This window comes from Micromonospora sp. NPDC049366 (assembly GCF_044466625.1).
Classification (GTDB): Bacteria; Actinomycetota; Actinomycetes; order Mycobacteriales; family Micromonosporaceae; genus Micromonospora.
The window spans coordinates 232490-290160 of sequence record NZ_JBITMV010000002.1 but is presented as its reverse complement, the minus strand read 5'-3'; the positions used below and the strand labels follow the sequence as shown (position 1 = coordinate 290160).

General features: G+C 71.7%; 48 protein-coding genes (1 of these 48 cut by a window edge). 21 read left to right on the top strand and 27 right to left on the bottom strand.

What is annotated here, in order from left to right; translation table 11 throughout:
- The 6 genes from ACIBTV_RS04880 to ACIBTV_RS04855 all read right to left on the bottom strand — a co-directional run.
- Positions 1–12, bottom strand: the 5' end (the start) of a protein-coding gene (locus ACIBTV_RS04880) for a carbohydrate ABC transporter permease (protein ID WP_396702454.1). The gene continues 873 nt to the left of window position 1, outside the view; 12 of the gene's 885 nt are visible here — the first part of the coding sequence; it begins with the start codon at positions 10–12; its stop codon lies off the left edge, out of view.
- On the bottom strand, positions 12–953 hold the full coding sequence (locus tag ACIBTV_RS04875; protein ID WP_396702452.1) for a carbohydrate ABC transporter permease: 942 nt from the start codon (positions 951–953) through the stop codon (positions 12–14). The genes ACIBTV_RS04880 and ACIBTV_RS04875 overlap by 1 nt, the downstream gene beginning before the upstream one ends.
- Before the next feature lie 72 nt (positions 954–1025).
- Entirely contained in the window at positions 1026–2369 is a 1344-nt protein-coding gene (locus ACIBTV_RS04870) for an ABC transporter substrate-binding protein (protein ID WP_396702450.1), read from the bottom strand.
- Positions 2370–2473: 104 nt separating this feature from the next.
- Positions 2474–4648, bottom strand: a complete 2175-nt coding sequence (locus ACIBTV_RS04865; protein WP_396702448.1) for an alpha/beta hydrolase — start codon at positions 4646–4648, stop codon at positions 2474–2476.
- Between the two features lie 168 nt (positions 4649–4816).
- Positions 4817–5833, bottom strand: a complete 1017-nt coding sequence (locus tag ACIBTV_RS04860; protein WP_396702446.1) for a LacI family DNA-binding transcriptional regulator — start codon at positions 5831–5833, stop codon at positions 4817–4819.
- Between the two features lie 290 nt (positions 5834–6123).
- Positions 6124–8514: a glycoside hydrolase family 3 N-terminal domain-containing protein gene (locus ACIBTV_RS04855; RefSeq protein ID WP_396702444.1), complete on the bottom strand. Its 2391-nt coding sequence runs from the start codon at positions 8512–8514 to the stop codon at positions 6124–6126.
- A gap of 480 nt (positions 8515–8994) precedes the next feature.
- On the opposite strand from ACIBTV_RS04855, the gene ACIBTV_RS04850 reads away from it, so the two are divergent.
- The gene (locus tag ACIBTV_RS04850) at positions 8995–10512 is read left to right on the top strand and encodes an alpha-N-arabinofuranosidase (RefSeq protein ID WP_396702442.1); all 1518 of its coding nucleotides are present in this window, start codon (positions 8995–8997) and stop codon (positions 10510–10512) included.
- Positions 10513–10709: 197 nt separating this feature from the next.
- On the opposite strand, the gene ACIBTV_RS04845 is transcribed toward ACIBTV_RS04850, so the two are convergent.
- The 7 genes from ACIBTV_RS04845 to ACIBTV_RS04815 form a co-directional block, all read right to left on the bottom strand.
- Positions 10710–12281, bottom strand: a complete 1572-nt coding sequence (locus ACIBTV_RS04845; RefSeq protein WP_396702440.1) for an alpha/beta hydrolase-fold protein — start codon at positions 12279–12281, stop codon at positions 10710–10712.
- Positions 12282–12611: 330 nt separating this feature from the next.
- Complete coding sequence (locus ACIBTV_RS04840) at positions 12612–14132, bottom strand: aldehyde dehydrogenase family protein (protein ID WP_396702438.1); 1521 nt, start codon at positions 14130–14132, stop codon at positions 12612–12614.
- Entirely contained in the window at positions 14129–15334 is a 1206-nt protein-coding gene (locus tag ACIBTV_RS04835; protein WP_396702436.1) for a fumarylacetoacetate hydrolase family protein, read from the bottom strand. The genes ACIBTV_RS04840 and ACIBTV_RS04835 overlap by 4 nt, the downstream gene beginning before the upstream one ends.
- Positions 15331–16512, bottom strand: coding sequence for a mandelate racemase/muconate lactonizing enzyme family protein (locus ACIBTV_RS04830; RefSeq protein WP_396702434.1), 1182 nt, complete (start codon positions 16510–16512; stop codon positions 15331–15333). The genes ACIBTV_RS04835 and ACIBTV_RS04830 overlap by 4 nt, the downstream gene beginning before the upstream one ends.
- 8 nt (positions 16513–16520) lie before the next feature.
- A complete protein-coding gene (locus ACIBTV_RS04825; RefSeq protein ID WP_396702432.1) occupies positions 16521–17351 on the bottom strand; it encodes a carbohydrate ABC transporter permease in 831 nt (276 codons plus the stop codon).
- Positions 17348–18301 carry a carbohydrate ABC transporter permease gene (locus tag ACIBTV_RS04820; protein WP_396702430.1) on the bottom strand — a complete coding sequence of 318 codons (954 nt, stop codon included), beginning with the start codon at positions 18299–18301 and terminating at the stop codon, positions 17348–17350. The genes ACIBTV_RS04825 and ACIBTV_RS04820 overlap by 4 nt, the downstream gene beginning before the upstream one ends.
- 73 nt (positions 18302–18374) lie before the next feature.
- A complete protein-coding gene (locus ACIBTV_RS04815; RefSeq protein WP_396702428.1) occupies positions 18375–19622 on the bottom strand; it encodes an ABC transporter substrate-binding protein in 1248 nt (415 codons plus the stop codon).
- A 164-nt stretch (positions 19623–19786) separates the two neighbouring features.
- On the opposite strand from ACIBTV_RS04815, the gene ACIBTV_RS04810 reads away from it, so the two are divergent.
- The gene (locus ACIBTV_RS04810) at positions 19787–20590 is read left to right on the top strand and encodes an IclR family transcriptional regulator (protein ID WP_396702426.1); all 804 of its coding nucleotides are present in this window, start codon (positions 19787–19789) and stop codon (positions 20588–20590) included.
- A gap of 9 nt (positions 20591–20599) precedes the next feature.
- Here the strand turns inward: ACIBTV_RS04810 and ACIBTV_RS04805 are convergent, their stop codons facing one another.
- Positions 20600–20917: a hypothetical protein gene (locus ACIBTV_RS04805; RefSeq protein ID WP_396702424.1), complete on the bottom strand. Its 318-nt coding sequence runs from the start codon at positions 20915–20917 to the stop codon at positions 20600–20602.
- Between the two features lie 249 nt (positions 20918–21166).
- Here ACIBTV_RS04805 and ACIBTV_RS04800 point away from each other — a divergent pair, with 249 nt between their 5' ends.
- On the top strand, positions 21167–21919 hold the full coding sequence (locus tag ACIBTV_RS04800) for an SDR family NAD(P)-dependent oxidoreductase (RefSeq protein WP_396702423.1): 753 nt from the start codon (positions 21167–21169) through the stop codon (positions 21917–21919).
- Between the two features lie 72 nt (positions 21920–21991).
- Here the strand turns inward: ACIBTV_RS04800 and ACIBTV_RS04795 are convergent, their stop codons facing one another.
- Positions 21992–22804, bottom strand: a complete 813-nt coding sequence (locus tag ACIBTV_RS04795; RefSeq protein ID WP_396702421.1) for a LysR family transcriptional regulator — start codon at positions 22802–22804, stop codon at positions 21992–21994.
- A gap of 47 nt (positions 22805–22851) precedes the next feature.
- Entirely contained in the window at positions 22852–23211 is a 360-nt protein-coding gene (locus tag ACIBTV_RS04790) for a hypothetical protein (protein ID WP_396702419.1), read from the bottom strand.
- A gap of 303 nt (positions 23212–23514) precedes the next feature.
- On the opposite strand from ACIBTV_RS04790, the gene ACIBTV_RS04785 reads away from it, so the two are divergent.
- The gene (locus tag ACIBTV_RS04785; RefSeq protein ID WP_396702417.1) at positions 23515–24228 is read left to right on the top strand and encodes a hypothetical protein; all 714 of its coding nucleotides are present in this window, start codon (positions 23515–23517) and stop codon (positions 24226–24228) included.
- A 47-nt stretch (positions 24229–24275) separates the two neighbouring features.
- On the opposite strand, the gene ftrA is transcribed toward ACIBTV_RS04785, so the two are convergent.
- The gene (gene ftrA / locus ACIBTV_RS04780; RefSeq protein ID WP_396702415.1) at positions 24276–25244 is read right to left on the bottom strand and encodes a transcriptional regulator FtrA; all 969 of its coding nucleotides are present in this window, start codon (positions 25242–25244) and stop codon (positions 24276–24278) included.
- Between the two features lie 70 nt (positions 25245–25314).
- Between ftrA and ACIBTV_RS04775 the strand changes: the two genes are divergently transcribed.
- The 5 genes from ACIBTV_RS04775 (at position 25315) to ACIBTV_RS04755 (ending at position 30477) form a co-directional block, all read left to right on the top strand.
- Entirely contained in the window at positions 25315–25767 is a 453-nt protein-coding gene (locus ACIBTV_RS04775; protein WP_396702413.1) for a rhodanese-like domain-containing protein, read from the top strand.
- Between the two features lie 440 nt (positions 25768–26207).
- Positions 26208–26633 carry a nucleoside deaminase gene (locus ACIBTV_RS04770; RefSeq protein ID WP_396702411.1) on the top strand — a complete coding sequence of 142 codons (426 nt, stop codon included), beginning with the start codon at positions 26208–26210 and terminating at the stop codon, positions 26631–26633.
- Positions 26634–26846: 213 nt separating this feature from the next.
- On the top strand, positions 26847–27437 hold the full coding sequence (locus ACIBTV_RS04765; protein WP_396702409.1) for a PadR family transcriptional regulator: 591 nt from the start codon (positions 26847–26849) through the stop codon (positions 27435–27437).
- A gap of 2 nt (positions 27438–27439) precedes the next feature.
- Positions 27440–28135, top strand: a complete 696-nt coding sequence (locus ACIBTV_RS04760) for an ABC transporter ATP-binding protein (protein WP_396702876.1) — start codon at positions 27440–27442, stop codon at positions 28133–28135.
- Entirely contained in the window at positions 28132–30477 is a 2346-nt protein-coding gene (locus ACIBTV_RS04755) for an FtsX-like permease family protein (RefSeq protein ID WP_396702408.1), read from the top strand. The genes ACIBTV_RS04760 and ACIBTV_RS04755 overlap by 4 nt, the downstream gene beginning before the upstream one ends.
- Positions 30478–30747: 270 nt before the next feature.
- Here the strand turns inward: ACIBTV_RS04755 and ACIBTV_RS04750 are convergent, their stop codons facing one another.
- The gene (locus ACIBTV_RS04750; RefSeq protein WP_396702406.1) at positions 30748–32166 is read right to left on the bottom strand and encodes a DHA2 family efflux MFS transporter permease subunit; all 1419 of its coding nucleotides are present in this window, start codon (positions 32164–32166) and stop codon (positions 30748–30750) included.
- Between the two features lie 108 nt (positions 32167–32274).
- On the opposite strand from ACIBTV_RS04750, the gene ACIBTV_RS04745 reads away from it, so the two are divergent.
- On the top strand, positions 32275–32835 hold the full coding sequence (locus ACIBTV_RS04745) for a TetR/AcrR family transcriptional regulator (protein ID WP_396702404.1): 561 nt from the start codon (positions 32275–32277) through the stop codon (positions 32833–32835).
- A gap of 170 nt (positions 32836–33005) precedes the next feature.
- Entirely contained in the window at positions 33006–36374 is a 3369-nt protein-coding gene (locus ACIBTV_RS04740; protein ID WP_396702402.1) for an endo-1,4-beta-xylanase, read from the top strand.
- Positions 36375–36417: 43 nt separating this feature from the next.
- Here ACIBTV_RS04740 and ACIBTV_RS04735 read toward each other — a convergent pair whose 3' ends face one another.
- Positions 36418–36882, bottom strand: coding sequence for a nucleotidyltransferase domain-containing protein (locus ACIBTV_RS04735; RefSeq protein WP_396702401.1), 465 nt, complete (start codon positions 36880–36882; stop codon positions 36418–36420).
- A gap of 144 nt (positions 36883–37026) precedes the next feature.
- A complete protein-coding gene (locus ACIBTV_RS04730) occupies positions 37027–37737 on the bottom strand; it encodes a hypothetical protein (protein ID WP_396702399.1) in 711 nt (236 codons plus the stop codon).
- 384 nt (positions 37738–38121) lie between these two features.
- On the opposite strand from ACIBTV_RS04730, the gene ACIBTV_RS04725 reads away from it, so the two are divergent.
- Entirely contained in the window at positions 38122–39255 is a 1134-nt protein-coding gene (locus ACIBTV_RS04725; RefSeq protein ID WP_396702397.1) for a DUF1996 domain-containing protein, read from the top strand.
- Positions 39256–39328: 73 nt separating this feature from the next.
- Here ACIBTV_RS04725 and ACIBTV_RS04720 read toward each other — a convergent pair whose 3' ends face one another.
- On the bottom strand, positions 39329–40768 hold the full coding sequence (locus ACIBTV_RS04720) for a non-reducing end alpha-L-arabinofuranosidase family hydrolase (RefSeq protein ID WP_396702874.1): 1440 nt from the start codon (positions 40766–40768) through the stop codon (positions 39329–39331).
- Between the two features lie 528 nt (positions 40769–41296).
- Here ACIBTV_RS04720 and ACIBTV_RS04715 point away from each other — a divergent pair.
- From ACIBTV_RS04715 to ACIBTV_RS04705, 3 genes are all read left to right on the top strand, one after another.
- The gene (locus ACIBTV_RS04715) at positions 41297–43516 is read left to right on the top strand and encodes a choice-of-anchor J domain-containing protein (RefSeq protein ID WP_396702395.1); all 2220 of its coding nucleotides are present in this window, start codon (positions 41297–41299) and stop codon (positions 43514–43516) included.
- A gap of 174 nt (positions 43517–43690) precedes the next feature.
- Positions 43691–44098, top strand: a complete 408-nt coding sequence (locus ACIBTV_RS04710; RefSeq protein WP_396702872.1) for a YciI family protein — start codon at positions 43691–43693, stop codon at positions 44096–44098.
- Between the two features lie 8 nt (positions 44099–44106).
- Positions 44107–45261: an RNA polymerase sigma factor gene (locus tag ACIBTV_RS04705; protein ID WP_396702870.1), complete on the top strand. Its 1155-nt coding sequence runs from the start codon at positions 44107–44109 to the stop codon at positions 45259–45261.
- Positions 45262–45280: 19 nt separating this feature from the next.
- Here the strand turns inward: ACIBTV_RS04705 and ACIBTV_RS04700 are convergent, their stop codons facing one another.
- Genes ACIBTV_RS04700 through ACIBTV_RS04690 form a run of 3 tightly spaced genes read right to left on the bottom strand, consistent with a single transcriptional unit; the run spans position 45281 to position 47795 of the window.
- Positions 45281–45958: a DUF1028 domain-containing protein gene (locus tag ACIBTV_RS04700; protein WP_396702393.1), complete on the bottom strand. Its 678-nt coding sequence runs from the start codon at positions 45956–45958 to the stop codon at positions 45281–45283.
- A 47-nt stretch (positions 45959–46005) separates the two neighbouring features.
- Positions 46006–46668 (bottom strand): response regulator, encoded by a 663-nt coding sequence (locus tag ACIBTV_RS04695; protein WP_396702391.1) that lies wholly within the window; start codon positions 46666–46668, stop codon positions 46006–46008.
- Positions 46665–47795, bottom strand: coding sequence for a sensor histidine kinase (locus ACIBTV_RS04690; RefSeq protein ID WP_396702389.1), 1131 nt, complete (start codon positions 47793–47795; stop codon positions 46665–46667). The genes ACIBTV_RS04695 and ACIBTV_RS04690 overlap by 4 nt, the downstream gene beginning before the upstream one ends.
- Positions 47796–47938: 143 nt before the next feature.
- Between ACIBTV_RS04690 and ACIBTV_RS04685 the strand changes: the two genes are divergently transcribed.
- From ACIBTV_RS04685 to ACIBTV_RS04670, 4 genes are all read left to right on the top strand, one after another.
- Positions 47939–48925 carry a carboxymuconolactone decarboxylase family protein gene (locus ACIBTV_RS04685; RefSeq protein WP_396702387.1) on the top strand — a complete coding sequence of 329 codons (987 nt, stop codon included), beginning with the start codon at positions 47939–47941 and terminating at the stop codon, positions 48923–48925.
- Positions 48926–48934: 9 nt separating this feature from the next.
- Positions 48935–49387: a DUF6220 domain-containing protein gene (locus ACIBTV_RS04680; RefSeq protein ID WP_396702385.1), complete on the top strand. Its 453-nt coding sequence runs from the start codon at positions 48935–48937 to the stop codon at positions 49385–49387.
- On the top strand, positions 49384–51123 hold the full coding sequence (locus tag ACIBTV_RS04675) for a multicopper oxidase family protein (protein WP_396702383.1): 1740 nt from the start codon (positions 49384–49386) through the stop codon (positions 51121–51123). The genes ACIBTV_RS04680 and ACIBTV_RS04675 overlap by 4 nt, the downstream gene beginning before the upstream one ends.
- 66 nt (positions 51124–51189) lie before the next feature.
- Positions 51190–51573 (top strand): VOC family protein, encoded by a 384-nt coding sequence (locus ACIBTV_RS04670; RefSeq protein WP_396702381.1) that lies wholly within the window; start codon positions 51190–51192, stop codon positions 51571–51573.
- Positions 51574–51672: 99 nt separating this feature from the next.
- On the opposite strand, the gene ACIBTV_RS04665 is transcribed toward ACIBTV_RS04670, so the two are convergent.
- Positions 51673–52566 (bottom strand): SGNH/GDSL hydrolase family protein, encoded by an 894-nt coding sequence (locus ACIBTV_RS04665; RefSeq protein WP_396702379.1) that lies wholly within the window; start codon positions 52564–52566, stop codon positions 51673–51675.
- 376 nt (positions 52567–52942) lie between these two features.
- Here ACIBTV_RS04665 and ACIBTV_RS04660 point away from each other — a divergent pair, with 376 nt between their 5' ends.
- Entirely contained in the window at positions 52943–53713 is a 771-nt protein-coding gene (locus ACIBTV_RS04660; protein ID WP_396702377.1) for a L,D-transpeptidase, read from the top strand.
- Positions 53714–53773: 60 nt separating this feature from the next.
- Here the strand turns inward: ACIBTV_RS04660 and ACIBTV_RS04655 are convergent, their stop codons facing one another.
- Together ACIBTV_RS04655 and ACIBTV_RS04650 are read right to left on the bottom strand one after the other, a co-directional pair.
- Entirely contained in the window at positions 53774–54229 is a 456-nt protein-coding gene (locus ACIBTV_RS04655; protein ID WP_396702375.1) for an STAS domain-containing protein, read from the bottom strand.
- A 233-nt stretch (positions 54230–54462) separates the two neighbouring features.
- Positions 54463–57105 (bottom strand): AAA family ATPase, encoded by a 2643-nt coding sequence (locus ACIBTV_RS04650; RefSeq protein WP_396702373.1) that lies wholly within the window; start codon positions 57103–57105, stop codon positions 54463–54465.
- Between the two features lie 321 nt (positions 57106–57426).
- Here ACIBTV_RS04650 and ACIBTV_RS04645 point away from each other — a divergent pair, with 321 nt between their 5' ends.
- Positions 57427–57609: a mersacidin/lichenicidin family type 2 lantibiotic gene (locus ACIBTV_RS04645; protein WP_396702371.1), complete on the top strand. Its 183-nt coding sequence runs from the start codon at positions 57427–57429 to the stop codon at positions 57607–57609.
- Positions 57610–57671: the final 62 nt, after the last annotated feature.

Genomic DNA, 57671 nt, shown 5'->3' with positions numbered 1-57671 from the left:
GCGGTCGGTCATCAGAGGAAGCTCCTCCGCTTGCGGGTGAAAAACAGGAAGGCGTACACGCAGATGAAGACGATCCCACCGAGGGCGAACGAGATCGCCGACCCGTAGTTGAAGTTGGCGAGCGAGAACGCCTGCTGGTACGCGTACATGTTGGGGGTGAAGTCCGCCCCGATCGTGCCGGCCGCGAGGTAGCGCAGGATCTGCGGTTCGTTGAAGAACTGCAGGGTGCCGATGAGCGAGAAGACGAGGATCAGGATCAGCGCGGGGGCGATCAGCGGAATCTTGATCCGGGTGGCGATCTGCCAGCGGCCGGCGCCGTCCATCCGGGCGGCCTCGTAGAGCGTCGGGTCGACCCCCTGCAACGCGGCGTACAGGATGATCATGTAATAGCCGGCCCACTGCCAGGTGACCACGTTGAGCAGACCGTAAAAAATCAGGTTGCTGCCCAGGAAGTCGGGCGCGGTGGCGCCGAACAGCCCGAAGATGTCGGTCAGCGGACCGAAGCCCTTGCTGTAGAGGAAGCCCCACATCACGGCGCCGATGACGGTGGGGATCGCGTAGGGCAGAAAGATCATCAGGCGCGAGAAGCGGGCGAACAGCGACGTCACCGCGTCCAGGATGAGGGCCATCACGAGCGCGATGATGATCTGCAACGGGATGGAGACGAGCGAGAAGCGGATGACGAACCACGCCCCGGACAGGAAGCTCGGGTCGGTGAACGCCTTCACGTAGTTGTCGAAGAGGACGAAGCTGGTGCCGCCGATCAGCTTCTTCTGGAACAGGCTGAGATACAGCGCGTAGCCCAGTGGCGCGATGAGGAACGCCAGGAAGACGATGCCGAATGGCCCGACGAAGAGCCATCCCATCAGGTGTTCGCGGAGGTGCACCTTGCCGCGGATCTTGCGCGTCTGCTGCGGGGTACGCGGAGCGCGCTTCTCGGTCAGGACTGTCATCTTGGTCTCCGGGACGTGGACGCCGAGGGTCGAGGGTGGGCCGGCCGCTGCCGACGCGGCCCACCCGTCCGGTCACTGAACGGTGAAACCTTGTTCCTTGGCGTACTTCACCACGTCCTCCTGCAGCCGGTCGGCCGCCTGGGACCCGGTGATGGAGCCCTTGATGACCTCGCTGACCTGCTTGGTCATCGCGTCGAGGTAGTACTGGCCGAAGGGGGCGTAGGAGACGCCCTTGTAGGCGTCGGCGGCCGGTACGTAGACCTCCTTGTTCGCCTGCTGGCCGTCGAAGAACGCCACCTTCAGGTCGATGAAGGCGGGGTCCTTGAGCGCCGTCAGGTTCAGCGGGAAGATGATCTGGTTGGTCCAGCCGTCGGTGAGCGACTCCTTGTCGGCGTAGAGCCCGTAGGCGACCTTCGCGGCCAACTCCGGCTTCTTCGCCTGCTTGGTCACCGAGAAGGCCGAGCCACCCCAGTTGACCTGCACCGGGTTGGCCGGGTCCCACTGCGGCAGCGGCGCCACCGCGAACTTGCCGGTGTCCTGCCCCTTGCCGACGCCCGCGCCGGTGAGATAGCCGGGCGCCCAGGCCGCGGAGATGTACGTCGCGTAGTTGCCGTTGATCACGCCGGAGATGTACTCCGGGGTGAACTGGTCCTGCGTCCCGACCAGGCCCTTCTTGGCGAGGCCACCCCAGTAGTCCAGCACGTCCTTGGAAGCCTGGTCGTTGAGCTTGACGCCGATCGACTTCGGCTGCGCGGGATCGTAGGTGAAGGGCGTGGCGCCCTTCTGGATCTGCAGCGCCATCAGGACCGCCGGCACGTTCGCGCCGAGGTCCCCGAAGAGCGGGCCGCCGGCGTCCTTCACCTTCTGCGCGGCCTGCTCGTACTCGGCCCACGTCTTCGGCGGGGTGATCTTGTATTTGTCGAAGATGTCCTTGCGGTAGATCATGCCCATCGGGCCGCCGTCGACCGGGACTCCGTAGACCGCGTCGCCGACCGACACGTCCTTCCAGGCGCCGTCGCTGTAGTTGGCCTTGACCGCGTCGTAGCCGTACTGCTTGATGTCGACGAGCGCGCCCTGGATCTGGAACGTCGGGATCCGGTCCGCCTCGATCATGATCACGTCGGGGGCGCCGGTGCCGGCCGAGATGGCCGTCTGGAACTTGTCGTACTCGTCACCGCCCTGGCCGACGTTGGTCCAGCAGACCTGCACGTCGTCGTGCTGCTTGTTGAAGTTGTCGACGACGAGCTGGGTGTTGGGATACCAGCCCCACATCGTCACCACCGGCACGTTCTGCTTGGTGATGGTGTTCGTGCAGTTGCTGGCGTCGCTTCCGCCGTCGTCCGACGGCGAGCAGGCGACGAGGCCGGCCCCGGCCGCGAGCACGGCCACCGTGGTGAGTACGCGTCTTCTCTTCATTGAGATGGTTCCCTTCGGGGGTCGCGGTGCACAGGATCCATGCGCTGGCGGGCGCCACCGGGGCAGGAAACCCTGCTCCCGGTGGCGTCGCCTGGGTGAGGCTCCTAGCGCTTGAACAGTCGCGGCGCCAGGTCGATGAGGTTCTTCTGCCACACGTCCCAGCCGTGCGGCCCGGGGGTGACCCCGTCGAACTCGTAGCGGATACCGAGGTTGTCCAACGTGGTCAGCGAGGTCATGAAGCTCGGGTACACGAAGTCGGTCTGGTCACCGACGTACAGGCGCAACATCTTGGTGCCGTTGTTGATGGCCGCCACGTCGACGCCGGTGCCGCTGCCGAAGCCGGCCGAGAACGCCGCCACGTAGGCGAACTCGCCCGGGTAGGCGCGCAGCACACCGAACGCCTGCCCGCCGCCCATCGACAGACCGGCGAGGGCCTGCTGGGACGGGTCGCTGGAGATGTGGTAGCGGGACCGGGCGGTGGGGACGATGTTCTCCCGCAACTCGCGGTTGAAGTTGGACGAGTTGCCGTTGCCCATCACGACGACCATGGGCGTGAGATCGCCGTCGAGGAACTGGTGGTCGAGGATCTGCTTGGCGCGGCCCATCTCGACCCAGTCCGTGTAGTTCTGGCCGCCGCCGTGCTGGAGGTAGAGAACCGGGTACGGCTGCGCCCGGCCCGGGTCGTAGCCGGGCGGGGTCCACACCAGCGCGGTGCGGTCCTGGCCCGCCACCGTGCTGCGGTAGGTCATGGCCTCGACCGTCCCGCCCTGGCCGGCCGGCACGTCCGTCAGCAGCCGGGCCTCCGGACCGGGGACGAGGAAGGTGCTCCACATCGGCTCGGTGGTCACCCTCGTCGGGTTCGAGACGTCCTTGACCGGGACCCGGTCGACGATCAATCGGTAGTAGTAGAACCAGGGCTTCAGCGGCCCCACGGTCGCCCGCCACCGGTCGCCGTCGCGGGTCAACGGCACGCGGAGCCAACTGCCGCCCGGCGCGATGTTGGCCCACACGGTGACGTGCTGGGCGGCGGTGAAGTCCGTGGTGGTCTCGAAGGTGACGAACCCGTCCTCGTTGAGGAAGGGCGTGGGGGTGGTGCCCGCCGGTGGCGGCGTGAACTCGCCCGTGAACTGCCGGTGGCCCGGGCTCGGCCCGTGGTCCGACACGTCCCGGAACAGCCGTGGCACGAAGTCGACCAGGTTCTCCTGCCAGGTGCTCCAGTTCCCGCCGCCGTCCGGGTTGACCCCGTCGAACTCGAACCGGACGTCAGCCTGACCCAGCGCCTTCGTCAGCCGGTAGGTGGGGTTGTGCGCGGGGTCGGTGACGTTCCCCGAGTAGAGACGCAGCAGCTTGAGGCCGCGGTTGATCGCCTTGGCGTCCTTGCGGTCGACGCTCGGCGCCGAGTCGCCCGAGAACCAGCCGACGTAGCCGAACTGCCCCGGCTTGGCGAACGCCGCCCGTACGGCCCGCGCCGCGCCGTCGGAGACGCCGGCGATCGCCTGGTGCGCCGGATCGCGTCGGACCCGGTAGTTGTCGGCGACCGCCTTGCGCAGGTCCGTCAGTTCCCGGTCGTCCGCGCTGTCGGCGATCACCACCACCATCGGCTGCATGGCGCCGGCCGCCGAGAGGTTGTCGAGGATCTGCTTCGCGCGGCCGAGGTCGAGCCAGTCGGTGACGGCCGCACCGTCACCCGACTCCAGGAAGAGCGCGGGGTAGCTCTTCGGCCCCTTGGCCGCGTAGCCCGGTGGCGTCCAGACCAGGGCCGAACGCTGCTCGTCGCGAACCCGGTAGGTGAGGGTCCCGACCGTGCCGCCGGTGCCGTCCGGCACGTCGACCAACCAGCGAGCCGAGTCACCCGCGACGAGGAAGCTGCTCCAGAGCGGGTGGGACGCCACACTGGTCTGGTTCGTCGGGTCCTTGATGGTCTTGGTGTCGTCGGCGGTGACCTGGTAGTGGTAGAGCCCCGGCTCCAGCGCGCCGAGCACACCCGACCACGCGTCGCCGCGCCGGGTCAGACCGAATTCCGCCCAGCTGGCCGACGGACCGAAGTTTCCTTCGATGACGACCTGCGACACCGTGCCCAACTGCTCCTGGACGTACGCGGCCGGAACGGTGAACGAGGCGTAGCGGTCGTCGGAGACCGCCAGCCACGGCGTGTCGGCCGTCGCGGGTTGCGGCGCGACCAGCACCGCGGCGACCGCCATGACTCCGGCGGTGAACGCCGCCGAGAGTCGGCGTACGCCCAGCCGGCGTAGCCGCCCGTGATAGTGTTCGGTTGTCACGCTCCACTCCTCTCTGCGCCGGCAGCGGATGCGACCCGCTGGCCGGCTCAATTCATCGGTGGATCTCGCCGTGCGTGTTGCGGGCGCCTCCTTCCGGTGTTGGCCACGCGCGCAGCCGACCTGGTCGCTTCGTCGAGGCGGTCAGGCCGTGGCGCCCGTCGGCGGTTGTCATGGTCGTGCCGCGCTCGTCGGTGGTGCGGTCGAGCCGCGGATCACGAGGCTGGTCGGCAGCACGATCTGGCTCGGCTCGGCCCAGTCGCCCGTCACCAGTGACTTGAGCATCCGGGCGGCCTCGTGGCCGAGCTGGAACATCGACTGGTCCACGGTGGTCAGACCGGTCGATGCCGCCTCCGGGATGTTGTCGAAGCCGACGACGGACAGGTCCGCCGGGACGGAGAGCCCCAACTCCCTGGCGACCTCCAGGACCTTGAGGGCCATCCCGTCGCTCGCCGCGAAGATCGCCGACGGCCGGTCCGCCCGTTGCAGCAGGGCGCGCGCCAACGGGACCGCCGAATCGGGATTGAAGTCTCCCCTGCCGATCAAGGTGGGGTCGACCGGGACGCCCGCGTCGGCGAGCGCTGCCCGGTAGCCCTCTTCCCGCGACCACGCCGAGGCGAGGCTGTCCCGGCCCGCGATGAACCCGATGCGGCGGTGGCCCAGAGCGAGCAGGTGCTCGATCGCGGTGGTGGCGCCGGCGAGGTTGTCGGCCATGACCGAGGGGGCGGTGGCACCCCGCACCGGGTCGATGGCCACGATCGGCGTCCGGCTGCGCATCTCGCCCCAGGGGGTGACGACGATGCACCCGTCGGTGAGGGTGCCCGACAGTCGGGTCAGGTGCCGTTGCTCCCAACCCTCCGAATAGGACCCGTAGAGGTCACTGTTGGCATAGATGATCAGATCGAAGCCGGAGCGGCTCAGCGCCTTCATCACGCCCTTGAGCACCTCGGCGGTGTACGACTGGAAGCTGTGCGCGACGAGGCCCAGGACGTTGGTGCGGCTGCGGCGCAGACTCGTGGCCACGAGGCTCGACTCGTAGCCGAGCTGCTCGATGGCGGAACGGACCTGGGCGAGTGTCCGCGGGCTGACGCCGTAGTGCCCGTTGACGACGCGCGAGACGGTGGCGGTGGAAACGCCGGCGACCCGGGCGACATCACTCATTGTTACCGGCGCATTGACTTCAGTCATGCCGCTCTCTCTGGACTGCAATCGTTATCGGTTACGTTTCCAGGATGTTGTCAACGTAACCGAGAACGATTACGAACACAAGACCTTTCGCCTCGCCGAGCCCCGATCAAGCGGCCCCAACGGAACGCTTTACAAAGGCGCGGACCGACCACCGTCCACCGCTGCGGAACCGCGCGTGACGGTGACGCTCGGTGGTCGAATGAACGGCCGTTCCCCGCGCTCGTTCCGGCCCGGGGAAAAGACGGCCGGGAACGGGCGCGCGAACCATTCCGGTCGGCGGTGAAATGGGGTCAACCGGCTCGGCCGGACAGCTCCCGGACCTCCGCCGTGCCGGAGAAAGCCTTCGACGTCGGCGCACCGTCCGCACCCGCCTTGATGACGAAGCTGCCGGCGAGGGCGCGGGCGTCGGACGAGAAGCCGACGTACACCTCGATCAGCCCGGGTTCCACGGTGTAGTTCAGGTGCCGGTCGTAGAAGCCGAGCTGACCCGTCGGCACGTCGAAGCGCACCGCCACCCGCTGGCCGGCCGCGGCCGAGACCCGAGCGAAGGCCTTCAGCTCGAGCACCGGACGGGTGACGGTGGCCTGCGGGTCGCGCACGTAGAGCTGGACGACCTCCTCACCGGCCCGCCGTCCGGTGTTGGTGACCGTGACCTCGACGGCGACGCTGTCTCCGGCGACGACCTCCGCGCGCTCCACCGCCGCCTCGTCGACGGTGAAGGGCGCGTAGCCGAGGCCGTGGCCGAAGCAGTAACGCGGGGCGACCGGCGAGTCCACGTAGTCGCCGTGCCAGTGCGACCGCCCGCCGGACACCTTGTGGCCGTAGAAGACGGGCAGCTGGCCGACCGTACGGGGGTAGGAGATCGGCAACTTGCCGCTCGGGTTGACCTCGCCGAGGAGGACCTCGGCGATCGCCCGCGCGCCGGTCTCCCCGGGCAGCCAGGCCATCAGCACGGCGGCGCACCGGTCGTGCAGGAAGTCGCTGCCGACCGGCCGGCCCGCGACGAGGACCGCCACCACGGGGGTGCCGGTGTCGACGACGGCACGGACCAGATCCTCCTGGACGCCGGGAAGGTCGAGACTGGACCGGTCCCGCGACTCGCCCGTGGTCGCCCGGGGGGTCAACCCCGAGCGGTCGCCCAGCACCAGCACCGCGACGTCCGCCTCGGCGGCGGCCGCAACCGCCTCGGCGAACCCGTCCGTCGACGGGTCGACCACGTCACACCCCGGCACGTAGCGCAGCCGGTCGCCGAGGCGGGCGGCGAGTTCGTCGCGGACGGTGGGCACGCCGTCCATGCTCTCGTCGATCTCCAGGTCGTCCGGGATCGTCATCGTCTGGCCGAGCAGCCCGCGCCGCTCGCGCGCCTCCATCAGCGACTCGATGTGCGCGGCGAACGAGTAGTCACCGAGCAGGTGCCGGGCGTCGTCGGCGTTCGGACCGATGAGGGCCACCCTGCCGGCTCCGGCGACCAGCGGCAGCACGCCGTCGTTCTTCAGCAGGACGAGGCTGCGGCGCGCGATCGCCAGCGCCACGTCCCGGTGCCGGTCGTCGCTGACCGCCAACTCGACCGCGCCCTCGTCGACGTACGGGGCCTCGAAGAGCCCGAGCTCGAACTTGTGCCGCAGGACCCGGGCGACCGCCTCGTCGAGTCGCGCCTCACTGACCTCCCCGGCGTCGAGCGCGCGCGCCAGGGCGTCCGCGTACGCGTCGGTCGCCGGGAGCTCGACGTCGACGCCCGCGGCGAGGCCCAGGACCGCCGCCTGCTGCTTGTCCGCCGCCAGGTGGTGGTAGGAGTGCAGGTCGTCGACGGCGAAGTAGTCGGACACCACGCTCCCGGTGAAGCCCCACTGCCGGCGGAGGATGTCGCTGAGGAGTTCCGCGTTGGCGTGGCAGGGAATCCCGTCCAGCTCGTGGTAGCCGGCCATCACCGACCGGAGGCCGCCTTCGCGGACGGCCGCCTCGAACGGGTGCAGGTACACCTCCCGGAGCAGACGCGGGGGCAGGTGGGCCGGCGCCCAGTTCAGCGCGCCCTCGGAGGCGCCGTAGCCGACGAAGTGCTTGGCCGTGGCGAGGACGCCGTCCGCCAGGTCGGCACCCTGGAGTCCCCTGACGAACGCCACGCCCATGCGTGCCACCAGATGCGGGTCCTCGCCGTAGGTCTCCTCCGTCCGACCCCAGCGCGGGTCACGCACCACGTCCAGGACCGGCGAGAGCCCCTGGTGGCTCCCCATGGCGCGCATCTGCGCGCGGACGGCGTCCGCGAGTTGCTGGTTGAGGCCGGGCGCCCAGGTGCTCGCGACCCCGATCGCCTGCGGGAAGATGGTCGCCTCCCGGGCCATCACCCCGGAGCACACCTCCTCGTGCACGATCGCCGGAATCCCCAGCCGGGTCTCGGTGACCAGGAACCGTTGGATCGCGTTCGCCGCCCGCGCCACCTGCGTCGCCCGCAGGCCGGTCGCTCCGGCGACGCGGGTCACGTGCCCCAGCCCGTGTCGAAGGACGGGGCGGGCCCGCTCCGCCGAGAACCGCCCGCTCTCCAGCAGCGCGAACGCCCAAGTGCTCCCCAACTGCGCGAGCTTCTCCTCGCGGGTCATCCGTGCCAACAGGTCCGACACCCGCTCCTGGACGGGGGCGGAAGCGTCGGCGTAGATCGCTCCGGTCCGCGGTCCCACAGTGGTCACCCGGTCACCCCCATCACCGCCGGAACATGGCCTCGGCCTCGTCGGTCCCGACGTCCCCGCTCCCGGCTGCGGCGGCGGAGAGGTGGTGGTGGCGAGGCGCGCGCAGGAGCGAGAGCCCTCGATCGTGTGGGTGGCGTGGTGCCGAGGCCGCCCGGCCGAAGACATTGATCACGGGCATCGCGTCCCTTACTGTAAACGTAATCGGTAACGTTTACATTGATCGTGAACTTAATCGACGACCCTCGCGTTGTCCAGAGCTCGCGCAGTGCCCACCACCCCCTCGGTCCCGGCGTCACGGCGGAGAGTTCCCCGGCGTCCGGACCGCGCACGAAGGGAGCCAGCCCTGAACACCCACCTCGACCAGCCGCCGGAACCCCTGGCCGGCGCCGAGCGTCCACTCCCCCGCCGCGGCGCGTCGCCGCCGCGCGCGTGCCGCGACCAGCGGGACGACACCGGATCGACGGTCAGCCGGGAGGTTTCGTGAACACCGCGCGCCTGATCCTCGACACCCGCCGCCGGGTCGCACCGGTGCCGCGCCGGCTCTTCGGCTCGTTCGTGGAGCACCTGGGCCGCTGCGTCTACACCGGCATCTACGAACCGGGGCACCCGACGGCCGACCAGCACGGGTTCCGGCGTGACGTTCTCGCACTCGTCCGGGAGCTGGGCGTCACCACGGTCCGCTACCCGGGCGGCAACTTCGTCTCCTCCTACCGCTGGGAGGACGGCATCGGCCCGGTCGACCAGCGACCCGCGAGACTCGACCTCGCCTGGCACAGCCTGGAGACCAACGCGTTCGGACTCGACGAGTTCATGCGGTGGGTCCGGGCGGCGGACGTCGAGCCGATCATGGCGGCCAACCTCGGCACCCGGGGCACCGCCGAGGCCGTCGACCTGCTCGAATACGCCAATCACCGCGCCGGGAGCCAGCTCGCCGACCGGCGCCGCGCCAACGGCGCGGCCGACCCGTACGGCATCCGGCTGTGGTGCCTCGGCAACGAGATGGACGGCCCCTGGCAGGTGGGCGCGCGGACCGCGCCCGAGTACGGACGCCTCGCCGCGCAGACCGCGAAGGCCATGCGACGGTTCGACCCCGATCTCGAACTGATCGCCTGCGGCTCGTCGCACTCCAGCATGCCCACGTTCGGCACCTGGGAACGCGACGTGCTCACCGAGGCGTACGACGACATCGACCTCATCTCGCTGCACGCCTACTACCAGCCGGTCGACGGCGACCTGCCCAGCTTCCTCGCCTCCGCCGAGGACATGGACCGGTACATCGACGCCGTCACCGCCATCGCCGACTCCGTCGGCGCGATCCGCAGGTCGACCAAGAAGATCATGATCGCGTTCGACGAGTGGAACGTCTGGTACCAGTCGGCGGCTCCGTCCACGCCCCCGAGCGGCGAGGACTGGCCGGTGGCGCCACCGCTGTTGGAGGACCACTACAGCGTCGCGGACGCCGTCGTCGTCGGCGGGCTCCTCATCAGCCTGCTCCGCCACAGCGATCGGGTCACCGCGGCCTGCCAGGCCCAACTGGTCAACGTCATCGCGCCGATCATGACCGAACCGGGGGGCGGGGCCTGGCGGCAGACCATCTTCCACCCCTTCGCCCGCACCGCTCGGCACGCCCGCGGGGCCGTCCTCGACGCGCTTCGGGACAGCAGCACGACCAGCACCGACCGCTACGGTGAGGTCGACGTGGTCGACGCGGTCTCCACCTGGGACGACAGCACCGGCGAGATGAGCGTGTTCCTCGTCAACCGCAGCGCCGACGCGCCCGCCGAGGTGACCGTCGAGGTCGGTGGCGCCCGGGTGGCCGGGATCGTCGAGTGCGTCACCATCGGGGGCGGCGACCTCGACGCCAGGAACACGGCCGACGGTCCGGACCACGCCGCGCCTCGCCCCAACGGCAGCGCGCGCGACACCGGCACGGGCATCGCGCTGACCCTCCCACCCGCGTCCTGGACGATGGCGCGGTTGACGACCACGAGTTCCTGACCGGCCACTGCCCGGTGCCGTCCGGCGACGCACGACCGCGACGGCGCCGGGCCCGGCCGTGCCGCCAGGACGGCGGCCGGCCCGGCCACGGCGGCCTCTGCACGGCGCGGACACGCCCCGGCCGTTCCCTCCTGGCCCCGCCAGGAGGGAACGGCCGGGGCTCCCCACCTACCTAGAAGAAAGCCTGCGTCGGGACCTCACTGGCCGACCGGCGCGCTCTGCGAGCCGTTGAAGAGCCGGTCGCCCTGGTAGTGGGCGACCACCGGGGCGTCGAGGTCGCCGTGGACGGTCTTCTTCAGCCGGGCGACCCCGTTGTGCACGGGGGCCGACCCGAGGTATGTGTCGCCGGCCCAGAACTCGACCTTGCCGGACGGGGAGGACATGCTGGTGCTGACCGCACCCACCGTCGCGGTGGCGGTGACCTTGGTGTTGGGCGAGGCGCCGGCGGGTGCGGTCTCGACGTCGAGACCGGTCGTGGTGGCGCGGAAGGCCAGGTCACGGAGGTAGTGGTTCAGCAGCGGACGCCAGACGTGCCAGGTGTGCACACCGGGCACGTTGAACTCGTCCAGCTCGACGCCGGCGGCCCGCAGGGCGGCGGCGTTCCGCTGCGAGGCCTCGGCGATGTTGCCCAGGCGGTCCTGGAGCCCGGTGCCGATCATGATGCCGCCGGCCACCGCCTTCATGCGGTCGACCTGCGCCTGCGTGGCGTTCGGTCCGCCCGCGCTCCAGGCGGCGTGGTAGCCGAACAGGTCGGTGTGGTTGTACATGATGGTGTAGGCCCGGCTGCCACCGGCGGAGAAGCCGCCGAACGCCCGGTCCTGGGCACGCGTGGAGACGTGGTAGTTCTGCTCGACGAACGGGAAGATGTTGTTCCGCAGCTCGTTGACGTAGCCCTCGTTGCCACCGGGGAGGCCGTTGAAGTCGGTGGACACGATCACCATCGGCTCCACGACCCGGTCCTTGATCGCGTTCTCCAGGATGAGGTGGGCCACGCCCTGCATCGTCCAGGCGGTGGAGTGGTCGCCACTGCCGTGGCTCAGGTAGAGGGTCGGGTACGGCTTGGCCCGGTTGGGGTCGTAGCCGTGCGGCAGGTAGACGACGATGTCGTGCACCCCACGCGGGTTGGTCGACAGCGGCGAGGTGTACCGCCGGGACTCCAGCGTGCCGACCTTGGCGACCGGGGCCTGGTAGCCGGTGTCGTACGTCGGGAACTTCTTGCTGGCCGGGACGTACATGGTGCTGCGCACCGCGCCCGGGGCGCCCGGGTACTGCGGCTGGATCTGCCACGGGTTCGCGGGGTCGTCGTGCAGGGTGCAGCCGGTGGCGAGCTCGTTGGTGCAGTCGTGCGTGAACGCATAGCGGAAGGTGCCGGCGGGCAGCGGCGTGGTGAACGTCCACACCCCGTCGGGGCCCTTCTGCATGGGCTGGATGTGCCACGGGGTGGCCGCGACGTCGCCGGGCTGCCACTCGGCGGGCGGTCGGGCGTCACCGCAGTCCTGGCACGGGATGTTCTCCGGGCGGGAGTAGAACCAGTCGCCGTAGACGTGGACCTGCTGGACGTCCTCGGGCGCCTGGTACCGGAAGGTGACCGTGTAGCCGGTCGGGGGCTGATCGGTGCGGGTGACCGTCGGGCCCAGGGGCGCGGGCGGCGCGGCCGACGCCGCGGGGGCGGCGACCGTGCCGGCCGCCACGGTGACGGCGGCGAGCAGTGCGAGCATCAGCCGGCGCCTCGGCGTCGGCGTCAGGGGACGGGGAATTGCGACGGGCATGTTCCTGCTCCCTCTTCGGCGTGTGGTCAGACCGCATCGAGCGGCCGACCGACCATTCGATGGTGAGGTGAACGGATACCAGTGACGAGCGGTGTAACGCGGTGTGAGCGCTAACATCCTGCCTGTTAAAAAGGGAACCATGAATTGAATTGGGGGTCAAGAGTCGGTCGGAAAAATTGCCTCGACTAATCATCGACAATAGAATCCGGGCACGCTTGTACGGCACCAGAAGCTCTGGCGCGCGAATCTATTTCCGGCTATTTTCACGCACGATTGCGAACCGATCGTCCGCGACCGGCGAGCACCTCCGGGACCGACCTTCCGGTGCGGCTATTCCACCCCTGGCTCCAACCTCCCGTCGACTCGCCGCGGAATGGCGGTGTATTCGTCTCGCAACTCCTCGGGCAGGACCCACTCCGGGGCGTCCTGCCACGCCAGTGGTCGAAGGAACCGTCGGATCGACGTGGCGCCCACCGAGGTGTGCACGGCGTTGCTCGACGGCCAGGGCCCACCGTGGTGCTGAGCCCACGACACACGGACACCGGTGGGATAGCCGTCGAAGACGACCCGACCCGAGCGGGCGACGAACACGTCGACCAACCGGCGCACGAGCTCCGGGGCGTCCTCCGGTCCACGGTGGATGGAAGCGGTCAGCGACGGTGGAACGGTCGCGAGCACGGCGTCGAGCTCGGCGACAGCGCCGTACCGGACCACCACCATGAGCGGACCGAAGCACTCCTCGGCGATCTCGGCGGTCAGGGCCGGCAGACCGACCTCCAGCAGCATCGGCGCGACGGTGAAACCCGCGCCGGGCGCGACCCGGGGTCGCGCCGAGACGCGGGCGCCGGCCCGCTCGAACGCCGCGGCTCGATCCTCGTACGCGTCGCGGATCCGCTCGTTGAGCAGGACCGCGCCCTCGGCGGCCGCGGTGACCCTCCCCCGCAGCAGGTCGACGAGGTGGTCGCCGGCCGCGTCCGAGGGGACGAACGCCAGACCGGGCTTGGTGCACAGCTGACCGCCCGAGCCGGTGAAGGAGGCGAACAACCCGTCGGCGATCTGGTCCGCCCGGTCGGCGGCCGCGCCGGGTAGGACGACGATCGGGTTCACGCTGCTCAGCTCGGCGTACAGCGGAATGGGGTCGGGTCGTTCGTCGATGGCGGCCTGGATGGCGCGGGCGGCGCCGACGGATCCCGTCAGGGCCGCCGCGCGGATCGCGGGGTGGCGCACGAGCGCGAGGCCGGCCTGGTCCCCGTAGACGACCGCGATCACCCCGTCGGGCCCGCCCAGGTCGCGGACGGCCGACGCGATCGCGTCGCCGGAGACCCGCGACGTCACCGGATGCGACGGGTGGGCCTTGAGGACCACGGGGCAACCCGCGGCGAGCGCGGCGGCCGTGTCGCCACCGGCGACCGAGAAGGCGAACGGGAAGTTGCTGGCCCCGAAGACGGCGACCGGTCCGAGAGGTACGAGCATCCGCCGCAGGTCCGGACCCCGCCCGAGCGGTGTGTCGGCGGCGTGGTCGATGGCGGCCTCGACGTACGCGCCGTCACGCAGCACCTCACCGAACATCCGGAACTGGACCGCCGCCCGCGTGAGCTCCTGGTCGAGTCGGGCGCGACTCAGCCCGGTCTCCGCCTCCGCGGCCGCGACCAGGTCGGCGCGTCGGGACTCCAGCGACGCGGCGATCGCCTCCAGCATCCCCGCCCTGCCGACTCGTCCCAGGTCGGACAGCCATCGCGCGGCCGGGGACAGTCGGCCGGCGACGGTCTCCAATCGGGTTTCGTCCGTCTCGACGAGATCCGTCGGCCGGCGCCGGCCGTCACGCGGATCGACCGTGGTGACCACGTTCACAGCAGTCCTCTCTTCCCCAGGTTGCCCATCAGATCGCGGATGCCGAACTCCCAGGGCTCGCACTCCTCCGCGTGCCGCACCTGGTTGACCAGGGTGCCCAGGGCCGGGCAGCTGATCCGCACCACGTCGTCGACCTTGTGGGTGAAGCCGTCGCCGGGGCTGTCCCGATCCTGGATGGGCGCGAACATCGTGCCGAGCATCAGGACGGCACCGTCGGGATAGTGGTGGTGCGGGCCGATCAGCTGCCGCACCAGCGCCTCCGGGTCCCGCGACATCCGGGTCATCTCCGAGACCGCCTCCAGGTGGAAGCCGTCCACGCCGTGGACCCGCAGGCACACCTCCAACTCGCGCACCCGTTCCAGGCCGAACCGCTGGTCGAAGAGCCGGATCAGGGGGCCGAGGGCGCAGGAGGCGTTGTTGTCCTTCGCCCGGGGAAGCAGGAGCGCGGAGCGTCCCTCGACGTCGCGCAGGTTCACGTCGTTGCCGAGGGTGGCCCCGACGATCCGCCCACTGGACGCGACGATGAGTGCGACCTCGGGCTCCGGGTTGTTCCAGGTCGACGCGGCGAGCACACCGACCGGCACGGCGGTGCCGACGGCGGAGAGGATCTGCCCCTTGGTGAAGATCTCCGCGTCGGGACCGATCCCCACCTCCAGGTACTGACTCCAGACCCCCTCGGCGACCAGCAGGGTCTTGAGCCGCTCCGCTTCCGCCGAGCCGGGAGCCAGGCTGTGCAGGTCGGCTCCGATGTCGGCGAGCATCCGGTCACGGATGTCCGCGGCGAGCGCCAGGTCACCCCGCGCCCGTTCCTCGATGACGCGTTCGATCATCGAGACGGGAAAGGTCACGCCGGCGGCCTTGAGTGCCTGCAGGTCGACCGGGGCGAGCAGCCAGGGCCGGGTGTCGTCCCGGGTGGCGGCGCCGGTGTTGGCCAGGATCTCCCCGAAGTCACCGATCCGGGGCCCGTCGAGCGCCGCCACCGTCGCGGCGGGATCGTCCAGCTCGCAGATGTCCCGGACGGTCGGGAACCGGCGGCTGATGTCGATGACGTCGTCGCCCCGTACGACCACCGGTGAGGGGCCGTCGACGGACGGGTCCCAGACCCGGCCGACGAGCACGCTGTGGTCGACGTCGTCCGGTAACGCCTCGGCGGCGGTCCCGAACCAGTGCGCCCCGACACCCCGGGGCCGCGGCGCCGTCATGAGGCGCTCTCCAGATTGAAGAAGGACCGCTCGTCCCGGGGCCGGATGTCGTAGACGGCGTCGCGGAACATCCGCATCGGGTGCGGGGTGAACGGGTGCTGCTCGATCGCGGTGAGGTCCAGGTCGATGCCCAGGCCGACGCCGGTCGGGATGAGCACGTCGCCGTCCGCGGTCAGGACCAGCCGTTCGTTCGTGATCTCGGGGCGCCAGGGCACGTCGGTCGCCATGATCTCCAGGTACCGGAAGTTGGGCAGCGTCGCGCCGAGTTGGAGCGTCGCGGCGGTGCTGAGCGGGCCGCTCGGGTTGTGCGGCGCGAACCCCACGTAGCTGGTCGCGGCGAGCGTGGAGATGAAGGCGAGCTCGGCGATGCCGCCGGCGTGCGTGACGTCCGGTTGGACGAAGTCGACCGCCTGGCGGGCGAGCGCCGGCGCGAAGCCCTGTCGGCCGTACCAGCGCTCCCCCGCGGCGATCGGCACCGGGGACGCGCGGCGGATGTCGACCAGCGCGTCGAGATTGTCCGGTGGGCACGGCTCCTCGAACCACACCGGGTCGAACTGCGCAATCTCCCGCGCGACCTTGATCGCGTGGCGGACGTCGAACCGGCCGTGCCCCTCGATGAACAGCTCGACGTCGCGGCCGACCGCGCCCCGGACGGCGTCGATCTGGGCGAGCACCCGGTCCAGTTGCCGGGTGGTGATGGTGAGGTCGTAGTTCTCGAACGGGTCCCACTTCAGGCCCCGGAAGCCGCTCCCCACCGTCCGGCGCGCGGCCGCCGCGTAGTCCTCCGGGGTGACGGCGCCGGAGAACCAGCCGTTCGCGTACGCACGCACCCGGTCCCGGGTCGCGCCGCCGAGCAGCCGCGCGACCGGCACACCCAACTCCCGCGCCGAGATGTCCCACAGGGCCATCTCCAGCGAGCTCAAGGCGGTCATGATGACCGGGCCGCCCCGCCAGTACCAGTCCCGGGCGAGTTCGTAGAGGATCTTCGAGATGCTGGTGGGGTCGAGGCCCACGACCGCCTCGGCCACCTCGGCGATCGCGCCCTGGACGGCCCGTTCCTTGCCCTCCAGGGTGGCCTCGCCGAGCCCGACGATCCCCTCGTCGGTGTGGACGCGCACCAGAACGAGGTTCGTCCGGTAGAAGTCGACGACCAGCGTGTCAACAGAGATGATCTTCATCGTCCGGGTCAACCCTTCACCGCGCCGGCGGTCATGCCGGACACCACGTACTTCTGCGCCAACAGGTAGAAGGCGACGGCGGGCAGTGTGAACAGGAAGGCGACGGCCATCACCGTCTGGATCGGCGTGCCCAACTCGCCGATGAAGTTCGCGATGCCGACGGAGGCCGGTTGCAGCTCCGGGTCGAAGATGAACGTCACCGCGAAGACGTACTCGTTCCACGCGTGGAAGAAGGCGATGACCGCGGTCGCGGCGATCGACGGGGCGATCAGTGGCACGTTGATGCGGGTCAGGACGGTGAGCGGCCGTCCGCCGTCGGCCCGCGCCGCCTCCTCCAACTCCCTCGGGATGCCGTCGATCGCGCCCTTGAGGATCAGCGCGACGATCGGCAGGACGAAGGCGGAGTTCACCAGGACGAGGCCGGTCAGCGAGTCGAGCAGGTCGAAGCGGCGGAAGAGCGCGAACAGCGGCACGACCATGAGCGCCTCGGGGAGCATCTGCGTGAACAGCAGCACGACGGTCAGCACGGCCTTGCCCCGGAAGGAGAAGCGTGACAACGCGTAGCCGAGCGGGATGCCCAGGCCCACGGAGAGGACCATCGTGCCCACCGCGATCACCAGGCTGTTGAGCAGCCACCCGGCCGCCTTACCCTCGGCCAGCGCCTCGACGAACACCCCGAACCGGCCGAGGTCCGGCGTGAGCCGGGGCTGTTCGGCGAACAGGTCACCGTTGCTGGACAGCGCCGTGACGAGCATCCAGTAGAGCGGAAACACCGCGACACCCAGCACGACGAGCACGGCGACGATCCGCGCGGTGAGGCCGAACCGGAACCGCCTCATCGGACGTCCTCCTTCTCCGCGGCACGGGCGACCAGCCGGCTGCCGGTGATGACGATGAGCGAGATGACGACGCCGACCATGCCGATGGCCGCCGCCGATCCGAGTTCCTTCGAGTCGAAGGCCTGCGAGTAGAGGTCGATGACGAGCGTCTCGGTCGCGCCGACGGGGCCGCCCTTGGTCATCAGCCAGATGAGCTCGAAGCGCCGCAGCGACCAGATCGTCATGAGCAGGGCCAGCAGCCCCACGGTCGGCTTGATGACCTGCCAGGTGACCGCGCGGAAGGCGTCCCAGCGTCCGGCGCCGTCCACGGTCGCGGCCTCGTTGAGCTCCTGCGGCACGGCCTGGAGCGCGGAGAGCAGCACCACGGAGGTGAACGGGAACAGCTGCCAGATGGTCGTGGCGAGCACCGCCGGGAGCGCGTAGCGCGGGCTGTCCAGGATGGCGCCGCCCGGGACGCCGAGGCCCACGGCGTCGAGGAAGCGGTTCACGATGCCGTACTGCGCGTTGAGCATCCAGGTGGCGATGAGCGCGACCGCGATGCCGGGCGCGGCCCAGGGAATGGTGATCAGCGCCCGTGCCACGCCCCGGCCGCGGAAGCCGCGGTTGAGCAGGAGCGCGACGACGAGCCCGCTGCCGACCGCCCCGACCACGCAGGCGATGACGTAGATGAAGGTGATCAGCAGGGTGCGCCGGAAGTCGGGGTCGCCGAAGATCCGGTTGAAGTTCTCCAGCCCGACCCACTCGCTCCGGGTCGGGTTGAGCAGCGTCGTCCGGGTGAAGCTGAGGTACACCTCCTGGGCGAGGGGCACCGCCTGGAAGACGAGGATGAACAGTGCGGCGGGGGTCAGGAACAGGTACGGCGTCCACTTGCTGCCGAGCGGGCTGCGTCGCCGCCGCGCCCCGGGTCGGCGGGTTGTCTTCGGTGCTCCGGTTTGCTCGAGCACGGTCATCGGATGATCCTTCGGGGGTAGGACGCTGCCGGCGCACGGACCGTCGCGCCGGCAGCGTCGCCTTGTCCAGCCGTCAGCCGACCAGCTCGGTCGCCTGCTGCTGAGCGCGATCCAGTGCCGACTTGAGGTCGGCCTTGCCCTGCAGCGCCGCGATCACGTTCTGCACGACCACCTTGCGGATGTCCGGCGTCTTGGCTTCGAACCCCAGCACGATCTGCGGCAGACTGCTCTCGGTGAGCTCGTCGAAGACGGTGAGGAACGGAGTCTCCTTCAGCGTCTCCGCGCTTCGCTGCGTGGTGGTGGCGACGCTGCTCGCGCCGAGAATCTCCTGGAGCTTGACCTGGTTCTGCGGCTCCAACGCCCAGCGGATGAAGGTGGCAGCCTCGTCCTTGGCCTTGCTCGACTCGTTGATGACGATCGGCGCGAGGATGGCGCCCTGCTTGCGCACCGGGAACGGGATCGGCGCGACGCTGAACTTGAGCTGCGGGTTCTGGCCGCGCGTCGCGGTCACGTACCCACCGTTGTTGAGCTCCATCCCGACCTTGCCCTCGGCGAACATGCGCCGGAACGTCGCCGCGTCCGCTCCGCGCGGGATCACGTTCGCGTCGTACAGGTCCTTGTACGCCTGGAGGCCCTTGAGGTTCTCGGGCGAGTTGATCGTCAGCGTCTTGCCGTCGGACCACGCGCCGCCGAAGCCGTAGACGTAGTTGAAGATGTCCTGCCACACGCCGGCTTCCTCAGCCTCCGTCTGGCGGAACGCCAGCCCGTAGACGTCACCCTTGGTGAGCGACTTGGCCGTGGAGACGAACTGCTCGTAGGAGGTCGGCGGCGTCGGGATCAGGTCGGCGTTGTAGAACATCGCGTAGTTCGACGCCTCGAAGATGATGCCGTGCCGGACCCCGTCGTGGACCATGAACTGGTCCGGCTGCTTGAGCAGGTCGTACTTGCCGACGTCGACCAGCTTGTCGAGCGGCGCGATGAGGCCGGCGTCGGAGGCGGCCTCGAACTCGGGCATGTCGAAGCGGACCAGGTCCGGGCCCTTGCCGCTGCCCATCTGGGTGAGCACCGTCTGGCCGAAGGTCGGGTAGGGCACCGCGGCGGCGGATACCTGCACCTTGTCCTGGCTCTTGTTGAACTCGTCGAGCCAGGCCGTCAGCTTGGGACCGCGACCGGGGTCGCCGAAGGTCGAGGCGGCGAAGGTCAGCTTGGTGACGCCATCACCGGAACCGTCGTCTGAGCCGCACCCGGTGAGAAGAGCAGCGACCAGGCCGAGGGCACATGTCGCCCCGGTGAGGCGGAGGCGGAAGGGCTTCTTGCTCATCGTTACTCCCCTGTAACAGGTCAGAGTCGTCGAGATGAAATTTGCAACGATCGTAGCGTCATATGCAACGGTGTCAAGTAGCGGTTGCGCCTGGAACGCACTACCATTGCAAATGATGCAATTCCAGCGACGGTAGGGACCGCCGCACGAGGGGAGACATCGCCTTGTCGCAATCGATTCGCCGCGCGATCGACCTCATCCGTCGATCCGCGGAGCACCCGCTGTCGCTCACCGAGGCGGCGGATGTGCTGGGCGTCCACAAGTCCACAGCTCTTCGGATCCTGCAGACGCTCGAATCGGCACGCTTCGTGCGCCGGACCGGCGCCGGCACCTACGTGCTCGGCAGCGGCCTCATCGAACTGTCCGAACTCGCCCTCGGCTCCATGGACCTGCGTCAGTTCGCCGCCGCGCACCTGCGGGCGTTGCAACGCGAGACCGGCCACACGGTGCACCTGGCCCAGCTGACCGGCGACGAGATCATCTACATCGACAAGGTCGACAGCCAGGCGTTCGACGCCGTCAAGCTGCCGTCCCGGGTGGGACGCGCGGTCTCGATCTACGCGAGCGCCGTCGGCAAGACCATCCTGGCGTACCTGCCGGCGGAGGAGCGCGACCGCCTGCTCTCCCACGTGGTCTACGAACGCTTCACCGACACCACGTACGCCGACCGCGACTCCCTCGAAGCCGAACTCGTCCACATCCGCGAGCAGGGCTGGGCCACCGACAACGGTGAGCACGACGCGTACGTCATGTGCGTGGCCGCACCGATCCGGGACTCACGCGGGCGGGTCATCGCCGCCGCCTCGATCACCGCCATCGAGGTCATCGCCAGCCTCGACGAGCTCAAGAGCAACCTTCCGCTCCTGCTCGACACCGCGAACCAGATCTCACGCGAGCTCGGCTTCACCCCTCCGTCGTCCGGCGAGCCGGAGGGTGTCGACGACAATCGACCGACGGCAACCGTCTGAGCCCGGGCGCTAGTAGACGTCCTCGTAGCCCTGCCGCCAGCGCTCGGCGTTGTAGACGGCGGTCTCGCGGAACAACCACACGAACAATCCACTGCCGCCGCACAGGGCCGCCCCGACGAGCGCCACCCAGTCGCGTTCCACGACCGCCGACACCCCGAACCCCACCGTGAAAAGCGTTGCGGCCAGCAGGCTCGGCTCGGGCCGCCGCAGCCAGTAGCCGAGCCATCCGCTGCGTCGGCGAAGACCGCGCGGCGTCGTCTCCCTGGTCTTGACCAGCGGCGCACGAACCGAGCGGCGCCGCCGTCTCCGCTGCCGCCTGCCCGCCACCCGTCGACCGTACAACGCGTCGAACTCCGGTCACGCCGGTCGACCTCCGCCTGCCACTGCCCGACATCCGACCACGTCGACATTCGGAGGCTGAAGACCGGCAAGAGTCGGCGCCGCGCCACGGCCAATACCTCCCGGGTATCGGTCCTTGCTGAATTGATCATTGTTGTCGCAGCTCACGCAAGGTGCAGTGGTGAGCGGGCGATCACGAGACCGCCCATCACCAGAGCGAATCATGGGAGATCGAAAATGGGTCAGCTCGCCGGCAAGGTCGCGGTGGTGACCGGCGCCAGCACGGGCATCGGGTTCGCCAGCGCGCAGCGCTTCGCCGAGGAGGGTGCGTACGTCTATCTCACCGGCCGGCGGAAGCCGGAACTCGACGAGGCGGTGGCGCGTGTCGGCGCGGCCCGCGCCAGCGGGGTGCCGGGTGACGTGACGAACCTGGCCGACCTCGACCAGCTCTTCGCCACGATCGACGGCGACGGGCGGCGGATTGACGTCCTCTTCGCCAACGCCGGCGGAACCTCCATGTTGCCCCTGTCCCTGGCGACGGAGGAGGACTACGAGCAGGTCACCCGTATGAACCTGCGCAGCGCGCTGTTCACCGTGCAGAAGGCCCTGCCCCTGCTCAACGACCACGCGTCGGTCATCCTCTGCTCGTCCACCGTGGCGAGCCGGGGGGCCGAGGGCGTCGGCCTCTACGCGGCGGCCAAGGCCGGGGTCCGGTCGTTGGCCCGCAGCTGGGCCAACGAGCTCCGGGGGCGGGGTATCCGGGTCAATGCCCTCGCGCCGGGCGTGACGGAGACGCAGTTGGTGCGGGGCAACGCTCCGTCTGGCACCAGCGCGGACGAGTTCATCGCGATGCTGGGCGCGACGGCGCCGCTGGGACGCATCGCCGACCCGGCCGAGCAGGCCGCGGCGGCGCTCTTCCTCGCCTCGGACCAGAGCAGCTACATCACCGGTTTCGAACTGCTCGTGGACGGCGGCGTCAACCAGATCTGACCGCCGACCGCGGGCCGGTCACGGCGCCGCGACGGGCCGGGTCGGCGCCGCACGCGCCGACCCGGCTTCGCGTCAGCCGCGGGCCGCCACCGCGACCGCGACCGCGACGTGGACGAACTGGTCGCGCGCCGCCGACGGAGTGGCCGGTGCCCAGGCCAGGACGACCTGCCTGGGCGGGACGCCGCGCACCGGAACGGCGACGACGGACGAGCCGAGCCGACCGGTCGCACTGGCCCCGGACAGGATCACGAGTTCGCCGAGCGCGACCCGGTCGAGGAGTTCGTCCAGACCCACCTGCGGCGCCTGCGCCCGGAAGAGCTCCTCGTGCTCCAGGTCGTCCATCGTCAGGCTGTCGCGGACGGCGAGCGGGTGCACGGCCGCGACGAGCGCGACCGGGGTCTCGTCGAGGAGGTCGACGGTGTCCAGCCCGCCGAGGTCGTCGCTGCTGCACATGAAGGCCGCGTCGGCGGTGCCGTCGCGCACGGCGGCGCCCTGGTCGGAGGTGAAGAGCACCTCCACCGGCACCGGGTCCGGGCCGTTCCGGTACGCCGCCAGCGTCTCGGCCAGCAGACCCACCCCGGTACCGGCCGGAGCGGCGAGCACCAGCCGCCGCGGCCGGGCCGCCTGCTGGGTGCGGCGGACGCCGCCGTCGAGTGCGGCGAGGATCTTGCCGCTCTCGCGCAGGAACACCTCCCCCGCCGTGGTGAGGTCGACCCGCCGGCTGGTGCGGTCGAAGAGTCGGACACCCATCCGGCGCTCCAACCTGCCGATCGCCCGGGACAGCGGCGGCTGGGCCATGCCCAACTGCTCGGCGGCGCGCCCGAAGTGCCGGTGCTCGGCGACCGCGACGAAGTAGACGAGGTCCCGTACCTCCGGTCGATCCATACCTCAACGGTACCAATCACGGGTCCGGCGAGTCGGCGTCGCCGGACCTACCGCAGCCATCGCAGTGCGGCGTCCGCGGCGTCCTCCGGGCTGCTGTTGAAGGCGATCGCCGCACCGGGGGCGTGCTGCCGGACGAGGTTGACCGCCCTCTCGAAGAGTTCGAGCAGGGGTTCATGCTTGCGGATGCCTCCTCCGACCACCACGCACGCGTAGTCCCGCCGGACCAGCGCCTCGGTGATCGCCTCCTCCGGGTCGTCGTCGGGTGCCACCAGGCAGAGATCGGCCTCGACGCCGTGAACGCCGAAGCGGGCCTGGCCCCGGGCGATCGCCGCGACGACCGGCTGCGGGTCCCACCCGGGGATCCTGGCCGGATCCAGACCGATCACCAGCACCGGCCCCCGTGCCATGCGCCCTCCTCGTCCCGCAAGGATCCGGTTCCCGGCCCGCGGGCACCGGTAACCACGTTCCCGCGCACGTCCGGGTGCCCGGGGCGATGTCCACGATGCTGCCACAGGGGCACCGGCACTCGCGGGGATCCCGACCTCCGCTGTCGATGTCGACCGCTCGCGCCGCGGTCGGTCCTCGTGATCGATCGTCCGTCCCACGCGCGGGCGGGCGCGGCTCCGCCGGGCGACCCCGTCACCGTACGGCCGGAGTCCGACGCACTAGCATTGCCGCGGTCCGGGACGGCTCTGCTGAATCGAGGCGACATGCAATGGCTGCGGCAGTTGCTGGGCGGCGGTCGGGTCCAGCTCGATCCCGGGCGGCAGCAGGCGCTGCTGCACGAGGCCCAGTCCCGCTACGGCGCCGGTGCGCAGCTCCGCTTCCCCCAACAGGTCGAGGAGGTCACCCGGCTGCTGGCCGGTGACGACGGGCTGGTGGTGGCCGCCCGGATCGTCACCGAGGTCGCCGACGAGGCGCACGCGGACCTCCAGGCCCAGGCCCACGACATCCACCGGCGGACGGGCCGGCGGCTCGTGGTGAACCGCCGCAACTATCGGCCACTGTGGAAGGAGGCTGGGCACGCGCTGCGGTGGCCGCTGTTCGCGTTGCCGTCCGGTTTCCACCCGTACGCGCAGGTGGCCGCCGCCGTCGTCGTGGTCGGCGCCGGGGCGCGGCGGCTCGACCGGGTGACCGATCCGACCCCGCTCGTGACCCGCGTGTTCGAGCTGCTCGACCTCATCACCGCCGGCTGGGAGTACGGCCGGCTGCGGGTGGACACCGACGGAGCCGCCCTGGTCGACCGCCTGACCACCAGCGCCGGGCAGATCCTCGCGGTCATGGACGACCCGCCCCGCCTGCCCCCGGCGGTCCGTGAGCTGATGCGCCGCAACAACACCCTCGACGTGCACGATCCGGCCAGCCCACGGGCTGTCGGCGGGATCAACCCGGGCGCGACGATGCGGGAGCGTCTGCTGGTGTGACGGTCGCCCGCCGGTGCGGAACGTGGAATCGGACGCGGTGGCCCTGGCTAGGCCACGGCGGCCCGGAAGGCCCGCCGGTACGCCGACGGCGAGGTCCGCATCGCGCGGCCGAAATGGTGCCGGTAGGTGACCGGGCTGTCGAAGCCCACCGCGGCGGCGACCTCCGCGACGGGCGCGTCGGTGGTCTCCAGCAGGGCCAGGCTGGCCCGGACCCGCTGGTCGATCAGCCAGCGGATGGGGGTGGCGCCGGTGGCCCGGGCGAAGTGGCGCAGGTAGCTGCGGGCCGACATGTGCGCCTGCCGGGCCAGCGCCGCCACGGTAAGCGGTTCGGCGAGGTGACGCACCGCCCAGGCCATGCTGGCGGCGATCCGGTCGTCGTCCGGGTCGACGCTCACCGGGGCCTCGATGAACTGGGCCTGGCCGCCGTCGCGGTGCGGCGGGATCACCAGGCGTCGGGCGACCGCGTTGGCGACCGCCGCACCGAAGTCGCGCCGCACCACGTGGACGCAGAGGTCCAGCCCCGCGGCGCTGCCGGCGCTGGTGAGGATGTCGCCGTCGTCGAGGTAGAGCACGTCCGGGTCGACGGTGACCGTCGGATGGCGGCGGGCCAGCAGGTCGGCGTAGCGCCAGTGGGTGGTGGCGCGCCGGCCGTCGAGCAGCCCCGCGCCGGCGAGGGCGAACGCGCCGGAGCAGATCGACATCAGCCGGGCGCCCCGCCGGTGCGCCCGGCGCAGCGCGGCGACGAGCTCCGGCGACGGGTCGACGGCGACGTCGGGCACGCCGGGCACGATCACCGTGCCCGCCGCGGCGAGGGCTTCCAGGCCGTACGGGGTGTGCAGCGCGGCACCGCCGACGACGGGCACGGGCCCGGGGCGCTCCGCGCACATCGTGAGCCGGTACCAGTCGACGCCGAGCTCGGGCCGGGGCAGCCCGAACACCTCGGTGACGATCCCGGTCTCGAAGACCGACATGCCGGGGTACGCGAGCACCGCCACGCTCCGGTCGACAGCCGCCATGGCGGGATCTTAGCGATAGGCGGCAGTCGAGCCACTCCCCGTACACGGCCGCCGTCGGCAGGATCGGGGCATGACGTTCTCCGTACCGCCGGCCGAACCGGCGATCGCCGCCGCCCACTTCCTCGCCCGGCTCACCTTCGAGACCGACGTCAGCGACGTGCACGCCGCGCTGGAGGCGGGCACCCCGGGGCTGGTCGTGGTCGACTCCCGTGGTGACGCGGCCTGGCGGCAGGGGCACCTGCCGGGCGCGCTGCACCTGCCCACCGACACGATCGCCGCCCGAGCCGCCGAGCTGGTGCCGGCCGGCTCCACTGTGGTGACGTACTGCTGGGGGCCCGGCTGCAACGGCGCCACCCGCGCGGCGCTGGAGTTCGCGCGTCTGGGCTTCCCGGTCAAGGAGATGATCGGTGGCTTCGAGTACTGGGCCCGGGAGGGGCTGCCCGTGACGACACCGGAGGGGACCGTACGCCGCCCGGTGGACGCGCTCACCGCACCGCGCGCCGCGATCGCCTGTGACTGCTGAGGGGCGACATCCTGCCCGACCCCGGCCGGGTCGTCGAGGCGTCCCGGCCGGTCAGGGCTGCCCACCGTCGCGTTCGGTAACTGCGCTGATGCGCAGCCCGCCGCACCCCCACGCCCACCAGGTCGTCCCGCACCGCGTGCCGCTTCCCCGTCCGGGCCCCCGCCACCCCATCCCATCGCGTGGACGGCAGGCACTCGCCCATTCCCCACACGGATACCAGCGCCGACCGCACCACCCCAGGTCGGTTCGGTCTGCATCTGGAGGAGACATGGGACGTCAGGAGCCGCTGAGCGGCCGGGCATCCCATCTCGAGTACATCGGCTTCCCGGTCGACGAGGCCGTCGAGCTGTCCGCGCTGCACACCCGGAACTTCAGGTGACCCACCGCGACGCCTGACGGACCATTGAAGACGACGACCACCCCGCGATCCCGGAGGACCGATGACGCCCGACGACGAGACGTTTCTCCGCCGCGCCGTGGAACTGGCCGGCAGGGCCGGTGAGTCCGGCGAGCGGCCCTTCGGCTCGTTGCTGGTCGACGCGGACGGCACCGTCCTGATCGAGGACCACAACACGGTGGTCTCCGACGCGGACATCACCGCCCACCCGGAGCTGAAGCTGGCCCGCTGGGCCGCCCGGGAACTCGCACCGGAGCTGGCCGCCACGACCACCATGTTCACCAGCTGCCAGCCCTGCCCGATGTGCGAGACCGCGATCGCCCGCTCCGGCCTCGGCCGCGTGGTGTACGCCCTGTCCTCGGAGCAGTTCGAGGCGGTCAAGCCGGTGACGCCGCCGCTCCCGCCGGTGCGGTACGAAGGGCCGGCGCTGTTCGACGAGGCGCGCCGGCCGATCGACGACTACTACTAGTAAGTGCTGGCCAACGCCACTCGTTGCAACAGCCTCTGGTTTCCGAGGGCGGTGCCCGACGCACCTGCCCCGGGCTGTCGCCCAGAACGCCCTTCCGCCCTCTCCGCATCCGGCCACACCGCGTGAGGCGTCCTAGGATCCTGCGCAATCGACTCCGAGACGCTTCGGAGGAGAACACACACCGCGTATACACGGCATGTATAGTCCCGACCCATGTCCATCGGTCAGACTTTCCTGGGCCTGCTGGAGAGCAGCCCCCGGCACGGCTACGAGCTGAAACGGCTCTACGACGAACGCTTCGGCCAGGGGCGCCCGCTGCACTACGGCCAGGTCTACGCGACCTTGGCGCGGCTGCTGAAGAGCGGCCTCGTACAGGTCGACGGGGTCGAGCCCGGCGCCGGCCCGGAACGGAAGCGCTACGCGATCACCGCCGCCGGCGTCACAGACGTCGAGCGCTGGCTTCGCGAGCCGGAGAAGCCGGACGTCTACCTCCAGAACACGCTCTACGCCAAGGTCGTCCTCGGCCTGCTCACCGGGCGCGACGCCACCGACATCCTGGACGTCCAACGCAGCGCGCACCTGCGGGTCATGCGCGAGCTGACCCGGCGCAAGACCAGCGGCGACCTCGCCGACCAGCTGATCTGCGACTTCGCGCTCTTCCACCTCGAGGCCGACCTGCGCTGGCTGGAGCTGACCGCCGCCCGACTCGACCAGCTCGCCGCGACGGTGGTCCCCGGCGCGCCCGGCGCCGACGCGACGCCCACCCCGCACCACTCCGAACAACATGATGGGAGCCCGGCGTGACCGTGCCCAGCCCCGGCGAGCAGCCACTGCTCTCCGCCGTCGACCTGCGCAAGTCGTACGGGTCCACCCCGGCGCTCAACGGCGCCACGCTACACGTCCGCGCCGGTGAGGTCGTCGCCGTGATGGGCGCCTCCGGCTCCGGCAAGTCGACGCTGCTGCACTGCCTCGCCGGAATCATCCGCCCGGACGGCGGCGAGGTCCGCTACCGGGACCGGCAGCTCGGCGCGATGTCCGACGGCGAACGCAGCGCCCTACGGCGCAGCGACTTCGGCTTCGTCTTCCAGTTCGGCCAGCTGGTCCCCGAGCTCACCTGCCTGGAGAACGTCGCCCTGCCACTACGCCTGAACGGCTCCCGCCGCCGGGACGCGGAGGGCCGGGCGATGGACTGGCTGGCCCGGCTCCAGGTCGCCGACGTCGCCGGGAAACGGCCCGGCGAGGTCTCCGGCGGCCAGGGGCAGCGGGTGGCCGTCGCCCGGGCGCTCGCCACCGAGCCGCGGGTCGTCTTCGCCGACGAGCCGACGGGAGCCCTCGACTCCCTCAACGGCGAGCAGGTGATGCGGCTGCTCACCGAGGCCGCCCGGCACACCGGCGCCGCTGTGGTGCTGGTGACCCACGAGGCGCGCGTCGCCGCGTACGCCGACCGGGAAGTGCTGGTGCGCGACGGCCGCGCCCGCGAGACCCTGCTGGCGGACCGGTGACCGGCCGCCGATCCGGCCCGAGCTGGGTCGCGGACCTCGCCCTCGGCGCTCGACTGGTCTTCGCCGGCGGACGGCACGGTCTGTTCCGGACGCTGCTGACCGCGGTCGGCATCGGCCTCGGCGTCACACTGCTGCTCACCAGCACGTCGATCACCACCATGCTGGACGCGCGGTCGGAGCGCACCGCCGCGCGCGACGACCAGCAGGTCGGCGACCAGCCGGCGCCGTCCGAGCGGACCCTGCTCGTCGCCGAGGCGGACACCGTGTTCCGCGACCGGCAGGTCCGGGGCCGCCTGCTGCAGGCCGACGGTGCGCGGCCAGCGGTTCCACCAGGGTTGACGGCGCTCCCCCGGCCCGGCGAGCTGGTGGTGTCCCCCGCGTTGGCCGAGCTGCTCCGCTCCCCCGACGGCGCCCTGCTGCGACCGCGTCTCGACCACCCGATCGTCGGCACCATCGGCGACCCCGGGCTCTCCGGCCCGCACGAGTACGCCTACTACCTGGGCACGGACCGGCTGCGGGACGGTGACCCCGGGGTGCTGCGGATCGACCGGTTCGGTGTGCGACAGGACAGCCCCGGGCTCGACGCGGTGCTGACGCTGCTGGTGCTCATCGCCTCGGTGGTGATGCTGCTCCCGGTGGCCGTGTTCGTCGCCGCCGCCGTCCGCTTCGGCAGTGCGGCTCGGGACCGGCGGCTGGCCGCGTTGCGCCTGGTCGGCGCGGATGCCGCGATGACGCGTCGGGTGGCCGCCGGAGAGGCGCTGGTCGGCGCCGTCTTCGGGCTGGTGGTCGGCGTCCTGCTGTTCCTGCCGGCCCGCCACCTCGTGGAGACGTTCAGCATCGCCGGGTTCAGCGCCTTCACCGACGATCTGCGACCGGACCCCGCCCTCGGCGTCCTCGTCGTGCTGGCCGTGCCGGTCACCGCGGTCGCCGTCGCCCAGCTCGCGCTGCGTCGGATCGTCGTCGAACCGCTCGGCGTCGTACGCCGATCCGCCGAGCGCCGTCGACGGCTGTGGTGGCGCCTGGCGATGCCCGTCGTCGGCGTACTCCTGCTGATCCCGCTGGTGGGCGGGATCGACCAGGCGAGCGGCGCCTTCAACCAGGTTCAGGTGGTCGCCGGGGTGCTCCTGCTACTCGTCGGGTCGACCGCGCTGCTGCCCTGGTTGATCGAGGTGGTGGTCCGGCGGATGCGCGGCGGTCCGGTCTCCTGGCAACTCGCCGTCCGACGGCTCCAGCTCGAAACCGAGAGCTCGGCGCGGTTGGTCAGCGGCGTCGCGGTGGCGGTCGCCGGCGGGATCGCGTTGCAGATGCTCTTCAGCGGCGTCCAGCACGGCTACCGGCGCGCCACCGACCAGGACGTGTCCCGGGCCCAGGTGCAGGTGCTGGTGCCCGGGACGCTGACCGGGACGGACGCCGGCCAGTTGGTCGACCGGTTCCGCGCTGCTCCCGGGATCGAGAAGGTGGTGGGGGTCTTCACCACCACGGCGGCCCCGGTCGCCGCGCCCACCGGCTCGGATGACGCGCCGCGACTCCTGCTCCGCATCGGGGACTGCGCGACCCTGCGGGAGTTCGCCACCCTCGACCGGTGCGCCGACGGAGACGTCTTCCGCTCCGTCGACGCCGAGTCGGCGGAGCAGACCGCGCCGAACCTGTCGGCCGGCGAGGAACTGGCAGTCGGGGACGAGGGCGCGCCCGGCGCTGTGCGATGGCGCCTCCCGGCGAGCCTGCCGACGGTCCCGGTCCGGGACGACCCGGGCGGTGGCCGGGCGAGCGCCATCCTCGCCACCCCGGGGGCGGTGGATCTGCCCGCGCTGCGCGTGCTGGAGGCGACGGTCTTTCTCAACCTCGACCGGACGCGGGCCGACGGCATCGAGCAGGCCCGCAACGCCGCGGCGGGCGTCGATCTCACCGCCCGGGTCCAGGCGCTTGAGGCGTTCCAGGAGTCCGGGCGGTTCGGCCAGATCCGCCGCGGCCTGTACGTCGGTGTGACGGCCACCCTGCTGTTGCTCGGCGCCAGCCTGCTCGTCGGCATCCTCGACCAGTTGCGGGAACGTCGCCGCACGCTCGCCGCCCTGGTCGCGTTCGGCACCCGCCGCCGCGTCCTGGGCTGGTCGGTCCTGTGGCAGACCGCCGTTCCGGTGCTGCTCGGGCTGGTCCTGGCACTGGCCCTCGGCGCAGCTCTGGGCGCAACCCTGCTGACCATGGTGGGCGAGCCCGTACGGCTCGCCTGGGCCGACGTCGCCGGCATGTGCGCGCTGGCCGCGGGCGTGGTGCTGCTGGTGACCGCGGCCAGCCTGCCGGTGCTGTGGCGGATGCTCCGCTTCGGCGAACTGCGCACCGAGTAGCGCGGAGGTCCTTCCTGCCGGGCAGGTCACTCCGCCCGGCAGGAAGGACCGGGAGGTGATCGGACGGCCCTCAGTCCGCGCCGAAGATGGCGAACTCGAGGGCGTCCGCGCGCAGCGCCACCTGATGGCAGTGCGCGGCCAACTGTCGGCTCGAGGCGCCCGCCAGGGGCGTGAACGACTGGGTGACGATCTGCGGTACGCCGGTGCCGCCGGCGACCAGCGCGACCCGCCCGTATCCGGGTTGGGCCAGCCCCGGGCGGCGGCGTACGGCTATCGGCCACGTCCGGGCAGGCGGAGCGCGAGGATGGCGCCGAGAGCGACCACGGCGGCGCCGACCCTGACCGCCGCCACGAGGCCGTCGGTGAAGGCCTCGGGGCTGCCGTAGCCACCGTTCGCGACGAAGATCGAGGCGAGCACGGCGACCCCGATCGCGACACCGAGCTCGCGGATGGTGTTCAGGGTGCCGGAGGCGACGCCCTGGGCCTCCGGTGACACGCTCGCGAGAGCGAGGGTGCTGGTCGGGGCGAAGGTCAGGCCCATTCCGACGCCCGCGAGGAGGAACGGGGGCACCAGCGAGGCGTACGCGACGTCGGGGCTGGCGACGATGGCGATCCAGCCGAGTGCTGCGGCCAGCAGGGCCTGACCGGTGACGATCAGCGTACGGGCACCGACCCGGTTGACGATGAGGCCGGCGATGGGGGCGACGACCATCGGGGCCATGGTCCACGGCATGGTCCGCAGCCCGGCACCGAGTGGGCTCTGCCCCTGGGCGACCTGGAAGAACTGTGCGAGCAGGAAGACCGAACCGAAGACGCCGACGGAGAAGGCCAATGTCACCCCGTTGACGTTGCGGAAGCCCCGGGAACGGAACAGCCCCATCGGGAGCATCGGGGTGGGGGTGTGCCGCTCCCAGCCGACGAACAGCACGAGCAGCACGCCACCGGCGATCAGCGCGGCGAGGGTCGAGGCGGCCGTCCAGCCGTGCTCCTGCCCGCGGATGACACCCCAGACCAGGGCGAGGACGCCCGTCGCGGAGAGCAGGAGCCCGAGCGGGTCCAGCCGGGTCGCGGCGGCCCGCGACTCCGTCAGGACGAGCCTGGCGAGCACGATCGCGACCAGGCCGACGGGCACGTTGAGCCAGAAGATCCAGGACCAGTCAAGGCCCTTCACCACGGCTCCGCCGACGACCGGGCCCACGGCGACCCCGAGGCCGCTGATCCCGCCCCAGATCCCGATCGCCGGGTCGCGCAGCCGATCGGGTACGGCGGTGGCCAGCAGCGTGAGTGACAGGGGCATGACGGCGGCGCCGCCGACTCCCTGCAGTGCCCGTGCGGTGATGAGCATCCACGGCTCGGTCGCGAGCGCGCAGGCCGCGGAGGCGAGGGTGAACAGGGCGATGCCGACGAGGAAGAGCCGGCGTCGTCCCATCCGGTCACCGAGCGCGGCGGCGGTGAGCAGCAGCGCGGCGAACGGGAGCGTGTACGCGTTGACGAACCACTGGAGGTGGCCCAGGGAGGCGCCCAGCTCTTCCCTGATCACCGGCAGCGCGGTCGTCACGACCAGGTTGTCCAGGGTGACCATGAACATCGGGATCCCGACCGCGGCGAGCACGGCCGCGAGGGATCGTCTCGTGCCGGCGACGGGCCGCTGGGTCGCGCCGGACCTGGTCGGCTGGTCGAGGGTGGTCATGGTTCTCCTCTCGGGGTGGCCGATCGGCCTGAAGTAGTTATCCACTGATAACAACACCGGACGGTACACTGGTTATCGACTGATAACTAGCGCGAGGAGGAACGCGGCATGGCGCGAACCCGGCTGACCGCCAGCGAACGGGCCGAACAACTGGCGGCCGCCGCCGTCCGGGCCTTCGCCGCCACCGGCTACGTCGGCACCTCGACCGACGATGTCGCCCGCCTCGCGGGGGTCTCGCAGCCGTACGTCATCCGCCTCTTCGGCTCCAAGCAGCGACTGTTCATCGCCGCCATCGAGCACGCCACCGACCGCATCGAGCAGGAGTTCCGGGAGGCCGCCGCACAGCAGGCGGACCTGTCCGCCCTGAGCAACGCCTACGACCGGCTCCTCGCCCGGCACGACCTTCCCGTCCTGTTGCTGCACGGCTTCGCGGCGAGCAACGACCCTGCGATCGGCGCGGTGGTCCGTGAGCGATTCGGTCGCATCTACCGGTTGGTCCGGGAACTCACCGGCACCGACCCCGACGCCGCGAGCACCTTCCTCGGCCACGGGATGCTGCTGACCGTCCTCGCCGCGATGCAGGCCGTCGGGCCCGGCGGGGTGCCGCGGGAGCCGTGGGCGGCCGAGATCGTCAAGGCCGACCCCGCAGGAGCCGACGGCCGCGGGTGACCGCTCCCCCGTCGGCCCGACGGACGGCGGCCGACGCTTGCCGGTTACCGAAAAATTTCCGAAAGGTTTCCGGTAGAGCGATCCACGTCATAACATTCACGCGTCTGGAAGTCCACGGCGATGCCGCACCACCCCCACCACGCCGTCACCCCTTCGCGTAAGGACCCCCGATGCGACTCTGGCACCCGTCCTCCCGAACACCACGCCGGTCGCGACACCTGGCCGGGCTCAGCTGCGCCGCGCTCGTCGCGGCCCTCGTGGCGGCACCCACCCCGGCCGCCGCCGCGACCGTCCTCTCCCAGACCTTCGAAGACGGCTCGTACGCCCCCTGGGGCCCACGCGGCGACGTCACCCTCGCCATCGCCGAGGAGGGCCACGACAGCGCGAAGAGCCTCTCGGTCACCGGACGCACCGCCGACTGGCAGGGCCCGGCGACGAGCGCGACCGCCCTCTTCCAGCCCTCGACGCCGTACTCGGTGACCGCCTGGGTCAAGCTCCCGGCCGGCACCGAGGGCAGCGCCGGCGTGCACTTCACCGTCGAGGCGACCCCGGCCGGCGGCGGCGACACCACGTACACCTGGATCGGTGGCAGCGTCGCCACCACCGCCGACGGTTGGGTCCGGATCGGCGGCGACTACACCCTGCCGGCGGGCCTCAGCTCCGCCACCCTCTACGTCGAGGCCGAGGGGACCACCCCGTTCCTCGTCGACGACGTCGTGGTCACCGGGCCCGACGGCGGCCCCGGCGGGCCGGCGCCCGGCACCGTCGTCATCGACAGCGACTTCGAGGACGGGTTGGACGGCTGGGGGCCACGCGACGGCGGCCCGGGCGCCCCGCGCGTCACGCTCAGCGACGTCGCGCACGGCGGCGCCGCCGCGGCCCTGGTCACCGACCGGGTCAACCAGGGCGCCGGCCTCGGCCGCGACGTGACCGGCCTCCTCGAGACGGGCGTGACGTACGAGTTCCGGGCGTGGCTGCGCTTCGCCGAGGGCCAGCCGGCCGACCAGATCTGGCTCAGCCTCGCCAGCACCTCGGACGGCAGCCAGTCGTTCAGCACCCTCGCCCAGTTCGAGACCGTCAGCAACACCGGGTGGACCGAGGTGACCGGCACCTTCACCATGCCGGCGGCGGACAGCGCCCTGCTCTACCTCGAAACCCGGTGGCAGGGCGCGGACACCACCGGCAACACCAGTGACTTCCTCGTCGACGACCTCGTCGTACGGGTCCCCGAGCCACCGGTCGTCGAGGACCTCACCGGCATCCACGAGACCACCGACTTCCCGGTCGGCGTCGCGATCGACAGCCGGGAGACGGTGGGCGCCGCCGCCCAGCTGCTCACCCGGCACTTCAACCAGATCACGCCCGAGAACCACATGAAGCCCGAAGCCTGGTACGACGACACGCGCGCCTTCCGCCCGCACGACCAGGCGCTCGCCCTGATGGACTTCGCGCGGGACAACGACATGCGGGTCTACGGTCACGTGCTGGTCTGGCACAGCCAGACCCCGGCCTGGTTCTTCCAGGACTCCGCCGGAGCGCCGCTGACCACCTCGGCCGCGCACCAGCAGGTGCTGCGCGACCGGCTGCGCACCCATATCTTCGCCGTCGCCGGGTCGCTCAGCGAGCGGTACGGCCGGTTCGGCTCCCCCACCAACCCGCTGTACGCGTTCGACGCCGTCAACGAGGTCGTCAGCGACAGCGGCGAGTACGCCGACGGCCTGCGCCGCAGCGAGTGGTACCGGATCCTCGGCGAGAGCTTCATCGACCTCACCTTCGCGTACGCGGACGAGGCGTTCAACGACGTCTACGCCGTCGAGGGCGCCGACCCGGTGAGCCTCTTCATCAACGACTACAACACCGAGCAGAGCGGCAAGCAGGCCCGCTACCGGGCCCTGGTCGAGCGGCTGCTCGCGCGCGGCGTACCGGTCGACGGAGTGGGCCACCAGTTCCACGTCTCGCTGGCCACCCCCGTGGACAGCCTGAACACCGCGCTGGAGGCGTTCGCGGACCTGCCGGTGACCCAGGCCGTCACCGAACTCGACGTCACCACGGGCACCCCGGTGACCCAGGCGAACCTGATCGAGCAGGGCTACTACTACCGGGACGCCTTCCGCGTCTTCCGGGCACACGGCGACGACCTCTTCGCGGTCACCGTCTGGGGCCTCACCGACGGACGGTCCTGGCGGGCCGGCAGCGGCGCGCCGCTGCTCTTCGACGACACCCTGCGAGCCAAGCCCGCCTACCACGGTGCGGTCGACGGCGAGCTGTCCGCCCGGCTGCGGACCGCCAACGTCTTCGCCGGTGACGTGCCCCTGACCGCCGCCGCCACCACCGACCTGACCTGGCGCAAGCTCCCGCTGCACCCGGTCGGGGAGCGGGCCCGGTTCCAGCTGCGCTGGGCGCCGGACCACCTGACCGCGTACGTCACGGTCACCGACGCGTCCCCCTCCGCCGACGACCGGGTCACCTTCGTCCTGGGCGGCGAGACCTACCAGGTCGCCCGCAACGGCAGCGGCGCGGTGCCGGCCGTGGCCGCGGCCCGGGACGGCGGCTACCACCTGGTCGCCCACCTGCCGCTGACGGACGCCACCCGGGGCGACACGCTCACCCTGGACGTGCGGGTCACCGACGACGGCGCCACCTCCGGTTGGAACACCCCCGGCGCGGTCGGCACCCTCGCCCTGGTCGAGGAGCTGTCGTACCTGGAGGTGGTCCAAGCGGCCAAGGACCCGGTCATCGACGGCGCGGTCGACCCCGGCTGGGCCCGCGCGGGCGTGGTGACCACGGCCAAGCAGGTTTCCGGCACCGGCGGCGCCACCGCCACCGTCCGTACGCTCTGGCGGGGTCAGACGCTCTACGTGCTCGCCGAGGTCACCGACCCGGTGGTCGACGTATCCGGTTCGGACCCGTGGACGCAGGACTCGGTCGAGGTCTACGTCGACGCCGGCAACGCCAAGAACGGCCCCTACCGCTACGACGACACCCAGATCCGGATCAACGCCGACAACGTCGTCTCCTTCGGCACCGGCGACGAGGCGTTCCAGGCGGGCCGACTGCGCAGCGCGGTGGGGCGTACGGCAACGGGCTACACCGTCGAGGCGGCGATCAGCCTGCTGGAGTACGGCGGCCTCGACACCTTCCACGGCCTGGACTTCCAGGTCAACGACGCGTCGAACGGCAACCGGACCGGGATCCGCAACTGGGCCGAGCAGGAGGGCGCGGGCTACCAGAGCACCGCCCGGTGGGGTGTGGGCCGGCTGGTGACGGGCGCCAACGTGGACGTCGCGGTGCAGCGGTTCACCCAGTGGCCGTCGGACAGCGGTGGCGGCTACTGCGCCACCATCACCGCCACCAACCGGGGCACCCAGCCCGTCGAATGGCACGCCGTCGTCGACCTCGAAGGCGACATCTACAACGCGTGGAACGTCGAGCGGGAACCGATGGGCGGTGACAGCTACCGGATCAGCGGCGTGGGCTGGAACCGGGTCCTCAAGGCCGGCGCCAGCACGTTCAGCATCGGGTACTGCGCGAACCTGTGACACCCGGTGACGGCCACCGCCACCGCCCCGGTGGCGGTGGCCGTCACCGGCACGCGGCCGAGAGCGCGGCCAACCGACCCGCCGGATCATGCAGGATCCGGTGACCGTCACTGACGACCCGGCGGGTGCCCGGGTCCACCGGATCGGTGTCTGCCCAGCTCAGCGGGGCGATCCCCACCTCGACGTCGAGTCCGGACGCACGGCGTACCCGGATCTCCCGGACCGGCCCCCACCGCGCTGACCGGACGACCTGGCCGTCGAGCAGTGCCGTCCAGACGCTCGCCCTCGCGTGGCCCGGGTTGTCGCTGAGAACCACGATGTCGACGTCCGAGTCCATGCGCGCGGCACCGCGTGCGAAGGAGCCGACGAGCAGCACTCCCCCGACGTCCGCGCGCTCCACCGCCCACGCCGCCACCAGGGCGACCACTGATTCGACGTCCCGCGATCGGTCGGCTGTCACCACCCGGTGAAGTCTGGCACCCGCCCCGGCCGGGCAGTCATCCGACATGTCGGTCTGATGGCTGCTTCGGCCGCCGCATGCCCCGGTGGTGGTGATCCCGGTCACCTCCGCCATCCGGCCATTGGCGGTCGCCGAGGTCGGACGGCAGGGTCGGGGTCGGCGTCATCTCGCCGACCTCGTCGTTCGAGCAGGTCAGGAGCGTTCGTTGCCCGCCCACCGGCGTCCCCGCCAACCCCGTTCGGCCGCGCTGCCCGTCGCGACCGGAGCCCTCGTCGCACTGCTGCTCGGTGGAGCGGGCGTCGGTTTCGCGATGATCGGCGACGCCGGGACCGATTCCGGCGGGGCGCCGCCGGCGCGAGCCGGCGGGGCGCCGCCGGCGCGAGCCGGCGGCACGCCGCCGGCGCGAGCCGGCGGCACGCCGCAACGGTGGCCGGCGCCGGCCACCCCCACGCCGGGACTTCCGGCGACACCCGGCGCGGACGTCGTCTCCGGCCGGACTCCCGCCGACATCGCCCCACCGACCGTTCCGGTGGCCCAGACCGAGTCGCTGCCCCGGCCGAGCGCCGACCCGACGACCGCGCACCCCGCGACCGGCGCACCGAAGCCGACGGCCACCCGCCCGACCACCAGACCACCGACCGCGACGCCGACGGTGCGCCCGACACCCGCACCCACCGGCACCCCCTCGTCGCCGCCGCCCACCAGCACTCCCAGCCCGTCCGGCAGCCCCACCTCGCCTCCGCCCACACCTGATCCGACCCCGTCGGGCGGCACGCCGGAGCCGAGCAGCCCGACGCCCAGCGGCTCCCCCTCGACCAGGCCGGCGTCGCCACCGGCGAGCCCCACGGGTACGCCGACGCCGGACGCCTCCTGACGGTCACCGCCGGCGGAGCGGCGCCCCACGCGCAGGATCCGTTCGGTGTGGTGGCGCGGTGCGGGAGGTCGCCGGGGAGACAGGCTCCGAGGTCGGTCCCGGTCGACGGAAAATTGTGCGGCGGAAATGGTAATCCGATCGCGGGGAAAACGTCGCGGAGATAGCGGAGCGGTGTTTCGGCGACATTCAGCCGACCCGTTCGGCGCGCTCTCTTAAGGAACGATTAAAGGCCTGTCAGGCGCGACGAAAAAGCGCCTAACATACCTGGGCCGTGGCCGTCCGGCCGGCTTTGTCGTGCCTTGCGCTTCCCCTGGGAGAGTTCCGTGTCGTACCCCTCGTTCGGTCAACCCGCCGCGAGCCCGCCGCCGTCACGCCCGGGTCCTCTGGCGCGGGCCGTCCGAAGCTGGTGGGGCATGGCCGCCGGCGCGGCGGTCGCCGTGACGGTCGTCGCGGGCACGGCCGTGTACCTGGCCGACGCTCCCACCGCTGGCGAGACGACGAACGCCGCGAACGCGCTCGCCGACGGCGCACCGCCGACGGCGCTGGCGGGGCCGGTCGGCTCGTCGGCGGCCACGTCCGCGACGCCGTCCCCCGCCGCGTCCCCGTCCGCGAAGCCGTCGACCTCGGCGGGCCCGTCCGCCGCTGCGAAGCCGGTCGCCAAGGGCGGCTGGATCCCGGTCGACCCGGCGGCCTGGAAGGCGCAGGCCGACACGTACAAGGCCATGAAGACCGACCCCGTTCCGGCCGGTGTGGGCAATCTTCCGGAGTTCCGGGCGGACTGCCAGTACAGCCACCGACGGCCGGACGACCCGATCGTCGCCCCCGGCTTGCCGGGGGCGTCGCACATGCACTCCTTCGTCGGCAACAAAGGTGTGGACGCGGACACCGTGGCCGAGGATCTGATGATGTTCACGGCCAGCACCTGCAAGCCGGCGCAGGACCACTCCGCCTACTGGGTGCCGACGCTCTACGACAACGCCACCGGCAAGCCGGTGGAGACCACCGGATTCCGGGTCTACTACCGCTCCCTGCGGAACAACTCGAGCGGCCAGATGCCGATGCCCAACGGCATGCGGATGATCAGCGGTGACGCCAAGAAGAAGGTGCCGACGCCGCGGGGCGCGAGCGGCCAGTTCTACTGCGCCCACTACGGGCCCGGTGACCTCGACGGCATTGCCCGCAGCACCAACGGCAACTGGCCGATCTGCGGTGGGAACGCCACGCTGCACTTCATGATGCAGTTTCCGGACTGCTGGGACGGCAAGCACCTGGACAGCCCCAATCACAAGGCCCACGTGGCGTACGGCAGCAACGAGGGCTGCCCGTCCAGCCACCCGGTGCGGATCCCGGCGATCACCTTCGACATCCAGTACGGGGTGAAGGGCACCCCGGCGGGCTATTACCTCTCCTCCGACAAGGAGGGGAAGAGCGCGTCGTCGATGCACGGTGACGCCTTTGTGATGTGGGACGTCCGCACGATGAACAAGCAGACCAAGAACTGCATTCTGCAGCGCAAGACCTGCGACAACGACGGCTACGACGGGTAGCCGGAACGGGGGCGGGCCCGGCCGTGTGCCGAGCCCGCCCCGTTCGCTGCGCTGGTTCGGGTGTCCAGCCCCGTCAGCGCTGCAGTGTCAGCAGTCCCGGCCGGTAGGGCAGGAGGCCGTAGTCGCCGCCGGAGTTGGGCGAGCGACCCTGGTAGAGCAGCTGCAGGTTGCAGGGATCCACGGTCATGGTCTGATCGGCGTTACTGCGGATCAGCTCGCCGTGGCTGATGTCGTTGGTCCAGGTGGCGCCACTGTTGGCCTTGCCGGCGAACGGGTTGCTCTCGGTCGCGGCCTGCGGCGTCCAGGTGCCGCCCAGGCTGGTGGCCGTGAACGAACGGAAGTAGCGACCCTGCGACCCGATCGCCTCGACCAGCATGAGGTACCGGTTCTGGCCCTGGAGCTTGTAGACCTGGACGGCCTCGAACAGGTTGTTGGTCGTGTCGCTCATGATCACCGTCGACGTCGAGCCGAAGTTCCCCGGGAAGTTCCCGATGGGCATGGTGGCGCGGTAGATCTTGCCGTTGTCCCCGGCGAAGAAGAGGTACATGGTCGTGCTGTCACCGATGAGCGCCTGGTCGATGGGGCCCGTCCCGGAGCCGGAGATGGTCCCCGTGAAGAGCGCCTGCGGTGACGACCAACCGTTCGGGTTGGTGGGGTCGGTCGACGTCCGGTAGGAGAACGCGGGTCCACCCCACTGGTAGGCCAGCACCCAGAGGTTCCTCGGCGCGAAGTAGAAGAGGCTGGGCGCGACCGTCGCGGAGGACATCGTGTTCTGGCTGGCCGAGGCCATCTCGGACCAGTTCGAGAAGAGGCTGAAGTTCATCGAACCCCACGTCGTCCCGGTGTCGTGCGTCGTCGCGTAGACGAGGTGTCGGCCGTTGTAGGGGGCGTAGGTGAAGTCCTTCAACGACACCCATCCCGACTTGGGCGTCGCCAGCGGGCCGGTGGAGCTCCAGCGGTACGTCGACGGCAGGTTGCACGTGCCGGGCGGCGGCGTGGTGGGGTCGCCTCCGCCGTCGACGCGGACGAGTTGCCATTGCTGGTTGGGACCGTTCCAGTCGTCGTACTGCACGATGTTGCCGCCGTCGGCGGTCGAGGCGCCCTGCACCTCGACCACCTTGTTGCTGTTCCGGTTGATCAACCGGACGTAGCCGCTGTCGGAGTCGGCCAGCCGGAACTGCTGGTTGGTTCCATTGTGGTCGGCCCACTGCACGATGTTGGCGCCGTTGGCGGTGGAGAAGTTGTAGACGTCCAGCACCTTGCCGGACAGGCGCGACTTCAACCGGTAGTAGCCGCCCCCGGAGTCCACGAACTGCCACTGCTGCTGGTTACCGTTGTTCCGGGCCCACTGCACGATCCGCGCGCCGTCGTTGGTCGCCAGGTTGTAGACGTCCAACGCCTTGCCGCTGTTGCGGTTGACCAGCACGTACCAGGCGTTCGTGTCGACCGTCGCCGCTGCGGCGGGTGTCGACACCACCGCCGCGGTGGCACCACCGATCACCAACGCCGCCATGCCGGCGACGACGAGCCGCAGCACCGACCGACGTCGTGACGTTATGATCGATGATGGTCTATGGATGACAGACATGTTCCTCCTCCAGTGTCCGAGAGCCGAAGGTCTGCCCAGAGGGGCTGGGCGCACCGGGACGCGCGGCCGGGTGCGTACGTGGGGAGCGTTAGCGCTGACAAGGCCGGTGCGGGTGCTGGCGCGCGTCCGATTCGAGGCTGACGAAGCAGGCTTGCCCGGTAAGCCGAGTGCCGTCACCCTCGACATCGACTGTGAGCGATAACATGTCCGTAGTCAAGTCGCAATATTGCGGGCCGAGACCGGGTGGCGCTCCCCCGGCGGTCCCGCCACCGAGGACCGACGGGCGACGTGGCCGGGCGGGATCTGTTCAACCGACACCGGCAGGAACGCAGTGGGATGGATCATGAGCCGGTTTTGTTGCCACGACAATGAAACCGGCGGTACGAAGATCACTGTCATCCCGGTGCATGGATCGCAACCCGTTCACCGGACCCGTCGACCCCAGGGGGGCACATGGCACGCAGCCGGATCGCCGCTGCCGCAGCCATCTCACTCGTCATACCGTTCCTGACCGTCCTTCCCGCGTCCGGAGCGGTGGCCGCTCCCGCCCAGCCGACCGCGCGGAACGACCGGCCCGGCGACGACACGCGGGAACTCACCCGCAGGAACTTCACCCTCGACGGCCGCAAGGTCGAGACGCCGGCCCGCTACCAGCCGCGTGCCCAGGCCCGGTCGGGGACCCAGGCCACGGCGCAGACGCCGGCGGTCGGCACCGTTCGCCAGTGGCTCGGACTCGACGACACCATCGGCAACTACTACCGCAAGAACTACACGCTGCGGGGCGTCGGCGAGAACATCGAGGTGTGGGTCGCCACCGACCTCGCGTTCCCGGCGAACGACTGTCGCAACCAGGTCGCCACGACCACGCAGATCACCGACGCACAGGTGCAGAACTTCGTCCACGAGTTCGACACCACCATGTATCCGAAGGAGACCGCGGCTTTCTCCCGGCCCCCGGACCGGGACGGCAGCAACGCCCAGGTCGGGCCGGACGCCAACGGCAACGGCGGCGTCTACACCGGTGCGGGCAACAGGACCGTCACCCTCGTCGACAACGTCCGGGACGACAACTACTACCAGTTCCCGGCCGCGCCGACCTACATCGCCGGCTTCTTCTCCCCGCAGCTCAACGAACTGTTCGACCGCAACGTGATGACCATCGACGCGTTCGACTGGCTGCACCGCACCGGGGCGAACCCGCCGGACGAGCCGACCGACGACCTGTGCACCAGTCGCCCGGCCCGCCCGCACACCTACGAGGGCACCTTCGCCCACGAGTGGCAGCACCTGGCGCAGTACTACGCCGACCCGTCCGAGGGCGTCTGGCTCAACGAGGGCCTGTCCGACTTCGCCCAGACGCTGACCGGCTACGTCGACACCCGGGCCACGGTCTACGACCGCGGCGCCGACGGCCACCTCTACTGCTACCAGGGCTTCGGCACCGTCAAGACGCCGTACAACGCCAACCCTCGCGACTGCGGCGGCCCGGAGAACTCGCTGAACCTGTGGGGCGAGAGCCCCAACCCCAGCGCGTTGCTGGCCGACTACGGTAACGCGTACTCGTTCATCCAGTTCCTCTACGACCGGTACGGCCTGGACATCGTCCACCGCCTGCACAACGACGGTGACCTCCAGGGGCTGGCCAGCGTCAAGAAGGCGCTGAAGGCCGAGGGCGCCACGGACATGTACGAGGTGATCCACGACTACCAGACCATGACGCTGGTCGACAAGATCGTCGGAGACGCCAAGCTCGGGATCATGCTGGGTGTGTCGAAGAGCCGGGTGACCAGCAAGAGCCTGCGCTCCACCGTCAACCTGGAGAACCCGGCCGCGTACGCCACCCCGGGCGCGGCGCCCAACGGCGCCGACTACGTCCCGCTGCGGAAGGCCAACGGCACGCTGCTGCGCGGCTCCGACCTGCGGTCGCTGTCGTTCCAGGGCAGCAAGACCCTGCCGGCGCTGCCGCTGGCCTGGACCGTGGTGAACAACGACCCGGACCGCGCCGGCAACCCGGTCCTGTTCTCCGGCAACGGCAACAACACCGATGCCGCCGCCGTCACCAAGGTCACCGTGCCGACGGCCGACCCGACGCTGCGCTTCGTCGCCAAGTACGGCGCCGAGTTCGGCTTCGACTACGGCTACGTCACCGTGTCCACCGACGGCGGGGCCACCTACACCATCGTCCCCGGTGACAAGACCGTCGACGGGCCCCTCGGCCCGGGCGTCAACGGCACCACCAACGGGTTCGAGGCCCACAGCTACGACCTGTCCGCGTACGCCGGCAAGTCGGTGCTGCTCGGCTTCCGCTACGTCAGCGACGGCGGCGTCAACGAGGGTGGCTGGCTCGTCGACGACATCACCGTCGGCGGCACCGTGGTCAGCGACGGCGGCAGCCTGACGCCGTTCGACTCCCCCACCGAGATCAAGCCGACCCCCGTCGCGAACTGGAACCTGCGTCTCATCGGCCTCGACGAGAAGCACTCGCGCGCCTGGCAGTTCGAGTTCGACGGCAAGTCCGCGCTCACCCTCAACCGGGTCCAGCTGGCCCTGCTCAGCATCTTCCCCAAGGTCGTCGCCGTGGTCGCCTACGACGAGCCGACCGAGCAGGTCACCCAGTACGCGCCGTACACCCTGAAGGTCAACGGCGTCGTCCAGCCGGGCGGCGCCGCCTGACCTGTGCCCCCGCGGCCGTCAGGGCACCTGTCACCCTCGTTGGCAGGTGCCCTGACGTCAGGAGCGGGCTGACCACCAACTCGACCCGGACGGCGATGTCGAGAACGCGTGGCTGGCTTCGTCCCCCGGGTGAAGGTGACCAGAATGGGTCGCCTCCGCACCGAGGGGAACACGATGGCCAAGTACCTGCTGCTCAAGCACTACCGTGGCGCTCCGGCCGCGGTCAACGACGTGCCCATGGACCAGTGGACGCCCGAGGAGATCACGGCGCACGTGGCGTACATGCGGGACTTCGCGACCCGGCTCGAGGGGACCGGCGAGTTCGTCGACGGGCAGGCGCTCGCCCCCGAAGGGACGTTCGTGCGGTACGACGGTGAGGGGCGCCCCCCGGTCACCGACGGCCCGTTCGCCGAGACCAAGGACCTCATCGCCGGCTGGATGGTGATCGACGTCGACAGCTACGACCGGGCGATCGAACTGGCCGGCGAACTGTCGGCCGCGCCGGGCGCGGGCGGGAAGCCCATCCACGAGTGGCTCGAGGTACGCCCGTTCCTGACCGAGCCGCCCACCATCACGGAATGACCTCTCCCATGGACGAGGCTCTGCTCCGGCGTCTCACGCCGAGCGTGCTCGCCGTCCTCGTCCGCCGCGGAGCAGACTTCGCGGCGGGCGAGGACGCCGTGCAGGACGCGCTGATCGAGGCGATTCGCGTCTGGCCGGACGACCCGCCGAAGGATCCGAAGGGCTGGCTGGTCACCGTGGCGTGGCGCAAGTTCCTCGACGCGGTTCGGGCCGACACGGCCCGCCGCCGGCGCGAGGGCCTGGTCGACGACCAGCCCTCGCCGGGGCCCACGTCAGCGGTGGACGACACCCTCCAGCTCTACTTCCTGTGCGCCCATCCGTCGCTGACGCCGTCGTCCGCGGTCGCGCTCACACTCCGCGCCGTCGGCGGGCTGACCACCCGTCAGATCGCCCAGGCCTACCTGGTGCCCGAGGCGACCATGGCGCAGCGCATCAGCCGGGCCAAACGGACCGTCTCCGGCGTACGGTTCGACCAGCCCGGCGACGTCGCGACCGTGCTGCGCGTGCTCTACCTGGTGTTCAACGAGGGCTACTCCGGCGACGTCGACCTCGCCGCCGAGGCCATCCGGCTCACCCGGCAGCTCGCGGCCGCCATCGACCACCCCGAGGTGGCGGGGCTGGTCGCCCTCATGCTGCTGCACCACGCCCGCCGCGCCACCCGGACCGCGCCCGACGGGCGGCTGGTGCCGCTCGCCGAGCAGGACCGCGGCCGGTGGGACACCGGGTTGATCGCCGAGGGCGTCGCGATCCTCCAGGCGGCCCTCGCGCGCGACCGGCTGGGCGAGTTCCAGGCCCAGGCAGCCATCGCCGCGCTGCACGCCGACGCGCTCAGCGCCGAGGAGACCGACTGGGTGCAGATCGTCGAGTGGTACGACGAACTCGTCCGCCTGACCGACAACCCCGTCGTCCGGCTCAACCGCGCGGTCGCCGTCGGGGAGGCCGACGGACCACGCGCCGGGCTGGCGGCGCTCGCGGCGCTGGACCCCGCCCTGCCCCGGCACACCGCGGTGGCCGCGTACCTGCACGAACGCGACGGCGACCGGGCGACGGCGGCCCGGTTGTACGCCGAAGCCGCGCACCAGGCGCCCAACCTCGCCGAACGCGACCACCTGTGGCGTCAGGCCGCGCGGCTCAACACCACCCGCTCCCGCCCCGCCCCGTGACACCGGGGTGAAGCGGGTGCTAGCCGAGCGCCCGGCGGGCGGCCTCCCCCATCGGGTCGTCGCGGCTGGGGAGCCCCCGGATGGTCGGCACCACCTCGTCCCGGAAGACGCCGTGCAGGCGACGCAGCTCCCGCGCCGGATGATCGGCGTCGTCGACGCGCACGTCCCACAGCGGGTACGGCTGGTCGGCGACCACCGTCACCGTCGCCGACCGTGCGCCGTGCCGGTCTCCGCCGGCCCCCTCGCCGGCCTCGATGGCCAGCACGAGCCGCTCCGCCAGGTCGAGGTCCCGACTCTCCTCGAACACCCGGACGATCTCCGCGAGGATCTCCGGGCCGACCAGGCGGTTGCCCTGCGCCGCGTAACCGGGCCCGGTCCGGTGACCGGCCCAGTACAGCGCGCGGGACCCGGTGTGCGCGTACGAGCGGCCCTCGCGGTCGACCATGCCGACCTGGCGCACCTCCCGACCGGGGTCCCGGGCCAGCAGCTCGGCCAGGACGTCCCCGGGCGGGCGACCCTCGGCGAGCAGCGGCAGACCGTCGTAGGCCAGGAACGGGTTGGGGGTGGCCTGGGTCGCCACCGCGCCGGCGCCGGCGCTGACGTACGCGACGAGCTTGCCGACGGCCGGTCGGGCGGTCAGCGCCCCCACCCCGAGCTGGCCGGTGCGCGGACACCGTGCGGCGATCGAGAAGGTCACGTCGGCACGTACCCGGACGAACGGACGACATGCCCGGCACCGTGGTGTCATCGGCGGCGCGGCGTGACGAGACCCGACTCGTACGCCCAGACGACCAGCTGGGCGCGGTCGCGGCAGTACAGCTTGGTCATCGCCCGGTTGACGTGGGTCTTGGCGGTCAACGGGCTGATCACCATGCGCTCGGCGATCTCGTCGTTGGTGAGCCCTCGGGCGACGAGCTCGACGATCTCCTGTTCCCGGGCGGTCAGCACGTCCCGGCCGGCCGCCGGTTCGGGCGCCGGTGGGCCGGCGACGAACTCGCTGATGAGCGTGCGGGTCACCGCGGGGGCGAGCAGCGCGTCGCCGCGCGCCACGACGGCGACGGCCTGCAGCAGCTCGGTCGGCTCGGCGTCCTTGAGGAGGAACCCACTGGCGCCGGCGCGGAGGGCGGCGAAGACGTAGGAATCGAGCCCGTAGTTGGTGAGGATGAGCACGCGCACGGCGGTGAGGGCGGGGTCGGCTGCGATGCGGCGGGTGGCCTCGATGCCGTCGAGCCCCGGCATCTGGACGTCCATCAGCACGACGTCCGGCCGCAGGCGTCGCGACAGCTCGACGGCCGACGCGCCGTCGGCGGCCTCGCCGACGACCTGCAGGTCGTCCTCGGCGTCGAGCAGGGCCCGGAACCCGGCCCGCATCAGGGCCTGGTCATCGGCGAGCAGCACCCGGATCACGCCGGGCCCTCCAGCGGGAAGGTGGCCTCGACGCCGAACCCACCGCCCTCGCGGGCGGAGGTGTGCAGGGTGCCGCCCAGCCCGGTGACCCGTTCGCGCATGCCACGCAGGCCCACCCCCGGGGTCGTCGGCCGGGTCGACGATGCCCGGCCGTCGTCGGTCACGGAGACGGTCAGCTGCGCCGGGGCGTACTCGACGTGGATCCGCGCGGTGGCGGGGCCGGCGTGGCGGGCGACGTTGGTGAGAGCCTCCTGGACCACCCGGTAGCCAGCCTGGTCGACCTCGACGGGCAGGTCCTGCGGCTGGCCGGTGACGGTCACCTGCACCGGCACCCCGGCCGCTCGGGTCCGTTCGGCCAGCTCACCGACGCGGGCCAGCCCGACGTGGTCGTCGTCGGAGGGCGCGCGCAGGGTGCCCAGGGTGGCCCGCAGCTCCCGCATCGCGGCACCACTGGCCTCCTGGATGGCCAGCAGCGCGGCGGGCGGCTCCTCGCCCTTCTTACGGGCCAGGTGCACGGCGATCCCCGCCTGCACCTTGATCACCGAGATGCTGTGCGTCAGCGAGTCGTGCAGGTCCCGGGCGATGCGCAGGCGCTCCTCGCCGGCCCGGCGCAGCGCCATCTCCTCGCGGGTGCGTTCGGCCTCGGCCGCGCGCTGCTCGACCTGTTCGAGGTACGCCCGGCGCTGCCGGGAGATGAGCCCGGCGACGTTCGCCGCCACGAACCAGCCCAGCAGCAGGGCGGTCCGCTCGGCGATCTGCTGCCCGGGCCGGCCGGCGGGCGCGACCGAGATGTCGCGGGCCAGGAATCCGGCGAGGAAGACGAGGCTGGCCAGGACGGCGGGTACGCGGTGACCGCGCCAGGCGGCGACGTAGACCGCGCCGAGGACGGGGAACGCGGCGGACACCCCGGAGTGGACGCGGACGTGGAGAGCCAGCATGGTGGCGGTCACGGCGATCAGCGCCACCACCGGATGGCGCTGGCACACCGCCAGGGCGGCCGCCATGACCAGCACCAGGGCGACGTCCACCGGCCGCACCGGCCCGGCGTCGGGCGCGATCGCGGCGTTGCCGACGAGGAGGACGGCGAGGGCGAGACCGCTGAGGGCGTACGGCAGGTCGCGACGCATGAGCGCACTGTAGAACGCCCGTCACCGGCGGACATCCCCCGTCGGCGGTAGGTGCGGCGTACCGCGGACGCGGTATCGCCGGCCGGGCAGGTGCCTGCGGCGGCACGACGTCTTCCCGGCCCGCCGGGACGAGCATCGAGTCCATGACATACCGCTTCTTCACTCCCCCACCGGCGAAGGCGGCGACCGGTCTCACCGCGACGGTCCACCGGCAGCTGCGCGACGAGTTCCTCGGGCCGGTGCCGACCTTCCAGGTGCTCTCGGTGGTGCCGGAGCTGCTGGCCGGGACCTGGGCGCTGATGCGTGAAGCGCTGCTCGCCGGGGACACGTCGCGGGTCGACCGGGAGCTCGTCGCGTCGGTGGTGTCGCGGGCCAACCGCTGCCGGTTCTGCGTCGACGCCCACGTGATGCTGCTGCACGCGCTGGGTGAGCACGAGTTGGCCGAGCTCGTCGCCCGGGGCGGCACGCCACCGCAGCCGCGGCACGCCGCGCTCGCCGCGTGGGCGGAGGCCAGCCGCACCCCCGAAGCCGCCGACTGGGGCAGCCCCTACCGCCCCGAGCTCACCGGCACCGTGCTCGCCTTCCACTTCATCAACCGGGTCGTGTCGGCGCTGCTCGACCCCGATCTGCTGCCCGGCGGTCTCCAACGCGCCCGGGTGGTCCGGTCGGCCGGGGGTCGGCTCTACGCCGGAACGGCCCGCGAGCCGAAGGAGCCGGGTCGCGCCCTGGCGCTGCTCGACGTCGGCACGCCCGCGCCGGCGTGGGCCGGGGACAGCCCGGTCGGCGTCGCGTACGCCGCGCTGCGGGACACCGCGATGCGCGGCGGCGATCTGCTGGGCGACCTGGCACGCCGGACCGTCACGGCCACCGTGCGCTGGGAGGACGGGCGGCACCCGGCCCGACCCGCCGAGTGGGCGACCGACCTGATCCGGGACCTGCCCGGCGCCGACCGGGTCGGCACGCGGATCGCCCTGCTGGCCGCGTTCGCGCCCAGCGCCATCCGTCCGGGTGACGTCGCGCTCTGGCGGCTGTCGCATCCGGCCGACGCCGACCTCGTGCGGTTGGTCGCGTACGGGGCGATCACCGCCACCGACCACGTCGCCCGGGCACTGTCCCCGGCTCAGCTCTAGGAGGAACCCATGCGCAAGGCCCTGGTCGTCGTCAGCCTGCTGCTGCTCGTCGCGTTCGCCCTGCAGTTCGTCTTCGCCGCGGTGGGCGCGTTCACGAAGCCCGCGGGTGACGACGCGTACGCGCTGCACAGCGTCACCGGGATGGCGGTCATCCCCGTGCTCGCCCTGCTCACCATCCTGCTGGCCGTGCTGGCGAAGGCGCCGGGCCGGCTCGTCGGGCTGGCGGTCCTGCCGCTCGGTCTCGTCGTCCTCCAGGCGCTCCTCGCCATGCTCGCGAACGCCTTCACCGACACCGCCGGCGCCAGCACCCCGGTCGGGCTGACCGTCGCCGGGCTGCACGCGGTCAACGGAATCGTCGCGGTGCACGTCGTGGTGGGGGTCCACCGGGCAGCGCGAGCGCTGGCCGGGCCGGCGCCGGCCGAAGCCGTCACGGTGGCCGTCCGGGAGGGGGAACCGGCATGACCGTCGGTTCGCTGCTCGCGGCCGACCTGGTGATCGCGGTCCTCGCCGCCGCCGGCTGGCTCGGTGGCGGTGTCGCGTCGGCCGCCCGGCGCCGCCCGCTCGCCCTGGGGCTGGCCGCGTTCGCGCTGCTCGCCACGCTCACCCGCGCGGTCACGATCACCGCGCTGGCCCGCGCCGGCTGGTGGTTCGCGGCCGAGAAGGTGCTCATCGCCGCTCCCCTGTCGCTCGCGGCGGTGCTCGTCGCCGGGGCGCGGCTGCTGCGGCGCCCCGGCGACATCCGGTCCGCCGCGGTCCCGAAGCTGTTCGCCGGGTACGCCCTCAGCGGCGCGCTACTCGTGACGCTCCTGCACGGCTATCCGGCGTCCGCCGGCGCGGGACTGCTCGCGGTCGCCGGGATCGTCGCGGCGACCGCGGTCACGTGGCGCGTCCTCGGCGCACGCCCGTCTCGGACGGTGTCCCGGGGGGCCGTGGCGGTGGCGGTCGCGGCGCTGGTGACCGGAACGGGGCTGGCCGTCACCCCGGGCACCGTCCCCGCCGCAGCCCACGATCACGAGTATCGGGAGACACGGCCCGTGGGCGAACCGACCAGGCGGTTCACCTTGACGGCCGGGACGACCACGGTGAACGTGAGTGGCCGGGACGTGGCGGCGTGGGCGTTCGACGGGCAGGTGCCCGGGCCGGAGCTGACCGCGACCGTCGGCGACGTCCTGGAGGTGACGCTGCGCAACCGGGACATCGGGCGGGGCGTCACGCTGCACTGGCACGGCTACGACGTGCCGAACGGTCAGGACGGGGTGCCCGGCGTGACGCAGGCGGCGGTGCTGCCGGGGCAGGAGTTCGTCTACCGTTTCCGCGCCGACCAGGTCGGGACGTACTGGTACCACACCCACGCGGTCTTCGACGTCGGCGTACGGATGGGGCTCTACGGCGTCCTGGTGGTCCGCCCGGCGCCGGTCAGCGGGGTCGACGTCACGGTGCCGGTGCACACCCTCGCGGGGCTTCCGCTGCCCGCGCCGAGGACCGAGCCGGTCCGGGCGGGGACGCCCGTACGGCTGCGGCTGATCAACACCGACAGCACCACCCACCGGTACGCCCTGGCCGGGACCCCGTTCCGGGTCGCCGCGATCGACGGGTCCGACCTGGCGGGTCCGACGCCGCTGACGGACACCGCGGTGCTGATCCCGGCCGGTGGCCGCTACGACCTGGTCTTCACGGCACCCGCCGCACCGGTGGCGCTGCTGGTCGACGGCCGGGCGGTCTGGTCCACCGGGCCGCTGGCGGCGGCGACCGGCGACTGGCCGGTGCTGGACCCGCTCAGCTACGGAACCGCCGAGCCGACGCCGTGGGCACGCTTCGACCGGGACTACACGCTCGTCCTCGATCGCGGCCTCGACCTGCGTCGGCTGCTCCCGCGGTACGCCCACACCGTCAACGGCGCGGCCGAGCCGGACATCCCGCCCCAGGTCGTACGCCCCGGCGACACCGTCCGGTTCACCATCGTGAACCGGTCGCTGGTGGTGCACCCGTGGCACCTGCACGGCCATCACGTCCTGGTGTTGTCCCGCAACGGACAACCGGCGACGGGGAGTCCCCTGTGGCTCGACTCGTTCGACGTACGCCCCGGGGACGTCTGGGAGGTGGCCTTCCGCGCCGACAACCCCGGGATGTGGGCGAACCACTGCCACAATCTGCCGCACGCCGAGGCCGGCATGGTGCTGCACCTGATGTACTCGTGATCCCGGCTCGTCGCTGACCGCTGCCGGCCGCTGTTGTCGGCCCGGTTCGTCGGGCAGGCTACGGGGATGAGATCCCGAACTGGTGGCATGTGGTGGGGTACGGCGATCGAGGCGCCGGACCCCGGTGGGTTGGCGAGGTTCTACGCCGAACTCCTCGGCTGGCACCTCGGGCACGAGGAGCCGGGCACGGCCGTCGTCGCCGCGTCTCCGCACGGGCCGTTCTTCGTGTTCCAGCAGGCGGACGGCTACCGACCGCCGGTGTGGCCGCCGGTCGAGGGGCAACAGCGCCCCATGATGCACCTCGACTTCCAGGTGGGTGATCTGGACTCGGCGGTCGCCGAGGCGGTCGCCCTGGGTGCCAGGGTGGCGGATGTTCAGCCGCAGGAGAACGTACGGGTGCTCTTCGACCCGGCCGGTCACCCCTTCTGCCTGTGCCTGGACGAGGGATGACCCACGGATGAGCGGTGCGGGTGGCGGCGATCGGCGTGACGGCGGCTGAGCCGGGCCCGTCGCGGTGCGGCGGGCCCGGCTCACCCGATCACGGACCGGTCAGCTGTTGAGCTTGGCGAGGAGGGCGGTGGCCATGCCCTGCTCGCCGCGGGCGTTCGGGTGGAACGGCGCGGCCGAGTTCTGCGGTACCAGCCCCTCGACCCAGCGGGTGCCGCTGCCCTTGCAGGCGTCGCGGCCGATCGACGGGGTGTAGACGTCGGCGTAGGTCGCGCCGTTCGCGGACGCGGTGTTCGCCAGCATCGTGTTGAGCGACTTCTGGATGCCGCGCAGGTACGGCACGTCCTGGTAGGCGATCGGCACGACGGGCCAGCAGCCGTACCCGGTGTCGGGCAGGATCGCCGGGTAGCCGAGCACCACGACCCGCGCGCTCGGCGCGGCCCGCCGGACCGCCTGCAGCACGGCGGTCACCTTCGGCACGGTGGCCGCGATCCGAGCCTGCAACTGGTCGGTCCCGCCGGCGGTGTACCGGTCCTTGCAGGGCGATCCGAGCGGGCTGCTGAGGCTCGCCTCCGCGCAGTCGCTGATGATGCCGGAGAAGCCGATGTCGTTGCCGCCGATCTGCACCGTCACCAGCGCCGTGTTCGACGTGACCGCGCTGACCTGGGGCGGCAGCGTGATGCCCAGTTGGCCGTCGCCGCCGACGAGGATGTCTTCGGTGGTCGCGCCGGAACAGCTGACGTCGGCGAACGACGACGAGCCGGCGGACGCGGCCACCAGCGACGGGAAGTTGCGGTTGGACCGCAGGCAGTTCAGGTCGACCTGGGTGGGGATGAGCGGGCCGGCGGTGTACGAGTCTCCCAGCGCGACGTAGCGGCCGGTGGGCACGGCCGCGCTGGCGGGTGTGGTGACGGTGAGCAGCACGCCGGCGGTGGCGGCGGCCAGTGCGGCGAACCGGGTGGCTGCTCGCAGGAGCGGCAGGCGGGGACGGGTCATGACGCCTCCCAGGAGGATCACGAAGGTGGTGGTGCCGAGATCCTGCCGCCATCAACAGCCCACATCAATATAGACAGTCATCATTAAATGATGGTCGGGAATGTGGGCGCCAACGCCCCGCCTGGCCGTCCAACCCGACCGGGGCGGCTGCACGGCTCGACGACGGCCAACCGAACGGATCGCGGCGACGGAGCTGACGCCACGACCCGAGGCACGACGCTGACGGCACCGCACCGGGGACGTCCCCGGTGCGGTGCCCGTCGCACTCGCGGCGCGCGGCCCGCTCGACCGCACCGCCCGGCACCCGAGAAGCCCCGCACCGGTCCACGGCGACCGGGACAACGGGAACGGCGCTCGGGATGCGAGGATCTGACGAATGAAGCGGAGATCCCTGATCGCCGGCGCGGCGGCCGGCCTGGCGGCTCCCGTGGTCGTCTCCGGTGCGGCGCCCGCGCAGGCAGCGACGGCCACCACCACCAGAAGGCCACCCACCCAGCTGGGCACCTACCATCCGGGCAACAAGGCCAGCGGCCTCACCACGCTGCCGGCGAGCACCCGACAGGTCATCATCGTGACCGCGACCAACTCCAACACCAGTTACGCCACCCTGGAGACGTTCGCGAAGGTCAACCGCCGCTGGCTGCCCGTCTCCGCCGCGTTGCCGGCGCGGATCGGTTCCCAGTTCTTCAGCGATCACCACGTCGAGGGCGTTCCGACGACGCCGACAGGCGTCTACTCCATCGGCCCGACGATGTACGGCATCGCGGCGGACCCGGGCGTCCGGTACCCGTACCACCGGTTGGAGGTCAACGACTGGTGGAATGAGAACCCGACATCGCCGGCCTACAACACCTTCCAGCACACCGCCACCAATCCCGGCGGCTACAGCGAGGCGCTCTGGAAGGAGACGCCCGCCTACACCCACTTCGCGGTGATCACCTACAACATGGCGCCGAACGTCGCGAAGCCGGTCCCGAACGCGGGCAGCGGGATCTTCCTGCACGAGTTCAGCAAGACCCCGTCCGGTCCCACCGCCGGCTGCGTCAGCCTGTCGCACGGCGACCTGGTCAGCGTGCTCAGGTGGCTCGATCCGGCGGCCCAGCCGCGCATCGTCATGTGCCCGTTGCCGAGCCTCGGCCGCTACTGACCGCGCGGCCCGCGCCGCGGGTCCGCCGCCGACGCGGCTGCCCGGACCGCGCGCCCGCCCCTAGGCACTGGCGGACGACGTGCACCGCTGCGACTCGTACGGACGACGGCCGGACGGTCGTCGTCCGTTCGACGCGCCCGGGGAGGGAGACGCCGTCGGCTGCGCGGGTGCGGCGGGGTGCGGCGGATAGTCGAAGAGCTCGCCGACCGCGCTGAGCGTCAGGAGACGCGCCGGCGTGCCGACCGCGGCGGTGATGACCACCCGCTGGCCGCGCGCCGAGGCGGTTTCCCGGACGGCCAGCAGAGCCGCGAGCGCGGCGCAGTCGAGGTGCCGCAGGGCCGTCAGGTCGAGAGCGAGGCAGCTCACCCGGGAGGGCGCCAGCAGGCGGGTCAGGTCCGACCTGAGTTGATCGGCGGAGGCCAGGTCGGCCTCACCGCCGAGGGTGACGTGCCGAATGCCTGCCTTGACGTCGGAACAGTCGCATCGCAGTGCGCCGCGACCGATGGCATCGTCCATCGAAGAAACTCGTCCCCGCCCCGCTGAGGGCGATAGAAGGGCCGGCCGGGGTGAGCAACCATCGGTCCGGCGCCGAAGAGGACAGAGCTGGCGTGCGGCAGTGCCGGCCTCGACGTGGCGCTCCGGGCGCCGTCTCGAACGCTACCCGCGACCGCCGCCGCCCGCCACCTCGCGCTGAAGCGCCCCGCTCCCTCGCCGCCGACAGCAGGGCCGACCCGTCACCCGCGCCGAGGTCAACCGGCCCGCTGCAACCCGAGGGCCTGGGCCAGGCCCGCGCGCCCCCGCAGACCCAGCTTGACGTACGCCCGTTGGAGATGGTTCTCCACGGTCCGTACCGACAGCACGAGCTCGGCCGCGATCGCCGCGTTGTCGTGGCCCGTCGCCGCCAGCTCGCAGATCTGTCGCTCCCGTGGGGTGAGCTCGTCGCGGCTGACCGGCCGAGGTCTGAGTGGAGGCGAGTAGCCCCCGCACCGCTGCTGCAACAGGTCGGCCCGGCGGGCCAGCAGGTTCGCCCGGCGGTGGTCGCCACGCCGGCCGCAGGCCGTCTCCGCAGCGACCATCGCCTCCAGCGCGAGCGCGAGGTAGCCGCTGGCCTCCAGCGCGGTGCCGACCCGCTCGAGGGCGGCCGGGTCGTCGGCGGCGAGCGCGTGGGCGTAGTCGGCCCACAGCGTGAACAGCGGGCTGTCGCATTCGGCCACGACCCGGGCCAGCTGTTCGGCGGTGCCGGCGGTGGGTTCCAGGCGGGATAGCAGGTGCAGGCACTCCACGGTGATCGTCTTCGCCTGGTCGGCGCGTCCAGCCAGCTCGCGCAGCGCGCCGACCGCCGTCGCCAGTCGGCCGTCGGCGGCGGCGAGCCAGGCCGCGGTCAGCTCGGCGTCGGCGCCCACCAAGCCCGTGAGTCGCCTACCGCCGACGTCGGTGTGGTCGTCGTGGAGCTGTCGCAGCAGCCGCCGGCTCTCGGTGAGCTCGCCCAGCTGCGCCGCCACGTACGCGTTGGCCGACAGCACATAGACCCGGATGGGGAACAGGGTGCGGTCGCCGGCGAGGGTGCGGGCCTCGTGCAGCCAGCGCATCGCCCGGCCCATCTGACCGGCGTGGTAGGCGCACTTGCCCCGGGCGAAGGCGAGCAGCCCCACCGCGTCGGCCGCGCCCCGGTCCACCGCGTCCCGGTAGTACCGCCGCGCCAGCCGTTCGGCCTCTGGCAGCCGGCCCGACATCAGCAGGGACTGCACGTGACAGGTCTGCGTGGCGGCGCGCATCGTCGCCCACGTGTCCGGGATGTCGACCTCGCCGTGGTCGAACATTCCGGCGGCCCCGCCCGGCTGCCCGTCGAACAGCAACAGGTAGGGGTGCAGGGCGGTGACGGCGGTCGCCAGCAGCGGATCGCGCGGCGGGTCCACCGCCAGCCGCGCCACCCGGGCGCGGGCACCGGCGCTGTCGCCGCTGAACGCCGCGATGCCCGCCTGCGCGGCCAGCAGCCCGGGGTGCGCCTCGACGGGCAGGTCACGCTGGGCGTCGGCGATCACCTCGCGCGCCTGGTCGGGCCGGCGGCCGCCCCAGAACAGGTTCAGGACCCGCAGCGCCGCCGCCTCCGCCCGATCCCTGGGGTCGGGCAGGTCCGCCGCCGCCCGGGCGAGGTGTCCGTCCGCGTCGTCGCTGCGGCCCTGGGCCACCAGGGCCCGCGCCACCTGCCAGTCGCCGCGGGCGGAGTCGACCCGGCGGCCCAACCGCTCCGCCAGCGCGGGATCGTGCCGGCGCAGCGCGTACTCGGAGGCGGTCAGCAGGTCGTCCGCCGCGACCGGCAGGTCCGCCTCACACCGCCAAGCGACGACGCGGGCCAGGTCGCCCGCGCCGCCGTCGACGGCCGCCAGCGCCTCGGCCAGGTTCCGGCGCAGGCGGCGGGCCCGCAGCGCGCCCGTGCGGTTGCGCACCACCTCCGCGTACAGCGGATGGCCGGTCTGCACCAGCACCGCCGGGCCGTGCTGGACCAGCCGGATCAGGCCGCGCTCCTCCAACTGCTCGGCGGTCCGCGGTGGGACCACCCGCTCGATGAGGGCCAGCGGCGCGGGTTCGGCGTGGGCCACGTACTGCAGAGCCTCGGCCTCGTCGGGGTCGAGGGTGCCGAGGGTCTGCTCGATCAGCTCGGCGAGATGGGTGGGGCACAGCGACTCCGTGGGCCACGTCCACATGCCGTCGCGCCGGACCAGCCCGCCGTCGCGCAGCCCGCACCGCAGCGCCTCGCGGAGGAACAGCGGGTTGCCCTGGCTGATCCGCCACAGCGCGCCGAGGGTCAGGCCGTCGACCGGGCCGCCCAGCGCCTCCCGGACGACGAGGGCAGCCTCGTCGGGGTCCAGCGGCGGCACGTGCACCCGGTCCACCGACCGGGACCGTCGCAGCGCGGCGACCGGCGCGGCGTCCAAAGCGTCGGTGCGTACGCTGGCGACCACCTGGACGGTGCCGCCCACGACGAGCCGTTCGAGCAACGCGCCGGACGCGTCGTCGAGCCAGTTGAGGTCGTCCACGCCGATGACCACGCCGCGCCCCGCCGCGACGTCACGCAACCGCCGCTCGACGTCCCGAAACACGTCGGCCACGTTCGCGTCGGAGGGCTGGGGCAGCCGGCTGGCGAGCACACCGAACGGCACGTCCCGCCAGCCCGGTGTGGCGGTGACCCGCAGGACGACGCGCTGACGACGCAGGGCGTCGTCGAGCACCTCGTCGAGCAGCGAGCTCTTGCCGACTCCGGGGTCGCCGGTGAGCAGGACCCCCGAGCCGGCCGCCGTGTCGAGCGCGGTGACCGCCTGCTCCCGCTCCCGGGTGCGGCCGACGAACGGCCATCCCGCGTTGCCGTCCACCAGACCTCCGGGCGCAGCCACTGGACCCCCTCACCCCCGGCCGGACCACCCCTTGGTCCGGTCGCCGATCCGTCCTCGATCCGCTCGGCCGACCGGATCAGGGCGTGCGGCGGCCTGAGTGACACCGAGCCCACCCTCACACATCGCTCGCGGTGCAGCCGTCGCCTTCCGGACACGCCTGCACACGGAACGCGCTGGCCGGTCGGGATGGTTGTCGCCGGCGCGACAAGGCCGGCCCGGACTGGGGTAGCGGCTACTCATGTGCGGACGTCACCGGACGCGGAGGCTGGTCCTGCAAGCGACCGCCGGGGAGGCCGGAGGTCGTCCTGAAAGGAGATCCGAGTGTCCATCACCGACATCGTCAGCGGCTGGAAGGACGAGTACCGGCGGGCCGCCGCCCCGGAGGCCGCCGAGGCCCACCCGGCCGGCGTCGTGGAGCTGGACCGCGACCAGCTGGAGACGGTCGCCGGCGGCGCCGCCGCGACCACCGGTCACACCACGGCCTGCTGCCACTGCGTCTGCTGAGTCCGTACGGCTGACCCGATCGCGGGTCCCACGGGGTCCGGGCCGAGGCCCGGACCCCGACC

Bases quoted from the DNA above. Each gene is read 5' to 3' on its own strand.
- ACIBTV_RS04830 (WP_396702434.1), bottom strand. From the start codon at position 16,512: ATGAAGATCATCTCTGTTGACACGCTGGTCGTCGACTTCTACCGGACG.
- ACIBTV_RS04680 (WP_396702385.1), top strand. From the start codon at position 48,935: ATGCGCAAGGCCCTGGTCGTCGTCAGCCTGCTGCTGCTCGTCGCGTTC.
- ACIBTV_RS04665 (WP_396702379.1), bottom strand. From the start codon at position 52,566: ATGACCCGTCCCCGCCTGCCGCTCCTGCGAGCAGCCACCCGGTTCGCC.
- ACIBTV_RS04670 (WP_396702381.1), top strand. From the start codon at position 51,190: ATGAGATCCCGAACTGGTGGCATGTGGTGGGGTACGGCGATCGAGGCG.
- ACIBTV_RS04710 (WP_396702872.1), top strand. From the start codon at position 43,691: ATGGCCAAGTACCTGCTGCTCAAGCACTACCGTGGCGCTCCGGCCGCG.
- ACIBTV_RS04765 (WP_396702409.1), top strand. From the start codon at position 26,847: ATGTCCATCGGTCAGACTTTCCTGGGCCTGCTGGAGAGCAGCCCCCGG.
- ACIBTV_RS04785 (WP_396702417.1), top strand. From the start codon at position 23,515: ATGCAATGGCTGCGGCAGTTGCTGGGCGGCGGTCGGGTCCAGCTCGAT.
- ACIBTV_RS04655 (WP_396702375.1), bottom strand. From the start codon at position 54,229: ATGGACGATGCCATCGGTCGCGGCGCACTGCGATGCGACTGTTCCGAC.
- ACIBTV_RS04820 (WP_396702430.1), bottom strand. From the start codon at position 18,301: ATGACCGTGCTCGAGCAAACCGGAGCACCGAAGACAACCCGCCGACCC.
- ACIBTV_RS04860 (WP_396702446.1), bottom strand. From the start codon at position 5,833: ATGACTGAAGTCAATGCGCCGGTAACAATGAGTGATGTCGCCCGGGTC.
- ACIBTV_RS04685 (WP_396702387.1), top strand. From the start codon at position 47,939: ATGACATACCGCTTCTTCACTCCCCCACCGGCGAAGGCGGCGACCGGT.
- ACIBTV_RS04675 (WP_396702383.1), top strand. From the start codon at position 49,384: ATGACCGTCGGTTCGCTGCTCGCGGCCGACCTGGTGATCGCGGTCCTC.
- ACIBTV_RS04720 (WP_396702874.1), bottom strand. From the start codon at position 40,768: ATGGCGGCGTTGGTGATCGGTGGTGCCACCGCGGCGGTGGTGTCGACA.
- ftrA (WP_396702415.1), bottom strand. From the start codon at position 25,244: ATGGCGGCTGTCGACCGGAGCGTGGCGGTGCTCGCGTACCCCGGCATG.
- ACIBTV_RS04660 (WP_396702377.1), top strand. From the start codon at position 52,943: ATGAAGCGGAGATCCCTGATCGCCGGCGCGGCGGCCGGCCTGGCGGCT.
- ACIBTV_RS04690 (WP_396702389.1), bottom strand. From the start codon at position 47,795: ATGCGTCGCGACCTGCCGTACGCCCTCAGCGGTCTCGCCCTCGCCGTC.
- ACIBTV_RS04825 (WP_396702432.1), bottom strand. From the start codon at position 17,351: ATGAGGCGGTTCCGGTTCGGCCTCACCGCGCGGATCGTCGCCGTGCTC.
- ACIBTV_RS04705 (WP_396702870.1), top strand. From the start codon at position 44,107: ATGGACGAGGCTCTGCTCCGGCGTCTCACGCCGAGCGTGCTCGCCGTC.
- ACIBTV_RS04745 (WP_396702404.1), top strand. From the start codon at position 32,275: ATGGCGCGAACCCGGCTGACCGCCAGCGAACGGGCCGAACAACTGGCG.
- ACIBTV_RS04835 (WP_396702436.1), bottom strand. From the start codon at position 15,334: ATGACGGCGCCGCGGCCCCGGGGTGTCGGGGCGCACTGGTTCGGGACC.
- ACIBTV_RS04875 (WP_396702452.1), bottom strand. From the start codon at position 953: ATGACAGTCCTGACCGAGAAGCGCGCTCCGCGTACCCCGCAGCAGACG.
- ACIBTV_RS04735 (WP_396702401.1), bottom strand. From the start codon at position 36,882: ATGTCGGATGACTGCCCGGCCGGGGCGGGTGCCAGACTTCACCGGGTG.
- ACIBTV_RS04775 (WP_396702413.1), top strand. From the start codon at position 25,315: ATGACGTTCTCCGTACCGCCGGCCGAACCGGCGATCGCCGCCGCCCAC.
- ACIBTV_RS04845 (WP_396702440.1), bottom strand. From the start codon at position 12,281: ATGCCCGTCGCAATTCCCCGTCCCCTGACGCCGACGCCGAGGCGCCGG.
- ACIBTV_RS04815 (WP_396702428.1), bottom strand. From the start codon at position 19,622: ATGAGCAAGAAGCCCTTCCGCCTCCGCCTCACCGGGGCGACATGTGCC.
- ACIBTV_RS04770 (WP_396702411.1), top strand. From the start codon at position 26,208: ATGACGCCCGACGACGAGACGTTTCTCCGCCGCGCCGTGGAACTGGCC.
- ACIBTV_RS04790 (WP_396702419.1), bottom strand. From the start codon at position 23,211: ATGGCACGGGGGCCGGTGCTGGTGATCGGTCTGGATCCGGCCAGGATC.
- ACIBTV_RS04750 (WP_396702406.1), bottom strand. From the start codon at position 32,166: ATGACCACCCTCGACCAGCCGACCAGGTCCGGCGCGACCCAGCGGCCC.
- ACIBTV_RS04795 (WP_396702421.1), bottom strand. From the start codon at position 22,804: ATGGATCGACCGGAGGTACGGGACCTCGTCTACTTCGTCGCGGTCGCC.
- ACIBTV_RS04740 (WP_396702402.1), top strand. From the start codon at position 33,006: ATGCGACTCTGGCACCCGTCCTCCCGAACACCACGCCGGTCGCGACAC.
- ACIBTV_RS04715 (WP_396702395.1), top strand. From the start codon at position 41,297: ATGGCACGCAGCCGGATCGCCGCTGCCGCAGCCATCTCACTCGTCATA.
- ACIBTV_RS04725 (WP_396702397.1), top strand. From the start codon at position 38,122: ATGGCCGCCGGCGCGGCGGTCGCCGTGACGGTCGTCGCGGGCACGGCC.
- ACIBTV_RS04800 (WP_396702423.1), top strand. From the start codon at position 21,167: ATGGGTCAGCTCGCCGGCAAGGTCGCGGTGGTGACCGGCGCCAGCACG.
- ACIBTV_RS04870 (WP_396702450.1), bottom strand. From the start codon at position 2,369: ATGAAGAGAAGACGCGTACTCACCACGGTGGCCGTGCTCGCGGCCGGG.